52 protein-coding genes, 1 tRNA gene and 3 pseudogenes (1 of these 56 running past the window's edge) are annotated in these 57,671 nt (G+C 46.6%); 38 read left to right on the top strand and 18 right to left on the bottom strand.

From position 1 onward, the window contains the following. A protein-coding gene (locus ACFW2W_RS10070) for a sulfite exporter TauE/SafE family protein (RefSeq protein WP_378176831.1) crosses the window boundary here: on the top strand, positions 1–884 show its 3' portion. It extends 385 nt beyond the left edge of the window; 884 of the gene's 1,269 nt are visible here — the last part of the coding sequence; the start codon falls outside the window, past its left edge; it ends in the stop codon at positions 882–884. Between the two features lie 277 nt (positions 885–1,161). Further along, positions 1,162–1,917, top strand: a complete 756-nt coding sequence (locus tag ACFW2W_RS10065) for a hypothetical protein (protein WP_378176829.1) — start codon at positions 1,162–1,164, stop codon at positions 1,915–1,917. A 224-nt stretch (positions 1,918–2,141) separates the two neighbouring features. Here the strand turns inward: ACFW2W_RS10065 and ACFW2W_RS10060 are convergent, their stop codons facing one another. Continuing rightward, a complete protein-coding gene (locus ACFW2W_RS10060) occupies positions 2,142–3,128 on the bottom strand; it encodes a PRC-barrel domain-containing protein (RefSeq protein ID WP_378176827.1) in 987 nt (328 codons plus the stop codon). A 52-nt stretch (positions 3,129–3,180) separates the two neighbouring features. After that, positions 3,181–6,897, bottom strand: a complete 3,717-nt coding sequence (gene smc / locus ACFW2W_RS10055; protein ID WP_378176825.1) for a chromosome segregation protein SMC — start codon at positions 6,895–6,897, stop codon at positions 3,181–3,183. Positions 6,898–6,981: 84 nt separating this feature from the next. On the opposite strand from smc, the gene ACFW2W_RS10050 reads away from it, so the two are divergent. From ACFW2W_RS10050 to ACFW2W_RS10025, 6 genes are all read left to right on the top strand, one after another. Next, positions 6,982–7,122 (top strand): hypothetical protein, encoded by a 141-nt coding sequence (locus ACFW2W_RS10050; RefSeq protein WP_378176823.1) that lies wholly within the window; start codon positions 6,982–6,984, stop codon positions 7,120–7,122. Between the two features lie 123 nt (positions 7,123–7,245). Next, on the top strand, positions 7,246–8,157 hold the full coding sequence (locus ACFW2W_RS10045) for a hypothetical protein (RefSeq protein WP_378176821.1): 912 nt from the start codon (positions 7,246–7,248) through the stop codon (positions 8,155–8,157). Positions 8,158–8,347: 190 nt separating this feature from the next. Next, on the top strand, positions 8,348–8,701 hold the full coding sequence (locus ACFW2W_RS10040; RefSeq protein WP_378176819.1) for a DUF433 domain-containing protein: 354 nt from the start codon (positions 8,348–8,350) through the stop codon (positions 8,699–8,701). Then, positions 8,676–9,047 carry a hypothetical protein gene (locus ACFW2W_RS10035; protein WP_378176817.1) on the top strand — a complete coding sequence of 124 codons (372 nt, stop codon included), beginning with the start codon at positions 8,676–8,678 and terminating at the stop codon, positions 9,045–9,047. The genes ACFW2W_RS10040 and ACFW2W_RS10035 overlap by 26 nt, the downstream gene beginning before the upstream one ends. A 130-nt stretch (positions 9,048–9,177) precedes the next feature. Then, positions 9,178–9,849 carry a restriction endonuclease subunit R gene (locus ACFW2W_RS10030; protein WP_378176815.1) on the top strand — a complete coding sequence of 224 codons (672 nt, stop codon included), beginning with the start codon at positions 9,178–9,180 and terminating at the stop codon, positions 9,847–9,849. 76 nt (positions 9,850–9,925) lie between these two features. Beyond that, positions 9,926–12,652 (top strand): protein kinase, encoded by a 2,727-nt coding sequence (locus tag ACFW2W_RS10025; RefSeq protein ID WP_378176812.1) that lies wholly within the window; start codon positions 9,926–9,928, stop codon positions 12,650–12,652. Between the two features lie 145 nt (positions 12,653–12,797). Here the strand turns inward: ACFW2W_RS10025 and ACFW2W_RS10020 are convergent, their stop codons facing one another. Together ACFW2W_RS10020 and pheS are read right to left on the bottom strand one after the other, a co-directional pair. After that, positions 12,798–13,271 (bottom strand): hypothetical protein, encoded by a 474-nt coding sequence (locus ACFW2W_RS10020; protein WP_378176810.1) that lies wholly within the window; start codon positions 13,269–13,271, stop codon positions 12,798–12,800. 181 nt (positions 13,272–13,452) lie between these two features. Beyond that, on the bottom strand, positions 13,453–14,448 hold the full coding sequence (gene pheS, locus ACFW2W_RS10015; protein ID WP_378177185.1) for a phenylalanine--tRNA ligase subunit alpha: 996 nt from the start codon (positions 14,446–14,448) through the stop codon (positions 13,453–13,455). 151 nt (positions 14,449–14,599) lie between these two features. On the opposite strand from pheS, the gene surE reads away from it, so the two are divergent. Next, complete coding sequence (surE, locus tag ACFW2W_RS10010) at positions 14,600–15,400, top strand: 5'/3'-nucleotidase SurE (RefSeq protein WP_378176808.1); 801 nt, start codon at positions 14,600–14,602, stop codon at positions 15,398–15,400. A 754-nt stretch (positions 15,401–16,154) separates the two neighbouring features. Here surE and hflX read toward each other — a convergent pair. The 5 genes from hflX to cofG all read right to left on the bottom strand — a co-directional run bounded on the left by hflX (position 16,155) and on the right by cofG (position 21,151). Next, a complete protein-coding gene (hflX, locus tag ACFW2W_RS10005) occupies positions 16,155–17,690 on the bottom strand; it encodes a GTPase HflX (protein WP_378176806.1) in 1,536 nt (511 codons plus the stop codon). Positions 17,691–18,356: 666 nt separating this feature from the next. Further along, a complete protein-coding gene (locus ACFW2W_RS10000; RefSeq protein WP_378176804.1) occupies positions 18,357–18,779 on the bottom strand; it encodes a tetratricopeptide repeat protein in 423 nt (140 codons plus the stop codon). A 95-nt stretch (positions 18,780–18,874) separates the two neighbouring features. Beyond that, positions 18,875–19,216 (bottom strand): type II toxin-antitoxin system PemK/MazF family toxin, encoded by a 342-nt coding sequence (locus ACFW2W_RS09995; RefSeq protein WP_378176802.1) that lies wholly within the window; start codon positions 19,214–19,216, stop codon positions 18,875–18,877. After that, positions 19,209–20,111, bottom strand: coding sequence for a tetratricopeptide repeat protein (locus tag ACFW2W_RS09990; protein WP_378176800.1), 903 nt, complete (start codon positions 20,109–20,111; stop codon positions 19,209–19,211). Before ACFW2W_RS09990 ends, ACFW2W_RS09995 begins: the two co-directional genes overlap by 8 nt. A gap of 62 nt (positions 20,112–20,173) precedes the next feature. Beyond that, the gene (cofG, locus tag ACFW2W_RS09985) at positions 20,174–21,151 is read right to left on the bottom strand and encodes a 7,8-didemethyl-8-hydroxy-5-deazariboflavin synthase subunit CofG (RefSeq protein WP_378176798.1); all 978 of its coding nucleotides are present in this window, start codon (positions 21,149–21,151) and stop codon (positions 20,174–20,176) included. 124 nt (positions 21,152–21,275) lie between these two features. On the opposite strand from cofG, the gene ACFW2W_RS09980 reads away from it, so the two are divergent. The 4 genes from ACFW2W_RS09980 to ACFW2W_RS09965 all read left to right on the top strand — a co-directional run bounded on the left by ACFW2W_RS09980 (position 21,276) and on the right by ACFW2W_RS09965 (position 27,562). Then, the gene (locus ACFW2W_RS09980; RefSeq protein ID WP_378176796.1) at positions 21,276–24,281 is read left to right on the top strand and encodes a glycerol-3-phosphate acyltransferase; all 3,006 of its coding nucleotides are present in this window, start codon (positions 21,276–21,278) and stop codon (positions 24,279–24,281) included. Positions 24,282–24,625: 344 nt separating this feature from the next. Further along, positions 24,626–25,036 carry a hypothetical protein gene (locus ACFW2W_RS09975; protein ID WP_378176794.1) on the top strand — a complete coding sequence of 137 codons (411 nt, stop codon included), beginning with the start codon at positions 24,626–24,628 and terminating at the stop codon, positions 25,034–25,036. A 278-nt stretch (positions 25,037–25,314) separates the two neighbouring features. Continuing rightward, positions 25,315–25,821 carry a thiol-disulfide oxidoreductase DCC family protein gene (locus ACFW2W_RS09970; RefSeq protein WP_378176792.1) on the top strand — a complete coding sequence of 169 codons (507 nt, stop codon included), beginning with the start codon at positions 25,315–25,317 and terminating at the stop codon, positions 25,819–25,821. An 820-nt stretch (positions 25,822–26,641) separates the two neighbouring features. Next, entirely contained in the window at positions 26,642–27,562 is a 921-nt protein-coding gene (locus tag ACFW2W_RS09965; RefSeq protein ID WP_378176790.1) for a hypothetical protein, read from the top strand. 136 nt (positions 27,563–27,698) lie between these two features. Here ACFW2W_RS09965 and ACFW2W_RS09960 read toward each other — a convergent pair whose 3' ends face one another. Then, positions 27,699–27,824, bottom strand: coding sequence for a hypothetical protein (locus ACFW2W_RS09960; protein WP_378177223.1), 126 nt, complete (start codon positions 27,822–27,824; stop codon positions 27,699–27,701). On the opposite strand from ACFW2W_RS09960, the pseudogene ACFW2W_RS09955 reads away from it, so the two are divergent. The 3 genes and pseudogenes from ACFW2W_RS09955 to ACFW2W_RS09945 form a co-directional block, all read left to right on the top strand. Further along, positions 27,801–27,893 (top strand): annotated as a pseudogene (locus ACFW2W_RS09955) (hypothetical protein); the annotation flags it as partial. The gene ACFW2W_RS09960 and the pseudogene ACFW2W_RS09955 sit on opposite strands and share 24 nt — an antisense overlap. Further along, a complete protein-coding gene (locus ACFW2W_RS09950) occupies positions 27,850–29,091 on the top strand; it encodes a protein kinase (RefSeq protein ID WP_378177181.1) in 1,242 nt (413 codons plus the stop codon). The pseudogene ACFW2W_RS09955 and the gene ACFW2W_RS09950, both read left to right, overlap by 44 nt. Before the next feature lie 189 nt (positions 29,092–29,280). Then, positions 29,281–29,412 (top strand): hypothetical protein, encoded by a 132-nt coding sequence (locus ACFW2W_RS09945; protein WP_378176788.1) that lies wholly within the window; start codon positions 29,281–29,283, stop codon positions 29,410–29,412. Between the two features lie 28 nt (positions 29,413–29,440). On the opposite strand, the gene ACFW2W_RS09940 is transcribed toward ACFW2W_RS09945, so the two are convergent. The 5 genes from ACFW2W_RS09940 to ACFW2W_RS09920 all read right to left on the bottom strand — a co-directional run bounded on the left by ACFW2W_RS09940 (position 29,441) and on the right by ACFW2W_RS09920 (position 31,659). After that, on the bottom strand, positions 29,441–29,650 hold the full coding sequence (locus ACFW2W_RS09940; RefSeq protein WP_378176785.1) for a type II toxin-antitoxin system HicB family antitoxin: 210 nt from the start codon (positions 29,648–29,650) through the stop codon (positions 29,441–29,443). After that, positions 29,650–29,862 carry a type II toxin-antitoxin system HicA family toxin gene (locus tag ACFW2W_RS09935; protein ID WP_378176783.1) on the bottom strand — a complete coding sequence of 71 codons (213 nt, stop codon included), beginning with the start codon at positions 29,860–29,862 and terminating at the stop codon, positions 29,650–29,652. The genes ACFW2W_RS09940 and ACFW2W_RS09935 overlap by 1 nt, the downstream gene beginning before the upstream one ends. 207 nt (positions 29,863–30,069) lie before the next feature. Beyond that, the gene (locus ACFW2W_RS09930) at positions 30,070–30,663 is read right to left on the bottom strand and encodes a restriction endonuclease subunit R (RefSeq protein WP_378176781.1); all 594 of its coding nucleotides are present in this window, start codon (positions 30,661–30,663) and stop codon (positions 30,070–30,072) included. Positions 30,664–30,761: 98 nt separating this feature from the next. Then, a complete protein-coding gene (locus ACFW2W_RS09925) occupies positions 30,762–31,253 on the bottom strand; it encodes a hypothetical protein (RefSeq protein WP_378176779.1) in 492 nt (163 codons plus the stop codon). Positions 31,254–31,585: 332 nt separating this feature from the next. Further along, positions 31,586–31,659: transfer RNA gene (locus ACFW2W_RS09920), tRNA-Val, on the bottom strand. Between the two features lie 155 nt (positions 31,660–31,814). Here ACFW2W_RS09920 and ACFW2W_RS09915 point away from each other — a divergent pair. From ACFW2W_RS09915 to ACFW2W_RS09860, 12 genes and pseudogenes are all read left to right on the top strand, one after another. Further along, a complete protein-coding gene (locus ACFW2W_RS09915; protein ID WP_378176777.1) occupies positions 31,815–32,318 on the top strand; it encodes a DNA recombination-mediator protein A in 504 nt (167 codons plus the stop codon). Positions 32,319–32,381: 63 nt separating this feature from the next. Further along, positions 32,382–32,792, top strand: a complete 411-nt coding sequence (locus ACFW2W_RS09910; RefSeq protein ID WP_378176775.1) for an MAPEG family protein — start codon at positions 32,382–32,384, stop codon at positions 32,790–32,792. A gap of 42 nt (positions 32,793–32,834) precedes the next feature. Next, positions 32,835–33,326, top strand: coding sequence for a YajQ family cyclic di-GMP-binding protein (locus tag ACFW2W_RS09905; RefSeq protein ID WP_378176773.1), 492 nt, complete (start codon positions 32,835–32,837; stop codon positions 33,324–33,326). A gap of 341 nt (positions 33,327–33,667) precedes the next feature. Next, positions 33,668–33,796, top strand: a pseudogene (locus ACFW2W_RS09900) (paraslipin); the annotation flags it as partial. 13 nt (positions 33,797–33,809) lie between these two features. After that, the gene (locus ACFW2W_RS09895) at positions 33,810–33,950 is read left to right on the top strand and encodes a hypothetical protein (RefSeq protein WP_378176771.1); all 141 of its coding nucleotides are present in this window, start codon (positions 33,810–33,812) and stop codon (positions 33,948–33,950) included. Positions 33,951–34,488: 538 nt separating this feature from the next. Beyond that, on the top strand, positions 34,489–34,848 hold the full coding sequence (locus ACFW2W_RS09890; protein WP_378176769.1) for a PleD family two-component system response regulator: 360 nt from the start codon (positions 34,489–34,491) through the stop codon (positions 34,846–34,848). Positions 34,849–34,929: 81 nt separating this feature from the next. Further along, positions 34,930–35,388, top strand: coding sequence for a chemotaxis protein CheW (locus ACFW2W_RS09885; RefSeq protein ID WP_378176767.1), 459 nt, complete (start codon positions 34,930–34,932; stop codon positions 35,386–35,388). A gap of 23 nt (positions 35,389–35,411) precedes the next feature. Then, entirely contained in the window at positions 35,412–39,749 is a 4,338-nt protein-coding gene (locus tag ACFW2W_RS09880) for a PAS domain S-box protein (protein WP_378176765.1), read from the top strand. 105 nt (positions 39,750–39,854) lie between these two features. After that, the gene (locus tag ACFW2W_RS09875) at positions 39,855–40,817 is read left to right on the top strand and encodes an Hpt domain-containing protein (protein ID WP_378176763.1); all 963 of its coding nucleotides are present in this window, start codon (positions 39,855–39,857) and stop codon (positions 40,815–40,817) included. A 183-nt stretch (positions 40,818–41,000) separates the two neighbouring features. Then, complete coding sequence (locus ACFW2W_RS09870) at positions 41,001–41,258, top strand: hypothetical protein (protein ID WP_378177178.1); 258 nt, start codon at positions 41,001–41,003, stop codon at positions 41,256–41,258. 13 nt (positions 41,259–41,271) lie between these two features. Then, positions 41,272–43,113, top strand: a pseudogene (locus tag ACFW2W_RS09865) (response regulator); the annotation flags it as partial. Between the two features lie 7 nt (positions 43,114–43,120). After that, entirely contained in the window at positions 43,121–43,585 is a 465-nt protein-coding gene (locus ACFW2W_RS09860) for a chemotaxis protein CheW (protein WP_378176761.1), read from the top strand. Positions 43,586–44,044: 459 nt separating this feature from the next. Here ACFW2W_RS09860 and hemL read toward each other — a convergent pair whose 3' ends face one another. Further along, positions 44,045–45,343, bottom strand: a complete 1,299-nt coding sequence (hemL, locus tag ACFW2W_RS09855) for a glutamate-1-semialdehyde 2,1-aminomutase (RefSeq protein ID WP_378177175.1) — start codon at positions 45,341–45,343, stop codon at positions 44,045–44,047. A gap of 108 nt (positions 45,344–45,451) precedes the next feature. Between hemL and ACFW2W_RS09850 the strand changes: the two genes are divergently transcribed. Together ACFW2W_RS09850 and hisIE are read left to right on the top strand one after the other, a co-directional pair. Then, the gene (locus ACFW2W_RS09850) at positions 45,452–45,679 is read left to right on the top strand and encodes a ChaB family protein (RefSeq protein WP_378176759.1); all 228 of its coding nucleotides are present in this window, start codon (positions 45,452–45,454) and stop codon (positions 45,677–45,679) included. Between the two features lie 98 nt (positions 45,680–45,777). Next, positions 45,778–46,428 carry a bifunctional phosphoribosyl-AMP cyclohydrolase/phosphoribosyl-ATP diphosphatase HisIE gene (gene hisIE, locus ACFW2W_RS09845; protein WP_378176757.1) on the top strand — a complete coding sequence of 217 codons (651 nt, stop codon included), beginning with the start codon at positions 45,778–45,780 and terminating at the stop codon, positions 46,426–46,428. Between the two features lie 37 nt (positions 46,429–46,465). Here hisIE and ACFW2W_RS09840 read toward each other — a convergent pair whose 3' ends face one another. Beyond that, positions 46,466–47,737, bottom strand: coding sequence for an MFS transporter (locus tag ACFW2W_RS09840; RefSeq protein WP_378176755.1), 1,272 nt, complete (start codon positions 47,735–47,737; stop codon positions 46,466–46,468). Positions 47,738–47,993: 256 nt separating this feature from the next. On the opposite strand from ACFW2W_RS09840, the gene ACFW2W_RS09835 reads away from it, so the two are divergent. The 7 genes from ACFW2W_RS09835 to ACFW2W_RS09805 all read left to right on the top strand — a co-directional run bounded on the left by ACFW2W_RS09835 (position 47,994) and on the right by ACFW2W_RS09805 (position 56,159). After that, positions 47,994–48,173 carry a chlorophyll a/b-binding protein gene (locus ACFW2W_RS09835; RefSeq protein WP_378176753.1) on the top strand — a complete coding sequence of 60 codons (180 nt, stop codon included), beginning with the start codon at positions 47,994–47,996 and terminating at the stop codon, positions 48,171–48,173. A gap of 190 nt (positions 48,174–48,363) precedes the next feature. Next, positions 48,364–49,113: a sucrose-phosphate phosphatase gene (locus ACFW2W_RS09830; protein ID WP_378177172.1), complete on the top strand. Its 750-nt coding sequence runs from the start codon at positions 48,364–48,366 to the stop codon at positions 49,111–49,113. A 28-nt stretch (positions 49,114–49,141) separates the two neighbouring features. Then, positions 49,142–49,765, top strand: a complete 624-nt coding sequence (gene ruvA / locus ACFW2W_RS09825) for a Holliday junction branch migration protein RuvA (RefSeq protein WP_378176751.1) — start codon at positions 49,142–49,144, stop codon at positions 49,763–49,765. A 158-nt stretch (positions 49,766–49,923) separates the two neighbouring features. Further along, a complete protein-coding gene (locus tag ACFW2W_RS09820) occupies positions 49,924–51,852 on the top strand; it encodes an ArnT family glycosyltransferase (RefSeq protein WP_378176749.1) in 1,929 nt (642 codons plus the stop codon). Positions 51,853–52,093: 241 nt separating this feature from the next. Then, positions 52,094–53,746 (top strand): M48 family metalloprotease, encoded by a 1,653-nt coding sequence (locus ACFW2W_RS09815; RefSeq protein WP_378176746.1) that lies wholly within the window; start codon positions 52,094–52,096, stop codon positions 53,744–53,746. A gap of 172 nt (positions 53,747–53,918) precedes the next feature. Continuing rightward, positions 53,919–54,569, top strand: coding sequence for a class I SAM-dependent methyltransferase (locus ACFW2W_RS09810; RefSeq protein WP_378176744.1), 651 nt, complete (start codon positions 53,919–53,921; stop codon positions 54,567–54,569). A 267-nt stretch (positions 54,570–54,836) separates the two neighbouring features. Continuing rightward, the gene (locus ACFW2W_RS09805; RefSeq protein ID WP_378176742.1) at positions 54,837–56,159 is read left to right on the top strand and encodes an alkaline phosphatase PhoX; all 1,323 of its coding nucleotides are present in this window, start codon (positions 54,837–54,839) and stop codon (positions 56,157–56,159) included. Positions 56,160–56,204: 45 nt separating this feature from the next. Here the strand turns inward: ACFW2W_RS09805 and ACFW2W_RS09800 are convergent, their stop codons facing one another. Continuing rightward, a complete protein-coding gene (locus ACFW2W_RS09800) occupies positions 56,205–56,984 on the bottom strand; it encodes a class I SAM-dependent methyltransferase (protein WP_378176740.1) in 780 nt (259 codons plus the stop codon). 346 nt (positions 56,985–57,330) lie between these two features. On the opposite strand from ACFW2W_RS09800, the gene ACFW2W_RS09795 reads away from it, so the two are divergent. Beyond that, on the top strand, positions 57,331–57,671 hold a 341-nt coding region (locus ACFW2W_RS09795; RefSeq protein WP_378176738.1), incomplete at its 3' end, for an IS1 family transposase.

The following is a 57,671-nucleotide window of genomic DNA, read 5'->3' as shown; positions in this document are numbered from 1 at the left end:
GTCTGAGCGCCGCAATGGTCAAGTTGTCGCTGAAATCGAGCCAGCCGCCGCCAAGAATGGCATCCGCAAGCGATCGCCCCTCCTTAACACCGGCTTTATTAGGGCTGGTTTGGGGTTTAATTCCCTGCGGATTCTTGTATGCGGCTCAACTCAAGGCAGCGGAAACTGGCAATCTCTGGATGGGGGCAGCAACTATGCTCGCTTTTGGGCTGGGAACGCTGCCGATGATGCTGGGCGTCGGAGTGTCGGCATCTAAATTAAGTGCTGACAAACGCAGCCAGTTGTTTCGGTTGGGCGGTTGGGTAACGCTGACCATTGGCATCCTCACCCTGATGCGAACCGGCGACACAATGGTAGATTACACGGGACACGCGGCGTTACTTTGTTTGATGCTGGCGCTGATTGCCCGCCCGATTAGCCGCTTCTGGTCACAATTGTTACATTACCGCCGCGCCTTGGGAGTGGGAGCTTATGTGTTGTCCCTTGCCCACACCTTACATATGGTAGAGCATACGCTGAACTGGAATTTCAACGCGGTGTTTTTTATGTTGCCGGTGCATCAATGGGGGATGGGCGCGGGAGCGATCGCATTGGCATTAATGACTCCAGCGGCAATCACCAGTTTTGACCGGATACAGAAATCTTTAGGCAAACGCTGGCGACAGCTTCATCTGCTGGGCATTCCAGCGTTTCTCCTGTGTGTGATTCATGCGGTGCTAATCGGTTCCCATTACCTCGGTACTTTAGAGGGGACTTGGGCGAATCAGCTTGCTGTTGTGCTAGTGGGAATGGTGGCGTTGGGTGTATTACTGGTGCGAGTTCGCTGGATTTGGTCACTGTTTTCACTTGAAAAATTATATGTCCCTCCTCCCCAGTCTCGGTAAAAGTCTCAGAAGATCCCCCGTGGATAAGATACCGTTGGCGGATTTTAAAAACCTAATCCCGCAATCCCCTTCCCTCGCCTACGGTGTACACACAAGTCTTTTTGAACTTGCCAGTCCCGTTTTGATCCCCCCAACCCCCGCGCTAACGCGCCGCTATAGCGCGTTAGCGCATGGCTTCGCTAACGCTAGAAAAAAGGGGGGAAATCAAGTCAAAGTCCCCTTTTTTAAGGGGGATTTAGGGGGATCGATCAACGTTTTGCCACTTAACCAAAGATGTGTGTACACGGTAGATCCCCTCGCAGGGAAGGGAGAAAACGTAGAGACGCGATTAATCGCGTCTCTACACAGTCGAGGAGGAGTTAGGGAGGGGTCAAACTCCTTACAAATTGACCAACCGTATCTTAATCAGAAGGGTTGGGGGAATCGCGGGTATTTGTTGCAGACAATCGGTGAAACGGTGTTATTCCTGACACTACTGGTTACACCCGCTGCTGCCCATAAGGTGCAGATTGCCGAAGATGTGGGCGGCACCCTGCACATCGAACCCAATGACAACCCCAAAGCTGGAGAAGCTTCTCTTACCTGGTTTGCACTCACTCGCCAAGGGGGTCAAGTCATCCCCTTGCAGCAGTGTAATTGCCAGTTAACCGTCTACTCTGAACCCCGCACCCCAAACGCCTCACCCGTCTTTTCACCCCCGCTCAAAGGCATTTCAACAGAAAGCTATCAAGGCATTCCGGGTGCCGAGATTGTCTTCCCCAAGCCGGGGACTTATCAGCTACAACTCAGTGGAACACCCGCATCGGGAGCGAATTTCCAGCCGTTTGAGCTGAAATTTCCTGTTACTGTGGCAGCAGGGACGGCGGTACCAAAAGCCAGTCAATCTAGCCAGCCATCTAGTCAGGAGCAAGTTCCTGCCAATAGCTTAGCTTCGGCTAGCGCAAACAGCTTCAAATCCGCTAGCGCGATGATCGCTTTGTTCGTAATTCTCGGACTGGGAATCGCTTGGCTTGTCTGGCGGCGAGGAAAGTGAAGACGCTGGGAGACATTTTGAGGCGATGTGCAATTTTCCCCAATGTAAAATCCCACCCGATGCTTCTTGTCTTAGAAGCATCGGTGGGACGGATGCGATCTATGGCGGTTTTCACTTGAGTGCATACAACTCGGAACCTCACCCCCAACCCCTCTCCGTAAACCGAGAGGGGGGAAGATTGAACTCCTCCCCGTGAACGGGTAGGGGGAGGGGTGGGGTTAAACTTAATAGGTGCCGTCTTCGTACTCTGGCGCTTTGGTTTTTTCAGGAATGTTTAGGCGGGGTGCTTTGTAAGGCTCTGGCTCCTCGGCATCGTCCCAAACATCTTTCTCTTCGTATTCGTCTTCTTCGTACTCCTCGTCGTCGTATGGCTCAGATTCCGCATCAGGTCGATCTTCATAGCGAACGCCCCGCGTTTCGGTTGTCGCCTCGCTCCAGTTATCCTCTTCGTCGTCTTCTTCGTAATAAATGGATTCGGCTTGGCGCTTGCGAATTGGCTCTGGTTCTGGTTCGTCCCACTCGTCCTCATCCCAGCGGTTTTCAACGACAGGGGTAGAAGTGCGAATTGGCGTTACTGTCGGGGTGCGAACGGGGATGCCAGTTCCCAGCTGCTTGTCCGATGCCACCGTCGGCTGGAAGTAAGCTTCCTCATCTTCCCGATCCCAAGGCGCTCTGCCAATGCCCAGACGCTCCAAAACGCCCACCGTTAGCTGAACCAGACGCTCTTCGGAGCCTTCAAATACAATTAATCTATTCGGACCACTGCTGACAATTTCCTCAATCGGCAGCTCATAGGTGCTAATCACCTGGTCGGGAATTTGCGGTAGCCCCAAAGATGCCACGATCAATGAGTAAACTTTGCCACTGTCAGGATCGAACTTGAAACTCCGGACTCTCCCTAGAAGTTCGCCCGTTTCCGTAATCACTTCGCTGTTGATCAGGGTGCTGTAGGCATCAATGTCGATATCTTCAATAACATTGTCATCTTCAACCAAGATCACATCGCCCATCTGACGGATGCTATTGAGGAGCATATACCGGGGCATTCCAGCAATCGAGAGCAGGTTGTCTCGCAAACCGAGCGCTACAACCTTGCGCTGATCGATGTCTACCAATAGCTCCTTGACAACACCCACGCGCTTACCAGTGTCGCGGGTGATGACTTGGGTATTTAAAATGTCGGAGCGTTGACGGATTTGTTCAGATGTCATTGGAGGCCGAATCCCGATCTCGAATCCTATTAGTTACTCATACTAATTCAAATCATACAGACTCTTTTTGAGACTGCAATTTTAGTCCCAAAACTTGGGTGTAAGCTCCTCGCGCCTGAGTGACGCCGATCGTGCGTTCAGATGACTCAATCATAGGGCGTCGGAGACTCACAACAATAAACTGCGCCTGCATCGCTTGTTGTTTAATCATTCTAGCTAATCGCTCTACGTTTGCCCCATCCAAAAACATATCGACTTCATCAAAAGCATAGAATGGCGAGGGACGGTAGTGTTGCAGGGCAAAGATGAAACTCAGGGCGGTGAGGGATTTTTCGCCGCCGGACATGGAAGCAAGCCGCTGTACGGGTTTGCCTTTGGGGTGTGCAACGAGGTTTAAACCTCCGGCGAAAGGATCTTCAGAATCGTCGAGTTGTAAGTAACCATCGCCATCGGAAAGTTCGGCAAATATTGACTGAAAGTTTTGATTGACTGCGTCGAAGGCTTCTTGGAAGGCGCGGCTTCGGAGGGTGGTGAAATTTTCAATTCGCAATAACAATTCGGTGCGTTCTGCTTCTAATGTTGCTACTTTCTGAGTGAGTTCCTCCAATCGTGTGGTGGTACGTTCGTATTCTTCTAACGCCAGCATATTGACGGGTTCCATTGCTTGCAGGCGTTTGGCGATCGCGCGCATTTCTTTTTGCAATTGTTCGAGTTGAGCCGTTAACGAGTCAAAGGCGATCGCTTCTGTCTCAGTAGAACCAGGATTGACAAGCATTGGCACTTCTGGTACCGGATCGGGTAATTCCGCCTGTTGTGCTTCTAGCTGCGGTTGCACGGTGGCTAAGGCTTCCCGGTGCTGTTGTTGGGTTTCTTGGAGTTTTTGCAGTTGCCATTCCAGCTGCTGTTGGGAAAGATGACGCGATCGCAGTTCTTGTTCTGAGCGATCGCGTTGTTGTTTAATTTCCCCTAATCTCTCTTCTTGCTGTTTTAATGCAGCTTGCGTTTGGGCAATTTGAGTGCTGAGTGCTAAGTGCTGAGTGCTGAGTGCTGTTAACTGATTTTGTTGCTCTATCTGTTGTGTGCGATACTCTTGCAAGCGCTGTTGAGATTCTTGGATTTTTTCTTGCGATCGCTGTTGCTGATTTTCCAAATCTTTTAATCTTTGCTCGGCAACACGAAGCGCTTTTTCCCGTTCTTGCAGCTGTTGTTCGCCGGTTTTAATCGTCGCCTGAATTTGTTGCCATTCGCTAGAAGTTTGGGATTGTTCTAATTCTGCTAAAGCTTGCCGCAATTGTTGCAGTTGTGCTTCCTGCGCCGGTAATTCGGCATCGAGAGAGGCTAAGCGAGACTCAGCGGTGTTAAATTCTTGGGTATTTTTAGAAAGAAGCGATCGCGCTTGTTCCGCTTGGGCAATTAAATTCTTAATTTCTTTGTGCAACTGTTCGCATTGCAGTTCTTGTTCCCGCCGTTTCGCCTTCGCCTCCGTCAATTCTTGACTCAGATGCTTTGCTTTTGCGGTCAGAGAATTGATAATCTCACCACAACGCTCTAAAATTCGCTCAATCTCTTGCAAGCGATTTCTTAACGCTGCTGCTTCCGCTGATTCTGCCGCGTCAGCCGTCCCAAAATGCAGCCCGGAACGTTGATTGCTACTGCCACCCGTCATCGCACCGCTGCTTTCCAACAGTTCCCCATCCAGGGTGACGATCCGATGCTGCCCCAAGTGACGACGCGCATCATTGAGCGTTTCAAAGATAACGGTGCTGCCGAAGACGTAGGCGAAGATATCCCGATACCGAGCCTCACAGTCAATCAAATTCACCGCATAGTCAATAAATCCATTGGCATAACTCAGGGCTACGGTTTGGGAAAATCGCGGCGGCTGAATTTTATTCAGGGGTAAGAAGGTGATCCGCCCTGCCCGTTTTTGTTTCAGCAGTTCGATTCCTGCCGCTGCCACGCCATCATCTTCTACCACCAGATTTCCCAGACGCCCACCAGCAGCGGTTTCCAGTGCCAGCTGATAGCGGGGTTCCACGCGCCCTAGCTGGGCAACTAAGCCGCAAACGCCGGGTAATCCAGATTGCAGAATCACTTTGGTGGCGAAGGTGCCTTGCGCTTCTTGCTCGGCTTGGGCTTGAGCTTCGAGTTTATCCAGTTGGCGCTGTTTGTCCCGTTGCTCTTGCAGCAGTCGCTTCTGAGTCTCTTGCTGGATTTGCAGTTCGTGTTCGGCGGCTGCCAGAGATTGCTCTAAGGATGCGATTTCTTGGGCATAATCATTGAGTTGTATTTCAAAATCAGCCAATCGAGACTGTTTTGTGGTATTATCTGGCTCAATTGTTTGTAAAAGCTGGCTTTGCTCCTCAATTTGCCGCCCCAAGTTGGCATAACGTTCTCTCAGTTGCGCTTGCTCTGTCCGTTGCGGTTCAACGGTTTGCAGTAAAGTTTCGATTTGGCGGTTGAAGAGCGTTTGTTGCTGTACCCAAGCTTCCGAGGCGGCTGCGATCGCGCTGGCGGCTTCCCGTCTCTGCTCTAAAACTTGCTGCGCTTCATCCCGTGCGGCGCGTAGAGAGGCGAGCGATCGCGTCTCTACATCGTTCTCCTCACTCAGATGTTGCAGCGTTTGCTGGTGTTGTTGAAAACTTCGCTCCTCTTGTTCTATACTCGCTGTAGTATTCTGAGCCGCTGTTTCTAACTCGCGCTGCTGGCGTTGAGACGCACGCCGTTCCGCTTCCTGAGTCGCAAGCACCGATTGCAAAGCTAGGAGTTCTTCTTCCCCCAAAGCTTTCACACGGGCATTCAGTTGGTCAAGTTCTGCCGTTGTTTGCTGGATTTGAGCGTTGAGGGCAGTCAGTTGGGTGGTTAACTCAACGGAAGTGCGATCGCCTGCTGCGATTTGCTCCTTGAGGCGTTGCTCTTGTTGTTGAAGACTTCGCCATTTCAGCACAGCTTCCCACTGTTCTTTCTGCTGAAGTTCTGCCCGAAGCTTTTGGTATTTTTCAGCTTTGATGCGATCTTGAGATAAGCGATCGCGTTGGGCAACCAGTTCCGCCTCCACAATGCGACAGCTATCTTCCCGTTCCTTAACTGAATCTAGCGTCTCCTTCGCCTGCACAATTTTCCGATCGAACGTCGCCACTCCAGCCAATTCATCAATAATTTCCCGCCGTTCTCGCGGGTTCATAGAAATAATCCCGGTGACATCCCCTTGCAGCACCACGTTGTAGCCTTCTGGATAAATCCGCAGGCGGTTCATTTGTTCGTGAAGTTCCGTGAGGTTGCAGGATGCGCCGTTGATGTAGTAATTCGACGTGTACGTGCCTTGCTGAGTGACTCGCAGCTTCCGCGTCACACTCCATTCTGAGTTATCATTTCTCCCTCCCTTTTTAAGGGGGGGTAGGGGGGGATCGTCATCCCCATTTTTAAGAGGGGGCTGGGGGGGATCGTCAAGATTTCCTCCTTGCCCATTCTGCGTTTCCTCCTCCTCTGAGAAGGCATCCGGTACATCCGACAAATCAAACGTCACCGTAACGCTAGCTTCCACCGTGCCGCGATGGGTTTGGTTGTGATTCACCAAATCTGGCAAGCGTTCCGCCCGCATTCCCTTGGAACTGGCGAGTCCGAGGCAAAACAGCAGCGCATCAAGGATATTCGACTTCCCCGAACCATTGGGGCCAGAAACCACGGTAAACCCCGGCAGCAACGGAATTGAGGTGGTGCCGCCGAAGGATTTGAAGTTACTGAGTTCCACTCGCTTGACATAGACCATAGGCGCTGGTCAATTAGGCTGTTCAGGTAGGTACAAGTGTATCAGTGTAATGATTCTCAACAGGTTAGCACGGGGAATCGGTGGATGAAAGATGATCGAACCGCAGAGGGCGCAGAGAACGCAGAGGAAGGGAGTAGCGGCGAATTTGGTTGTCTGGGTATAGTGCGATTATGCCCAGATCGAGGTGGCGATCGCTTCATTCACGATTTACTGCGCGTTTCATAGCGTGTAGCGAAATATTTCATCCCAATGTCTTGACTTTTAAAGAAATTTAGTTATTTTTTTAAAATAGCCAATTTCTGGATGTATCCTTGCTTGTGTCTATTATTTTTTCACTTTTATCTAACAATGTATACACTAGGAAACCAGCCAGATCAACAACAAACAATGTATTGGTTGCGCTGGCTAAATCAAAAACTACAAGCTGAATCTAAAACTGAGTTTGCACTTGAAGAAATACAGCCTAAATGGTTAGATAAAAACGCTCAGAAGTGGTTCTATCGCATTGGTTTGGGGCTGATGCTTGGACTGACAATTGGGATGATTTATCTGTTAATCGGTCTAGTAATAGGTGGTCTGATGTTTGGGCTGATGGTTGGTCTAATGCTTGGACTAGCGTTGGGACTAATGTCTGGACTCCTAATAGGCGCAACTGCTGTGATAAGTTTGGCACTTCTAAGTGGGCTGGGTAATGAAATAAAACCTGTGGAAGCGATTACCAAATGGTCTTGGGAAAAAGCTAAAAAGCGGATAGGCTTAGCTTTGTGGACAGGGCTTGGTACTGGAGTGAGTATAGTAGTTCATTCTGGAGAATTTGTTAGCGGGCTAGTTGTAGGGTTGATTATGCTATTGATTAGCATATTAATCATTGGATTTAGTGGTTCTGAAAATAAGTCTAGAACTATTCCAAATCAGCTGATTTGGGAATCAGCAAGAAATACCGTAATTTTTACTTTCATTGGTGCGTTATTCGGTGGAATCGGGACAGTATTGCTTCAGCTAATAACCCAACATTCAGTAGAACCAATCTCAGTAATGATGGCTGCGTCTATCTTTGGAATAGGATTGGGAATGTTTTGGGGTGGAATGACTTGCATTCAACATTTTGTACTGCGTCTAGTTCTATGGCAAAGTGGCGCGATTCCCTGGAATTATGCCCGTTTTCTTAATTATTGTACTGAGCAAGGATTTTTAGAAAGAAAAGGCGATCGCTACCGTTTCACTAATGACTTGCTGCAATCTGATTTTGCCAAAATGTAACTCTATCATTCTGAGCAGAGTCCTGAGCGATAGTGAAGGAACGGCGCGAAGAATGACATCCATTGAAATATGCCGCAGATCGATAGTTTCTGTAAGGAGTGAGAGGATGCGATCGCTTCATTCACGACTTGCTAAGAGAACACTTTACCAAAATGTAAGAGCATTTCATAAATAGATAAACAGGTAAGCTATGCAACTAGAAGATTATTTCGACTTTCAGCGTCCCGATGATATTCGGTTGAAAGGTACACGGGTAGGAATTGAAACTATTCTCTATGATTTCATCCATCGGTGTCGGACTCCAGAGGAAATTGCCCAAAGTTATCCATCAGTCACACTAGAGCAGGTCTATGCGACTATTCTTTATTACTTGCATAATAAAGAAGCAGTCAGCGCTTACATAGCTGATTCGCTAGAACATGGTCATAAAATGCGAGAAGAACAGCAACGCAATCCTTCACCCGTTGTTGTCAAACTCATGAAACTAAAAGCTGAACGAGGGGCAATGAAGAAAGTAAATGAGTCTGAAATATCTGCTGGATGAAAATGTTGATAAAGTCTATCAGCGTCAATTTATCAGGCAAAATCCCAGCTTAATTATGTGGGTGGTTGGCGATCCTGGCGCTCCCCCTAGAGGCACGCTAGACCCGGAAATATTGTGCTGGTGCGAGGAGCATAACTTTGTATTGGTGACAAATAACCGCAAATCTATGCCTGTACATTTGGCTGACCACATTGCACAAGATCGTCACGTACCTGGGATTTTGATATTGAATGATAAGCTCAGTATTAGTCAGACTATTGATGAGTTAATTCTGATTGCTGAGGGGTCTTTTAATGATGAGTATCAAGACCAAATTATTCACCTACCACTTCCTGAATATCGCTAATGTCTATTGATGGTTGATACTATGACTGAGCGATCGCATCTTTGTCCCTCCACAATTTAACGCGATCGCTTTACCAGTAACCCATATATAATAATAGTTATAATTTTTATTAAAAACTCCCAATAAATCGATGACTGCTAATCTAGACGCCAAAAATCTAACCTTGAGAGATGTTCATCGTCTTTTAAAAATTGAAGAGCATTTGAATGGCTCAATTACATCATTACTAGCGCTGGAACCTTTAACAGAATTTGAACACCAGGAGGTTCTAAAAATCCGCAATTTATTCCGCGATTACTACACAGAAGGGAAAATTTCCGAGGGGCAAGTTAAATTTTTATTTGTGGCTCGGTTGATGTGGTTGGCTGGATTTTATCAGCCTAGTATTAAGATAACCTTAGAAGAGGGTATTGCTGATATTTCCATCGAAGATGAAGAAACCATCATCAAAGGACGGATGGATATCTTGGCAGTCAATAAAACTCAAGCAAGAACAACAGATACACTTTTCTGGATTTTGGTGATTGAAGCTAAAAACAGTAGTGTTAACGCATTGGAGGGTTTACCTCAATTGCTCGCTTATGCCTATAAAAGTCTAGAACATCAACAATCGGTTTGGGGACTGACAACGAATGGAATGGATTATCGTTTTGCGTATCTCCAGCAAGGTACTCCCCCAACTTATCAACTATTGCCAGCACTGAACTTGATTGACTCTGAACCTTCAATCGAGTTGCTGCAAGTTCTGAAAGCAATCTGCAAGTTACAAAACATTGCTTCGCCAGTTCCAGCAGTATCTTGAACTATGGTAGACGCGATCGCTCCCAGCTATGATGCTTGTATAGAATAACCAGCAACAAGTAACAGCGTGAAATTAGATGACACCGACGCTCTTAAATAACCGCTATCGCATCATTCGGGCGTTGGGAACGGGTGGGTTTGGCGAAACCTTTTTGGCGGAAGACACCCATATGCCTTCCCGTCGTATTTGTGTCATCAAGCAACTGAAACCTGTCACCAACAACCCCCAAGTTTATCAACTCGTAAGCGAGCGATTTCAGCGAGAAGCTGCCATTTTAGAGCAACTGGGTGAAGGGAACGAACAAATTCCTCGGTTGTACGCCTATTTTGAGGAACAGGAGCAATTTTACTTAGTTCAGGAGTGGATTGAAGGTTTCACCCTGAATCAAAAATTGCAACAGCAGGGACTTCTCAGCGAAAATTTAGTCAAGGAAATGCTAGCGAGTATCTTGCCAGTTTTGGATTATATCCACGCCAAAGGGATTATCCACCGAGATATCAAACCGAGCAATATTATTCTGCGACAACAGGATGACAAACCTGTTTTAATCGATTTTGGTATCGCCAAGGAAATCATTGATAGGGTGGTGGATGCCCAAGGCGACATCAGTCAATCGATTGCTGTCGGGACGCTGGGTTATATGCCCCCAGAACAAGCGGCGGGTAAACCTGTCTACGCAAGCGATATTTACAGTCTGGGGTTGACAGCGATTTATCTGCTAACAGGCAAACGTCCTCAAGACTTCCATATCAACCCTCAGACGGGCGAGATGATGTGGGATGCAGATGCCCTAGGATTTAGCCCCAATTTAGTAGAGGTTTTGGATAAGGCTGTGCGATGTCATTCGAGCGATCGCTATCCAGATGCCAAAGCCATGCTATCAGCTTTGCAACCTCACAACCAAGCCTTGCCACACGCCCAAAAGCTTCCAATATCTGATATAGATACGATTAACTTCGCACAGACACCAACCTTACCCCTTCCATCTGTTAGCCAAGAGAAATCAGAACCTAGAATCCCCCACAGTCGTCAGGAGTATCGCCATCGCCAGATATTGATCAATAAGGTCAAAAATTACTGGATAAAAGGCGTTCTTGAAACTTCATTACATGGCAAAGCCCTGATAGAACTCGGCTTAGAAAAACGCTTGGATGCCATCGATCGACCTTGGGGGATTGTGTGGGAAACTGCCGAGCAACCCAGACAAACTTTATCTAAAAATACCAGAGTTATCAACCTTTTCAATCAAATGGGAGAAGGGCGAACTTTATTAATTTTAGGCGATCCGGGTGCGGGAAAAACTACAACGCTTCTAGAACTCGCACGCGATCTCATTAATCTTGCCGAAAAAGATGTCAATCAGCCAATTTCAGTAGTATTTAATCTTTCTGCCTGGACAAATGCCAAAGAAAAAATTGCTGACTGGCTGATTCGAGAACTCAATACTAAATATCAAGTTTCTAAAGAAATTGGCAACAATTGGATTAGAGAGCAACAACTGCTGCTGTTACTAGATGGTTTAGATGAAGTCAGTGCCGAACGGCGGGAGCATTGTGTTGAGGCAATTAATCAATTTAGCCAAGAATACGGGCAAACTGAAATTGTTGTTTGTAGCCGCATCAAAGATTATGAATTGTTATCAAACCGCCTCCGATTTCAAGGTGCAGTCTTCATTCAACCCCTCACTCTAGAACAAATTTATCAATATCTAAAAAGTACAGGAACGGAACTAGCAGCGCTCAACACCACACTGCACGCAGATACGACACTGCAAGACTTAGCCAAATCTCCGCTAATACTCAGTATTATGACCCTCGCTTACCAAGGAATGTCAATTACTGACTTACCAGGTCTGAATTTAGAAGAACGCCGCCAACATTTATTTGATAAATATATTCAAAGAATGTTTGAGCGCAGAAGTGCGAATAGTCAGTATTCAAAAGAACAAGCAATGCACTGGCTAAGTTGGCTGGCACAAAGGCTAGTTCAAAAGTCACAAACGGTATTCTTAATTGAGCGAATTCAGCCTAGTTGGTTGCCCACAAACGGGCAAAAAAGAATGTATGCGATTACCATTGGTTTGCTTGTTGGACTGAGTGCGGCATTGGGGGCTGGCATAATTTCTGGGCACGCTGCGGGATTGCAAATTGGACTAATTGTTGGACTTATTGGTGGACTCTGTGGTTTTCTGGGTGCAGGGTTGATTTTTGGAGTGATTAGTAATCAAGTTAACCCAGTTGAAACGTTGAAGTGGTCTAGTGCAAAAGCAAAAGATAACCTGAAATCTGGGCTATTTGTTGGGCTGATTGCTGGGCTGATTTTGGGGTTAAGTAGTGGGCTAGTTTCTGGATTAGTGGTTAATCTCCATGCAGGGTTAACTGATAGTTTGATTTCCGGGCTACGGGGTGGTCTGGGTGCGTGGCTAATTTTTATATTGATGCGTGGGTTGATGGGGTCAGGAATCGAAACCAGTACAGTTCCGAATCAAGGGATTTGGCAGTCAGCCAGAAATGCAACGTTCTTTGCAATTGTAGGGATCTTGGGGTTAGGAATCATTGCTGGAGTGATAGGTATTCCCCTATTTTGGGCGCTAATTATTGGGTTATTTTTTGGAATGTTTGCAGCGGGTGAAGCTTGCGTGAAACACTTCGCTTTACGGGTCATTCTTTACTCCAATGGTTACATACCTTGGAACTACGCCCGTTTTCTAGACTGGGCGACTGAGCGCATTTTGTTACAAAAAGTTGGCGGCGGTTATATTTTTGTTCACCGATTGTTGTTAGAGCATTTTGCTCAGAAATAATTGTTTTTTGCAGTTGTAAATTTAGTTGGATAAACATTCATTTTTAATTACTTATAGTTTAAGTTCGTCAATAGCGATCGCTTTGTCTTTGTCCTTCACCTTTACAGTATTTATCAATCCCAACCAGAACGATTTCTTAGAGATTTCAATTTTTTGAATCAGTTTGTTTTGTAAGTTTATTCAACTCTTGACACTTAGTTTGAGCCTCTTTATACGCTTCTGAATAGTTTTTACCGCCCATTATTAAATTGCCGTAATATTCATGCGGTAAAGCATCATAAACAGGTAGTGCATCATCGTCTGGATAATCTTCCTTCGCTTCTTCTACTGCTGCAATAAGTTTTTTTACGGTTAAATGTTGTGCCGGAAAGTAGTAAAGTTCTTGAGAATTTTTATTGAGATGTGGCAGTGTTGGATCGATAATACAAGTATCAAGCTCAATCCAACCATGCTCAATCGGTTTACATGGCTTTTCATCCCGAACTAAAAAGCCTTGGACATACATACATCCTTCAGTTAACAATGCCGCTTTGTAAGCATTATTAAAGGAGTCTTTAGCTTTGCTTTTAATGCGTTCGGAAATTTCCTTGGAGAGAGTTTCATCTAATGGCTTGCTCATACAAAATCTTTAAAGAGGGTTGATATTTTGAGGTAATGAAATGGGGCGATCGCTACCAGGTAGCCATGAAAGCAGACAACAGTAACATCTCTAACATCGGACGCGATCGCTAACTGTTTCAATCGTGTAAAGACAGGGATACTGCGAAAGCCGAAAATTTGGATGCAGCCGGATTCCCTACTTAAAACTGCCGCAAAAAGCGCAAATCGCTGCTGTACATCCGGCGCACATCATCAATTTGATGCAGCACCATCGCAAAGCGCTCAGCACCAAAGCCAGCGGCAAAGCCAGTATAAACTTCTGGGTCGTAACCTACTTTCTTGAGAACATTGGGATCGACCATTCCGCAGCCCATCACTTCTAGCCAACGCCCTTGCCACTGCACATCCACTTCCGCAGAAGGCTCAGTGAAGGGGAAATAACTCGTCCGGAAGCGAATTGGCAACTCTGCGCCAAACATCTCCTCTAAAAACACTTTAATGGTGCCCTTGAGGTCGGTGAAGGTCAGTCCTTCATCCACTGCCAAAATTTCGATCTGATGGAAGACTGCCGAATGGGTAGCATCGACAGTATCCCGACGGTAACAGCGTCCGGGTGCGACAATCCGAATCGGCGGCTCATTTTCTTCCATGTAACGAATCTGCACCGAAGAAGTATGAGTTCGCAGCAGATTACCATCCGGCAGGTAGAAAGTATCCTGCATATCGCGGGCGGGGTGGTCGGCGGGAGTGTTCAGCGCCTCAAAGTTGTAGTAGTCTGTCTCCATTTCCGGGCCGTTGGCGACGGTGTAGCCGAGTCCGACGAAGATATCCACAACCCGGTCGATCGTGCTGCTGAGGGGGTGCTTGCGACCGAGGGAACGGTAAACTCCCGGCATGGTGACATCCAGGGTTTCTGATTCCAACTTTGCCTGGATTTGTGCTTCCTGTAAGTTTGTCCGCTTGCGATCCAAGTCTTGTTGTAGCGCTTCTTTGACAACATTTGCTAAAGCACCAATGCGGGGGCGATCGCTTGCGTCTAACTTGCCCAAACCCCCTAACACCTTCGAGAGCTGCCCTTTCTTGCCCAGGTAGCCGACTCTGAGTTCCTCTAGGCGTTCCAGGGTATCGGCGGCAGCGATCGCTTGGGTTGCTTCCTGTTTGAGCGCGGCTAATTGAGCCTCAAGCTCGTTGAGCATCGTGGTCATTTTAGAGAGGGTCATTTCTAGTGGCAGTAAGCTTGAGTTTAGCGCGATTTGGACTCATCCATCTGCCACAAGCTGCTACAGGCTGCGATGCAAATTCATCCACAATAGAGTGAACTCCTTGATGCACCCCTTGATTGAATTGATGAAATTGCTAATCAGCAACGACGATGGCATCTTCGCTCTGGGCATTCGCACCCTCGCCAATGCTCTCGCAGAAGCCGGTCACGATGTCACCGTAGTTTGTCCCGACCGGGAACGGTCAGCCACTGGTCACGGTCTCACCCTCCACGACCCCATTCGCGCCGAAGTCGTCGAGTCGATTTTTCATCCCACAGTCAAAGCTTGGTCTTGTTCGGGAACCCCCTCCGACTGCGTGAAACTGGCGCTGGGTGCTTTGCTCGACGCCCCTCCGGATTTTGTCCTTTCTGGCATTAACCACGGCTCCAATCTCGGCACCGACATTCTCTACTCCGGCACAGTTTCAGCGGCGATGGAAGGCGTGATTGAAGGAATTCCCAGCATTGCTTTTAGCCTGACCAATTACACCTTAAGGGAATTTCAACCTGCTGCCCGGTTTGCCACAATTCTGCTTTCTCAGTTATCGAAGCAGCCGCTACCAGAAGTAATGTTGCTCAACGTCAATGTGCCTCCCGTGAAGTGGGAAGAAATTGCCGGTGTTGCGCTCACTCGTCAAGGAATTCGTCGCTATTTTGATATCTTTAAAAAGCGAGTAGACCCCCGTGGCAAAACTTATTATTGGTTAGCGGGTGAGGTTGTGGAGGAGGTGGAACAACCAGAAAATCCCCTGTTACCGAGTCACATAGAAACGGATGTTCAGGCGATTCGGAAAAATTACATCACCGTGACACCTTTGCAATACAACCTTACCTATGCCGCTGGGATAAATAGCTTGCAGGAGTGGGGGTTGAATTTCAATTTATAAACTTTGTCTTTCTCCACCTTCTTGATAAATCAACCTTTTCGTTTTAACCTCCTTGCACGATTAGTAGGCGGATGCGATTAAATTGAAGATGTTCGTAGATGTTCGTAGGTTGGGTTGACGTAGGAAACCCAACATCTGCATGGGTTAGCGATAGCGTAACCCATTCTACAAATAATTAATCCCACCTACTTTAGCCGAGAAAGCAATTTCTCGGCTATATTTAAACTCTTGTTTCCGCTACAAAAGAATGTGGCTAAGGACAGGGTTTATCAGATGAGAGAGGAGATTAAAAAATTCTCAGTTTTTAACCAAGAGCTAATTATGGCTGCACTACATTTTTTCGCTTTAACATCGAAACGGAACGGCTACCGGCAGCAGATAAAACAGATAATCCGATATTTAGTTCACAGAGGACTTTTGCCATTATATTGAGTTACTGTATTTTTGCCTAGTTTATCCAACTATGGGTAGATGTTTTTACGGAAAGTTAATATAGACAGGACTTACGCAAAGCTTATGCATATAACGTTTTTTCGGGTTCAATCCCCCTGTGGTTGCCCCAGAAGTGGTGATGTTGCGTAAGTCCTGTTGATTTCAAATTGTTGCTTATCCGAGAAGTATTCATAGGTGTAGGTAATTACAATAGACAGCTTTACCAGAACTTCAAAAAGAAGATACGTGATTGTCCCCTCACAAAGAGTGCTAACGGACAATCACATAGGTTTTCCCTTTCGGGGAAGTTATTTTTGCGCCTTTACTCCTGTGCAACTGCATAATGAACCAGTTGGCTCATGCGCTGACGCAAAGTTTCTAAGCCAAGGCGCTGACTCGCTGAAATAAACACCGCTTGTGGAAATTCTTCCTGTGCCAGAACCAACGTATCGCCATCAACTTGGTCGATTTTATTAAACAAAACCAGCGCTGGGCCAGGTGTTATGGACATTTCCGACAAGATAGTCATTACAGAACGAATCTGACTTTGCCACGCCGGATGGGATAAATCCACCACATGAAGCAGCGCGTCAGCTTCCGTCACTTCCTCTAAAGTGGCGCGAAAGGCATCCACCAAAGAAGGCGGCAACTCGTGAATAAATCCTACCGTATCTGTCAGCACAATCTGCTGGGGTTCATCCGTCACGGCGTTAGGAATCGTTAAGCGTCGCGTGGTGGGGTCGAGCGTTGCAAATAGCTGGTCAGCAGTGTAAACTTCGGCATTCGTCAGCACATTCAATAGGGTAGACTTCCCAGCATTGGTATAGCCAACTAAAGCGAGTGAAGGAACTTCCTGATGTTGCCGCGAAAGCCGCAGCCGCGAACGGTGTGCTTGCAGCTGGTTCACTTCTTCTTGCAGTCGGGCAATACGGCGCTGAATCGCACGGCGTTCGGTTTCCAATTTTGTTTCACCAGGCCCTCTAGTGCCGATACCGCCGCCTAGTCGGGACATCGCTTGACCTCGACCTGTCAGGCGGGGCAGCATATATTCCAGCTGCGCCAGTTCTACCTGCAACTTACCAGCACCGGATTGGGCGCGTTGGGCAAAGATATCCAAAATCACCTCAGTGCGGTCTACCACCCGGATGCCAGTTTGCACTTCCAAGTTGCGAACCTGAGCGGGTGAGAGGTCGCGGTCAAATACAATCAGGTTCACTCCCAGAGTTTGAGCCGTCAGGGCAATTTCCTGTACTTTTCCTTCACCCACGACTGTCTGAGGATGGGGACGGGGGCGCTTCTGCTGCATCGTCTCCAATACTTGTCCCCCAGCAGTATCCACCAACCGCGCTAATTCTTGCAATCCGTCTTGGAATTGCTGGGGTGTCTTGTCACCCGTTATCAACCCGACCAGCAGCACTCGGTCGTGGTCGATGTCTACTTGCTGGGCAACAAATTCCCGTTGGAACTCGGCTTCTAGCCCATCGACCAGTTCCAGAAAATCCTGGTTCGCCAGCACATCTAGGCTCATCGGCGGCGACAGACTCCAGGTAGCTTCGGGGTGAGGAACTAGGTGAGCGAGATAAGTTTCTTTAATATAACCTGTGGCTCCCCCACCGCGACGCTCAAACCCAGTTCCAGTCAGCGATATCACGACAAGTGCATCCAGGCGTTGCATTGCCATTGCAGTTAAGGCGGCTTCATTGGGGGCTTCTGGCTTCAACTGGGTGGCTATGCAGCGAATGCCGCTAAGTCGTTCTGCACCGTAGCGAGGCAATTCTAGAGGGGGAATCTGCGTTTGCCTGGGGGTTCCCACTCCTACCCGAATCACCTGTCCCCGGCGATTGATGTAGGCACACATTGGCTGGTTAATTTCTGTGCTGATTGCTGCCAGCCTCTGGGCAAATTCTGGCGTTGTGAGACAATCGCCGGGTAGCCGCTGATGATACAGTCGCTGTAGCTGCTTTAGCTGGCTGGACTTAAGACCTTGAAGATTGCCGTAGATAGTCTCGATAGGGGTTTTATGCCAGTAAGCTGGCTCCTGAATTCGATAACTCTATTTTACTGACTTCATTCGTGATGCGGAGAAGGGGAGAGAGGGAGTTAGCAATGGGTGCTTCCAAACTTTTGTAAAAATATCATTCGCCGCCTGGAACTCTACTTTAAGCCTTCTCGTTCACGCAGCTACTGTGTGGTAGACCTCTCCCCAAACCCCTCTCCGCTTCGGAGAGGGGCTTTGAAGATGGTTCGCCTTCCCTGCAAGGGAAGAAGCTGTTCTTGCTCTTGTCGGGAAGCGCTCCCTTGCAAAATAACAGGACTTACGCAACATCACCACATCTCTTGGGCAACCACGGAGGGATTGCCCCTACAACACGCTATATGTATAAGCTTTGCGTAAGTCCTGAATAAGTCACTTGTGTGTACACAGTAGGTTCACGCAGAGGGAGTAATTTTGCTTCTCGGTTGGCGGAGGAACCTGTAAGGGGTTTTCATGTAGATTTGCACAAATGGGATATTCCTGAGGGAGTTACCTATTACCCATTACCCATTTCTGAATTAATTTTCGCCATAAGGGTGTTTTCTGGTTTCCCAAGGCTTTGTCATAGCTCGCGTAGGCTTGTTTGTAGCGCCCCAGACGATGCAGCGCTGCACCTCGGAATGTCCAAGCTTCTTTATCTTCTGGTGCAATTTCTAGCGCCTTATCGCAGCTAGAAAGGGCTTCTTCATAGCGGTTTAAGTGAATTAGCACAACGCCTCGAAATACCCAAGCAGCGGAGTCTGATGGTGCAATTTCTACAGTTCGCTCGAAGCAGACGAGTGCTTCTTGATAGCGACCTAAGTTCGCTAGCGCTTCGCCTCTGTTGTACCAGATTTTGCGATCGCTTTCCTCAACTCCCAACGATGGATCGATACTCGCTAACGCTTGCTCGTAGTGCCCTAATCTACGCATAGGTATTTATACACCAGTAACCCTGGCTTCAAAAGGGGTGTGTCTATTGTACAAAAATGCGGGAGGCGGTCATCGGTGGGAATGCGATCGCTACATCACTCAGTTAATAGCTTGCACAACTTCTCGGCGATTTGAGCTTGTGTGTCTGATGACAATATACCTAGTTCACGCTCGATCAGCGATTTCCGAACAGTCATCAGGTGATCCAACCTAATAGTAGATGGTTTATGCAATCCGCTAGCAGCAAAGTCTGGATGACTGGTATTTAAAACGTAATCAGTTTCTAGCAAATCACTTGGAATCAGACTGGTTATGAAAGCTAGAACAACGTGGCTATGTTTTCCCACAGGGTTAGTTAGACAGACAGCGGGACGCACTTTGGTAGCCGATAAATCGTCAAATGGGAAAGGCACCAGCACAACTTTACCCTTAGTCATTGAATGGCTTCCCATCGGCTAATGTATAAATGTCTTCTTCGGCGTCTTTTAGGAAATCAAACGCTGGATTACTTGCTGCTGCTCTAAGCCATTCACGCTCGTTTATATCTCCTTCTTCCCAATCGCTTCCCTCCTGAATTAAAGCCTGAAACCGCCCATCTTCTCGAATACTGTCAAAATCAGAGTCTGTTTTTGCATCCTCTCTGTATTCATCAGGACTCAGATTGATAGCTTGTTGCAAATTTTCGATAGCCTGCTCAACATTACCCTGCAATGCATAACAACAAGCTTTGTTGTAAAAAGCGTCGGCATATTCAGGTTTGATTTTCAGAGCTTTGTCAAAGCTAGCAATCGCTTCATCTAAACGTTCTAATTTACTTAGGGTAATGCCCAAGTTGTTCCAAACTGAGTAGAAGTCAGGTTTAATTTTTAGGGCTTTCTCGTAGCTAGCGCTCGCTTCATCTAAGCGTCCTAATTCAGCTAACGCAACACCCCGATTGTTCCAGGCTTGGTGGAGGTCAGGTTTAATGTCTAGGGTTTTGTCCCAACTAGCGATCGCTTCTTTAAAACATCCCAACTCATATAACGCATCACCCCGGTTGTACCAAGCTTCGTAGAAGCTTGGTTTATTCACAGCTTCGTTGTAGCTAGCCATCGCTTCTTCAAAGCGTCCCAAGTTAAATAGCGCATTGCCTCGGTTGTACCAGGCTTCGTAGAAGTCCGTTCTAATTTCTAGGGGTTTGTCGTATTCAGCAATTGCTTCTTCAAAACGTCCTTGCTTAAACAGCGCATTCCCCTGATTATACTGGGCTTCGTCTTTGTCGGGTTTAATGTCTAGAAGGTTTTCTAGCCTAGTAAACACTTCTAGAGGGCGTTCTAAGAGGTCTGTTCTCATTTGGGTATGTCTTCCATTCAAGCTTTTTCAGATTCGTCAGGTTGGGGTTAATCTAATAGCTTCTATTTCACGCTATCTTCTAATAACGTAGCACTCCGCCACCGATTAACAGCTTTCTGCAATCTATCCGATAACCAGTCATCGTACTGAGGATAAACTGGCAAACGCGGCACTAATTCCCAACCCGCAGGTTCTAAAATTTCTTTTAATTGATGATACTGAGGATGAGGATAATCGGGATTTACTTCATCTTTTGGGCCAATTCCGCCTAAATCTCTGGCACCTGCTTCTACACAAGTGAGTAACCAACTCGAATCTGTAACTAAATTAGGGGGAATCTGGATTGTAATATCTGGGGGGAGAATTTGACGGGCTTTGGCGATGACTTCTGGTAATTGATGGGGGTTAAAAGGTGGGGCGTCGAAGGTTTGGTGAGTGCCGGGACTGTGGGGTTGGAGGATAACTTCTTGAATGTGATGATAGCGTTGGTGGAGAAGCGCGATCGCTTCCAGGGTTTTCCACCAATCTGCCGAACTTTCTCCAATTCCTAAGAGCAATCCGGTTGTAAAGGGAATCCGCAATTCTCCTGACCACTCTAACTGTTGCAGGCGTAATTCTGGGACTTTACTCGGAGCGTGTTTGTGAACGGTTTGCAATAGCTGCGGTGTTAGCTGTTCTAACATTAGCCCCATCGAAACATTAACATATTTCAGCTTTTGCATTTCCTCAAAACTCAATGGCCCTGCATTGGTGTGGGGGAGAAATCCCATTGACAGCGCTAGTTCGCAAAGGTCATAAATGCGCTGGAACCATGCCTGACGGCGTGAGGAATGGGGATGTACTTCGCCGCTGAGGATGAGGATTTCACAGACGTTTTGAGAGGCAAGCGATCGCAAGATTCTCTGGGCATCTGATAGGGTGAGCCAAGGACTTTTACCGGGATCGGTGCGGAAGTTACAGTAACTACAGCGATTAAAACACTCGTAGGTGGGTACAACTGTGTAAGCGGGGCTGTAGGTGACAATGCGGGAAGGTGACATAAGTTTAGATTTTTAACGCAAAGGTAAGCGCTGTCGCGGCACCAAGGAGAAACGGGATAAATCGGCGTTCTTTGCGTGGAGAAACATCACTACAATTCATGTGTTGGTACTGCTACTCCCAGCCATGACTCTGACTCAAGTTTGGGGCGTTATCCTCATTTTTATTGTCTGTCCTCTCTTGGGCGGATTGCCTCTAATTGCTTGGATTGTTCGCGCCTTCACTGGGAGGCGACTGGCAAGACTCGGCACGGGCAATGTGTCTGTCTCTGCTGCTTTTTACCACGGGGGACGCTTTGCGGGTATTCTGGCGGTGCTTTCGGAAGCTTCTAAGGGTGTTGCTGCCGTTTTATTGGCGCGTAGTTTCTTTCCTACGGAACCCGAATGGGAGTTAATCGCGCTGATTGCACTGGTGATGGGGCGTTATTGGATGGGGCGGGGCGCTGGCACAACTAATGTTGTGTGGGGTATTGTCGTTCACGCTCCGCTGGTGGCAGTTTTAGTATTTGTAATTGGGGGAGTTAGTTTTACACTGGTGCGGGAGAGGAAGCAGGGACGCATTTTGGTTTTAATTTTGTTGCCAGTGTTCATGGCGCTATTGCCCAATCACTCAACAGCGCAAGTTGTCGCCGCGATCGCTCTCAGTGGTATCATCGCCTGGATTTATCAGAAAATCCCCGATGATTTAGACCTTCCATCCGAACAAGCGCAAACTGGGAATAAAGCTGTGTTTCGTTTTTTCCGAGGTGATAAAGCGATTGTTTCTCTAGATCAGCCGCTAGAAGCCAGCAAGGTGGGGCAAAAAGCCGCAACGTTATCTCAGCTGAAACGCTGGGGTTATCCGGTGCCGATGGGCTGGGTGCTGACGCCTGGAGACGATCCTGGGGTGATGATTGAGTTTCTGGAAGCTTCCGAAAAACAACCCCTAGCGGTACGTTCTTCTGCTGTGGGGGAAGACTCGGAACAGTCTTCGGCGGCGGGACAATACGAGACGATTTTGAATGTTACGAGTGCAGAAGCGTTGGAGGAGGCGATTACTCGCGTTCTTGCTTCTTACGATAACCCGGCGGCAAAGGCTTATCGGCGCGATCGCGAAGCGTATGCCCAAAGGGCTACTCGCAATTTACCGGAAGCTTCGATGTCGGTGTTGATTCAAACACAAGTCCGGGGTGTCTTTTCGGGTGTTGCTTTTAGCCGAGATCCAATTGCCCAGCAAGGCAATGCGGTAGTGATTGAGGCATTGCCGGGAGACGCTACGCGGATTGTATCCGGGCAAGTGACGCCGGAGCAATATCGGGTGTTTGTGGACGATCTCCAGGCGCAGGATGTCGCGTCTTTACCCGTGGAAGGCAGCGGCGATGTCCCCCCGGCATTGATTCAGCAAGTCGCTTACTTAGCGCGGCAGTTGGAAAGTCAGTATCACGGCATTCCCCAAGATGTTGAATGGAGTTACGATGGGCAAACCCTGTGGTTGTTGCAATCGCGGACAATTACCACACTGCAACCCATCTGGACGCGCAAGATTGCCGCTGAGGTGATTCCGGGGTTAATTCGTCCGCTGACTTGGTCGATTAATCGTCCTCTGACTTGCGGTGTCTGGGGTGAGATTTTTACGCTGGTTTTGGGCAAAGAAGCAGAAGCGTTAGATTTTAATGAAACGGCGACGCTGCACGCCTCTCGCGCCTACTTTAATGCAACCTTGTTGGGACAAATTTTCCGTCGGATGGGTTTACCGCCGGAAAGTTTGGAGTTTTTAACCAGAGGTGCTAAGTTCTCAAAACCCCCTCTGGTTTCTACGCTGCGAAATGTGCCGGGGTTACTGCGATTATTGGGGCGCGAGTTGAGTTTAGAAAGGGATTTTGCGCGGGATGATAGGCGTTTATTTACCCCTATCTTGGAACGGCAATCGGCTTATTTAGAAGCGGGACTGGATGCTTCAACTCAAGAATCAGACGCGATATATTGTGTCTCTATTCAAGAATCAGACGCGATTTATCGCGTCTCTACAAGTCAACCGGCGGCGCTGCTGGAACAGGTGGATGCGCTGCTAGAAGTGCTGAAACGGGCGACATATTACAGTATTCTCGCTCCATTGAGTTTTGCGTTGCGACAGGCGTTATTAAAGGTCAAGGATTCACAATTAGATAACAGCCAAACTCCGGAAGTTGCTTCGGTGCGATCGCTCGAAGATATCGCACTGGATGCTCGTAATTTACTCCCTCATTCACCATTATCCCCTGAAAATTCATCCTCTTTGTTTACCATGTTGGCTGAAATGCCAGATGGGCAAGGTATTCTAGAACAGTTCGATCGATGGCTTGACCGTTATGGATACTTGAGCGATGTGGCAACAGATATCGCGGTTCCTACTTGGAAGGAAAATCCTCATGCGGTTCGGCAATTGCTGACACAGTTTTTCGGGGAAATTGAACACTCCAAGCGCAGAGAAGACAAAGAAAATCAGGGATGGAAGGTTAAGTTGGTGCAGCGACGGCTCAATTTGAAGGGCAAGGTTACAGATATCTATAGTCGCTTATTGGCGGAAGTGCGTTGGAATTTTGTAGCGTTAGAAAAAATCTGGTTGCAGTCAGGTTTGCTATCTCAGTCAGGAGATATTTTCTTCTTAGAATTCAATGAAATTAGGCAAATCATTCAACAATCTGACCAACAATTAATTGACCGAGTACCGCAGTTGGTGAAACAAAGGCGATCGCAACTGGAACAAGATAGTCAGATGGCGAGTGTGTCGCCTTTAGTCTACGGCAATGCGCCGCCCTCTACTGATTTCAACACCGCCAATCGGCAAGTAAGTCAAAAGCTATTGCAAGGCATTGGTGCCAGTCCAGGACAAGTAGAAGGGAAAGTAAAAGTTCTTCGCAGTTTACAAGCGATTCCAGATATTGACCGCAATACTATTTTAGTCGTTCCTTACACTGATTCTGGTTGGGCAGCACTGCTGTCTCGCGTGGGTGGGTTAATTGCAGAAGTGGGAGGGCGTCTTTCTCACGGTGCAATTGTTGCCCGCGAGTATGGCATTCCAGCAGTCATGGATATCCACAACGCCACCCAGTTATTGCAAGATGGTCAGCAGGTGCGAATTGATGGTCAAAAGGGAACGGTCGAAATTTTGTAGGTTATCAAAACAATCGCCATGAAAATTGATTGTTGACAAATTCAGTATGATTAACTTCGGACTCAACTTTGCCAGCCTTCTTGGGATTGTACTGGCACTGTTTGTCATATTATTTATACCTTTAGGATTATTGTTTCCCAGACCGTTTCGAGTTAAAAATCTAATTCAAGATATAGTTGGGGGCTTTTTATTTACTGTGCGGTTTGATTGGTGTTTGTTCAGGGATGGCGACTCGATCTAATTTTACAGTTTGGTCAAATTCTACTAATCGTTGCCAGTATGTACTGAGTTATCCAAGATATACTGTATCCCTCTTTAACTGCTAGAAGAAAGACTCATCTTTTATGAACAATCGCGCCAAATTTACTCTAGCCATCGTCCTGGGTTTTTCGTTTTCTGGCATCCAAGCACTTTGCTTTGACCAACACCGCATAGCGATCGCTCAAACGATCGCTCAAGCAAATGCAACCACAAACTGTCCTTCTTTTGCAGGAAAATGGTTAGTTCGAGTTAAAAACTCCAATCGCACTATTCTTCAACGGATAACTAGAGAATCCCCAACTATACAAGTTCGCTCTTGTTACTGGAGAGACACGAATACTAGAGTCGATGGCATCCAAGTTGGCCCATTTCCGACTCCGCAATCAGCAGGTGTATTCTACCAAAAGCTCACTGCTTCTAAGGTTCGTTCGACAAATGTAACTATTGTCAATCCTCCTAGACAAGTTACAGAAGTTAGACCCAGGAATCGGTAATGGGTAATTGTTAATAGATGTGTAGGCTCCCTTTGAGGTCACGTTCCCCAGCATTGGTGCGATTTGTTGGGGAATCAGGACTTACGCAAAATCACCACATCTGAAAGACGCAACCACAGGAAGATTACCCCTATAAAACGCTATATGTATAAGCTTTGCGTAAGTCCTGAACCGATCGGGCAGGAAATGGATGATGCCTAAAAATGTTAAGTTTCTTTACAATACTAAAGTGTGCTTGTTTCTCCTCACGCGAGGAATCCGTTAATTGAGAACGACCTATGTCCTCTTCTAAGACTCAGTCCCCCGAATCGCTTCAAGTCTCTACCCCGCCTCAGTCTTCGCCGTCCTGGCAAATAGAACTGCTGTACGACGGTGAATGTCCCTTGTGCGTGCGAGAAGTCAATTTTTTGAAGCGACGGGATGCCGGTCGAGGTTTGGTAGCGTTTGTGGACATCGCAGGCGACTATTCTCCGGAAGCGCATGGCGGTGTTGACTTTGAAACGGCGATGGGACGAATCCATGCTGTGCTTCCTGATGGCACCGTCGTCAAGAATGTAGAAGTCTTCCGCCGCGTCTATGAAATCTTGGGGATAGGGTGGATCTATGCGGCTACCAAATTGCCGATTATCGGTTCTATCGTTGATATGCTGTATGAAATTTGGGCTGATTGGCGGCTGGCTCTGACTGGACGACCTAATTTAGCAACGATTGTTAGCAAGCGCCAGAAGCGCATCGAGTGCGAGACGCAGGGGCGCTGTCGGCTCAACGATCATAATCAACCTTAGTCGAATGGCACTGAAATAAGCCAAAATTCCGTAGGCTGGGTTGAGGAACGAAACCCAGCAACCCCTCCCTATAGGACGTTGGGTTTCACTATCGTTCAACCATTCCCTACAGATGAAGTCAGTGCCATTCAACCTTAGTCAATAGAATAACCCAACTAAAGGAAGTCAACTGCACAAATGGGGTCAAGCTAACCTAAAAATAGACTACTTTCGCTAGTACGGAAGAAAATGCAAGACTCAGCATATATTATCTTTATTGTCTTTGCTTGTATCTGGATACTAATGGGAGCCGCTGCTGTGATTGCACTCCTCAAATCCGATAATCAAGAGCTTCGGTTTGGCAAATGGGGACTGATAGTAACCCTCCCGATCCTTATCCCGTTCATCCTGGCTCTGCTCTATCAGGTAGCAAGACCATTTATTCTGAAATACCTTTTTTGAAAATTTGGGCTAAACCATAATATCAATTTTTTGTTAACCGTTAATCCCTATCTAATTGCTTGTCAATCGCATCCAGTTATCACAGCAGCTAGATTCAGGCGTAGGAAGCGTTGCTGGAGAGAGGGGAAGCAGCAATTAGTGAGTGAGTGAGTGAGTAGTTGAAATCGAAACTTAAAGCGGTGCTTCCTGAGCCTTTGTGACGAAATTCAAACGCTTCACACCAGAATTTGACAATTTAACTTAGATTAATAAGGGAAATACTTTGCTTCAGAGATGGAACGACAGAAGCTAACCCGATCGGGAGAACTCCATAAGAGCCTGAATGTGGACATTGATGGTTCGTCACTTCCATTTGACCTTGCCAAAGTGTAAAGAATAGATGACGCGACAACCTCACGACCAATTTGCCAAGCAATATCTAGCCGAACTCCTCTCCCCATTAGGCACCGTTGAAGTCAGCCGCGAAGTCACAGACGAAGTTCGTCAAATTGACCTCTACTTTGCCCCAGCGCCAACACTCCCAGCCGAACCGCCAAGTCTGGGATTACTCAGCAAACTGGTATCAAGTCCCTGCTTAATCGAACCCTTTCGCAATCAACCCAGCAAAACAGAGATTCGCACCTGTATGCTAAAGCTGTTTTCTCTGCAAAGCGACTTACAGCGACAAGCAAGGCGGGAAAATCGCGGACTTCCCGAAACCGAACTGCCTCGCTTGTGGATTCTGGCAACCTCCGCCTCAGCCACCCTACTCGATAGTTTCGGCGCTAAACTAGAACCAAACAACTGGACTCAAGGCGTTTACTTTCTAGCTGATGCGCTAAAAACAGCAGTGGTAGCCATTAACCAACTACCCGCCACACCAGAAACACTCTGGTTGAGGATTCTGGGAAAAGGCGCAACCCAGCAGCAAGCAATTAACGAACTCATTTCACTTCCCAGAGAACACCCGTTCCGCAGCAACACGTTAGAACTGATTTCTACCTCGCGCATCAACCTGGAGAGGAAGGAAAATTTAGATGAAGACGAGAGGGAGTTAATTATGAACCTATCACCAGCTTATCTGCAATGGCGGGAAGAGACTTTGCAGCAAGGACGACAACAAGGTTTGCAGCAAGGCAATGTACAGGGACAGCGCCTGGTTCTGGAAAACCTGTTGAGAGTCCGATTTGGCAGTCTGGATGAAGAGCTAATGGAAGTTATTCAAGCTTTGCTAAAGTTACCTCCAGAGGAGTTTACTCGGTTGAGCCTGCAATTGTCCCGCGAAGAACTTTTAGCTCGATTTGGCAGGAGCGAGAATTGAGCTTAGATGTCATTTATAAAGAAATTCAGATCCCCCCAACCCTCCTTAAAAAGGGGGGGCTTTCAATGAGTTCTATTCCCGCCTTTCCAAGGAGGGATCGCACCAAGATTAAGCCGTTTCGTTCTTAATCTCAACTTTATAAATCAGCTACTAGATGCCAACCCAAGTCACCCTCACCATCACCCAAGGCAATCTCAAAGGTCAAGAATTTACCTTCGACTCCCGCACCACCTGCCTCATCGGACGTGCTGACGAATGCCATCCCCAACTACCCGATGACGACGCTCATCGTATCATCTCCCGCTATCACTGCCTCCTCGACATCAACCCCCCAAATATCCGCGTGCGCGACTTCGGCAGTAAAAACGGTACTTACCTACGTCAACAGCAAAAAAATTGGACAGCGCCAACCCCACCAAACCCCCTCACAAGGTGCAAAGATGCAGTACCCAGAATACGACTTACAAGAAGGCGATGTCATCGAGTTAGGTAACACCATTTTCCGAGTCAGCATCCACGTTGAACCGGAAGAATCGCAGACTATAGACGTTTTCAAAGCCAAGCTGCAAAAGCCCAACATCGTACAGAAAAAGCCCAACTTTTGGGAAATTATCAAAGCCCTACTTCAAAAAGCCGCAGGCGGCGACCAAAACCTAACGGCAATTCGGGGTTACAAGTTGGTGAGAAAGCTAGGTGAGGGAGGATTTGGTGAAGTTTACCTTGCCCTCAATCAGCAAAATGGGGAGTGGGTAGCGCTGAAAGTGATGCTGCCCAAAATTGCTGCTAATCAACGCGCCATTGATAAATTCCTGCGGGAGATGGAAAACACCAAAGCCTTGAACCATCCCCATGTCGTCAAACTGCTGGATTATGGTTACTCGGATGGCACCTTCTTCTTCACCCTAGAGTATTGCGAAGGCGGCAGCGTGGCAGATTTAATGGAGCAAGGGGGTGGGCGCTTGTCGATTAAAGAAGCAGTGCCAATTATCCTGCAAACCTTAGATGGTTTGGAATACGCCCACAACGCCGAAATTCCCTATGTTAGACGCGCTGACGGCACGATTGGCAAGGGGCGAGGTTTGGTACACCGCGACATCAAACCGAGTAACATCTTCCTCACCAACTTCGGTAACTCCTACAGTGCCAAAGTCGGCGACTACGGGTTAGCCAAAGCCTTTGACTTAGCAGGTTTAAGCGGTCATACGATGAGTGGCAGCGAAGTAGCAGGCACGTTGCCCTTCATGCCGCGACAGCAGGTGATTGACTTTAAATATGCCAAGCCAGAAGTAGATGTTTGGGCTACAGCCGCAACTTTCTACACGATGTTAACGGGTACTTGCCCCCGCGATTTTGTCGGCAAAGACCCGTTGCTGGCTGTGTTGCAAACCGATGCCGTACCCATTCGCCAACGCGATGCCTCAATTCCGAAACGATTGGCGGAAGTTGTTGATTTGGCACTGGTGGATAAGCCGGAAATTTACTTTAAAACGGCTGTTGAGTTCAAACGGGCGTTGGAAAGCGTGGTGTAAGTCACATCTTGCACCAGTCGCATTACCCGCCTGGGGTTTAAACCCCAGGCTAACAGAATCAAGTCTTCTGAAGAAGACTGAGTAAGAATTTCAGTCCATTTCAATGGAATGCAAGCTATGAGCCAAGGAAATTGAGTTCAAGGACGTTCGGCGAGCGCTAAGTCGAGCCGCGGATGGGCAAACTTGAGAATGGTGCAATATCTGAGGTGTAAGTCACCTTGTTACCGCGACTGGATGCTACAGAAACTTGCGGCTGATGCTGAAATTGCTGTAGAACGGATTGATGAGTTACTGGAAGGCGATCGCATCTTCCAAGTTTGACTCCACGCGAAAAGAGCGATCGCATTTATCAACCAGCTTCGACATATTCACATAGAGTAGTTGGTTCGGGAATGGGTAAACCCTCTTCTCGCAAACCATCCAAATGAAAAGCGATCGCTTCTTTTATCTGCTGTTCCATCTCTTTAAGAGTTGCACCTGTCGCCACACATCCAGGTAAATCTGGAACATAAGCTGAATAATTACTCTCTAGCTTTTCAATCACAATCCCATAACGCATTACTCTTCTTCTCCTACTTCCTTGTCTTCCTTGAGTTGAGCTTGCGTCATTATGCTGTTTAACGTGCCAGGTGCTAGATCGTCAGACGGTTTCCCTGCAATTGTGACTAAACCGGACTTGGTTGGATGCTTGAACTGACGATGACTGCCTCTAGTTCTTGCCAGATACCAACCATCTTCTTCTATTAGCTTAATCACTTCCCTAACTTTCATGCTGACCCTCTAGCAGAACATCCCAATCTTTCGGAATCTTCCCTAAAGGCGAATCTTTAAACTCCTCAGATTTAACCAGAGTCTCACGCATACCCTAACCCACTCAAAAACTCACTCAACTGCTTCGCCGTCGCATCCCGTTGAGCCTCAATATCCTGCAAAGTCACGCGATACTTATCCCATCAATTCTCAACCGCAGACCATTTATTAATTGCCTTCAATCAACAACTGCCCTAGCCGCTTTAGTATTCCCAAAACTGTATACAAATCATTACCTCGCCTTAAGGTAAATTCATCCGATAACGCATAATACGGCACCTCTTGCTTAACCAATTTCAGAAAAATAAAATTACTTCCATTCGTTACCAAGCCAAACAGTGGCTTTTCAGGGTTAGGGTTTGCCAACATATAAGCCAAAGCTTGCGGAATTCCTGGCTCTAGTGAAAACTTGGCGCGTTTAGATTCAATTACAATTACCCAAAATTGATCTTGTATCACCAAAACATCAATTTTTCCACGGATAACAACTCCCTCATCCTCGTCAATAATCTCTACCGATTCCTCACTTTGGCTGTAAAAGGGTGGCAGATAAAACCCCTCTAAATCCAATAGGGGTGATAGCACCACCATTTTCACTATTTCCTCCAGCAGCGGACGTTTGGCTAAATTAAAATAACTAGCCTTTACCCGCTCCAATTTTTGCTTGTCAGAGTCAGTTATTTCAGGTAAGTCTCCTTTCCACTCCTGAAATAACTGCTCATCTGTAGCCAATCGAAGTTTAAATTTATTCTCTTTCGTCATATAGCGTGACTTTTTCAGCTTGAATTATCTGTACCATTACTACATTAAGCCGCTAATTTTTTTGATTATTATCGAATTTTGTTTTATTGTAATATCAGTTATGGGTTGAGCGAACTCATCTGACGCACTAATCCCCCTAAACCCAATCCCAAAATTGTGGTTCCTGCCAAAATTAGAACTGTGTGAAACTGACTGAAAGATAAGAGTAATTGATTTCTCGCTCCAACCAAGCTCCAAGCACCAGCCCAAGCCACACCAACCACAATTACCCAAGCTATAGTTAACGTTATCCCCCCACCCATAACTAAACCTAAAGCTAGACCTACGCCGCAAGTTAAAATCCAAACCCAACCAAAACTTTCAGCCCGACTCATAACGCCAACCTTAGTCCAAGCCAAACCCCAAGTTAAAGTCAGAGCTAAAACGATAAGACTAGCTCTCGACAAAGCTAGAGCCTTACCCTTAGATAGAGCCTCATTCATCCCAAAAGCGTCAGCCCAAAGTGGAGTCCAGGCAAATAAGAAGCCAACTATTACATAGCACAATAAACCAAAGACCAATCTTCCCCAAACAATAGCGTTACTGCTCATAGCTAGTGCAATCCCAACAATGCGATCGCTCACATTAATTCCGTTCCACTAAAATCTTAGTTGGGTTAAACCCATGCGCCTCTAACAAAGGGCGCTTTCCTTCCACCTTAGCTTTAGGAATTCCCCCAACAAATGCGCCCTCACATCCTGGGGTTCCGGTGGTGGCGCATTATCGGCGCTTCGGCGGATATTGCAGTTGTAATCATTCTCTGCCCATTCCTGCTTACTCACCACTACCGAATCACCAGGAAACGACTCAATGTTAATAGTGACAAATTATTTGTTAATGTACAGTTGTCGATTGCCACTTTATTTGGCACTGCAAAAAATAATGGACACAACTGGACTCGAACCAGTGACCCCTACGATGTCAACGTAGTGCTCTAACCAACTGAGCTATGCGTCCGACGATTTATCAGTATAGCATAGCTTTTTAGAAAAGTGCAAATAATTCTCGCTAACTGATGGAACTGAGAACTGGGCAACTAAGATACGGAAACTCCATCGCTGTTGTCATCCGGGTCTGATAAAATAGCGAGGTTGTTCAGACAGAAATCGTCATTGAGCCAATCCATTGACATTCCTAAGCTTGATGCCTTAGCGCAAGAACTGGCGACTATCCAGCAAACGGGTTCCAAACGGATTGCCCTGCTGGGGTCGCGTCACGTTCCTATCACCCATCAAAATCTAATTGAGATGATGAGCTATGCCTTGGTTTTAACCGGGAATCGACTCATCACCTCTGGTGCCACCGGAACCAATTTAGCCGCCATCCGAGGGGCGATGCGAGCCGATTCTAGCCTGCTGACTGTGATTTTGCCCCAAAGCTTAGAGCGTCAGCCACGGGAATCGCGGGAGCAGCTGGAACAGGTGATGCATTTGGTAGAAAGTCCCGAAAACGACAATTTATCGCTGGCTGAAGCCAGCGCTCTATGCAATCAGGAGATAGTTTCTCGGTGTCAGCAGCTAATCTGTTTTGCGTTTCACGACAGCCACACCCTGCTCAAAACTTGTCAGGATGCGGAAGAACAACGCAAAGTGGTGACTCTGTTCTACTTTGATTAATAAAGACGCGATGCGCTAAGAGCGCTACCGTTTCGCTACCGTTGGCGTCTCTACAATAAAACTATGATCCCAGTATCTGCTATTCTGCTCGACTGCATTGCCGCAGCCGCTGTTCTGATTTATCTCCCCTTTTTGGTGGTAGGTTATGCCCGTGGGACTGTGGGGTATGATACGGCGGCTCCCCGTGCCATGTTTGATAAGCTGCCTCCCTACGGACAACGAGCCGCTTGGGCGCACCAAAACTCGTTTGAAGCATTTATGATATTTGCGGCGGCAGCTTTGATGGCTTATGTGACAGGTGTAGATTCGCCCTTGGCGGCGGGGGCAGCGATCGCCTTCGTTGCTGCCCGGTTATTATACTCCGTTTTTTATATTATCAATGTCCCAATCGCGCGATCGCTAATGTTCGGCATCGGTACCCTGAGCAGTGGCACCTTATTTTTCCTCAGCCTCCTTTCTGCCAATAGCAATTAGCGATTCTTCTAATATCAATTAGCCAACCACTCACGATTCTTTATGGCTTCTACATACTCTTTTGATATTGTCAGCGATTTTGACCGGCAAGAATTGGTCAATGCCGTAGACCAAACCGAGCGGGAAATAAAAAGCCGCTTCGACCTCAAAGACACTAAAACCACCCTCGAATTAGGCGATGAGGTCATTACAATTAGCACCGATAGCGAATTTACCTTAGATGCTGTTCATACCATCCTGCAAATTAAATCCGCTAAGCGCAACCTTAGCTTGAAAATCTTTGATTATGGCAAAGCTGAATCAGCTGGCGGTAATCGCATTCGTCAGGAAATCAAACTGCGTAAAGGCATTAGCCAGGAAATCGCTAAACAAATCACCAAAATAATTCGGGACGAAATTAAAAAAGTGCAAGCCTCAATTCAAGGTGATGCCGTGCGAGTTTCTGCTAAATCTAAAGATGACTTGCAACTGGTAATTCAACGCTTGAAGCAGGAAGATTTTCCAGTTGCTTTGCAATTTAATAACTATCGTTAGACGGTTTTTAAACGCAAATAACGCAGAGGTAAGCGCTGTCGCGCCGCTTCGCTAACGCAAAGGTACACAAAGTTTTGATCGTTCTCTGCGTTTGTGGAGCGGTTAAAAAGTTAAGGTGAACAGTGCCTTTCAGTTAACATCATTCTGAAAACAAAAAGCCTAATTGCTTTGCTAGAAATATCTCAGCAGGAGAATACAGATGAAGTTATTCCTTGCTGTCCTCGGCGCGGTCATCATTGGTTACGTGCTGGGATATAGCAATCCTAAATGATTTGCAAACCCCTGTAGAGACGCGATTAATCGCGTCTCTACGCTAAGGCGAATACTCGCGCACAACTTAAATAGGATTGCTATATTCTGTAAAAATTATCCGTCAAAGTAATGAAGCTTTAGTAGAGCGCTTGGGTCGATACCATCGAAAGCTGAAACCAGGTATCCACTTTATCTTGCCTAGAATCATCACGATTGTCTGCTTAAGTCGTGATGATTTTAGGCGTCCTCAGTATTCGTGTCCTCTGGCGACAGTTACCCGTTCCTCATTCTGGCAAAAGTGGTGGAGTTTATCGCCAGCTTAAGCTGCCTGCTGCGTCTCTCGCACAAACTGTAAAGCATCAAAATTTTTAGAGAACGCGCTTTTCTCTTTAGTTGCATCAAAAAAGTGAATGGGAATTATTTGGAAATCGTAAGATTTGTTTCCAAAAGTCTAAAAAAGGTTACTTTAAATTAAGAAGATTTAAAAATTCGGGTTGGCGAAATCCTGTAATTTTATTTAGTTTTTATAATTTTAAGGATAATAGGCTTATAACTTAATTATAAGCACTAACTAAATGTCATTGGATATTTAACTCATATCTTGCACCATTTTTAAGTCGGTGGTTGCAACCGCGTCCAAACATACAAAACCCGGATGATGCGCGGGTTTAAAACTCTTGATTTGACCTTAGTTCGCGCAGGGAAACTTGGTTTGCATAGCCGCGAATCCTATTCGCACTGGTGGTGCAAGATGTGAGTTTAAGCAACAAAATTTTAACAAGAAAGCTGAAGTTATTGGAGCGGAAACGAACTTTGGTAAGGTTGATTTTCAGTAAAAATACTGAGGCTTTTTGAGCAGGAATGAACTCAGATAGAATCGAGTTGACAATAAACACTTGTGAGGGTTGTGATGTCGAGAATATTAGTAGTCGATGATGTCCCGACTGAACTAGAGATGATTTGCCGAATTTTACAAGAGGCGGGGATGGAAGTGGAGAGAGCGAGTGATGGAGAGGAAGCGATCGCTCGCATCCAGGAGAAACCACCCGACCTGGTGATATTGGATGTGGTTATGCCACGAATGAACGGATTTGAAGTGGTGCGGGAGTTGCGCGAGAACGAAGAAACCAAACACTTACCTGTCGTGTTTTGTACTCAAAAAAATACAGAGATTGACAAAACTTGGGGAATCGAGCTGGGAGCCGATGCTTATGTAAGCAAGCCACTTGAGCCGAAACAGTTTATTAACCTGGTGCGACGCCTCCTCTAAGAATCAAAAATTAAAAATGTAAAATTAAAAATTATAATTACAATTATTCATCAATTTTTAATTTTTAATTTTTAATTAATTATGACTCGCCAATTCGTTCTCTTTGGTCAAGACAAGAGCCTGTTTGCAGTCGAACTAACGGCAGTCAGAGAAGTGCTGGTTTTGGGCGATCAATCTATTACTGCCGTTCCGAATACGCTTCCCTTTTTATTGGGTTTAACCAATCTGCGAGGGGAAATTCTGGCAGTGGCAGATTTTGGTCGGTTCATGGGTGCCGAACCTGTGGAAAGTCACCAAACTCGGAGTCGCATTTTAGTCGTAGAAGCGCCCGATCCGCGCGATATCAATCTCCCGTCGATGCGGATGGGATTAGCAGTTTCTCATGTCGAAGGCGTGCTATCTCTCGATCCCGATCAAATTGTCTCAGCAGCAGAGGTGAGTGAGGAACTGGCTCCTTTTCTGCGAGGCTTATATGACTGTCAGGGGCGTTTACTCATGATTGTGGATGTAGAAGCGATCGCGCATTCAGATCGCTGGTAAATCAATATTGCCGGAGCCATAAGATGGAAAGTTCATATCAGCAGATAGAGGTGCCTCAGTCTAGCGACCTCACCCCATCACTCCAAACTCTTTCTAAAAAAGCCAGTATTGCAGTCATTGCAATCGGCTGTGCGGTCATCCTAGGTTGGATGTTTAACATTCCCGTCCTCAAAAGCCTCTTGCCGGGGCTGGTAACGATGAAAGCGAACGCCGCCGCGTGTTTTATCCTCAGCGGTACATCGTTGTGGTTGTGGCACCGTTATCCCGCTGACGAGTCGAAGCGCCGCTGGGGACAATGGTTTGCCGGGATCGTCCTGGTCATCGGGTTGCTGACGCTGATGCAGTATGTTTTGGGGTGGGACTTCGGCATTGACCAACTTCTGTTCAAGGCGTCGGACACCTTTGGCACCTCATCCCCAGGTCGGATGGCTCCCAATACCGCCTTAAATTTTCTGATGCTGGGTGTGGCTCTACTGCTGTTTCTCGGCCCCTATATCAACTACCAAGCCGCCCAAATTCTTAGCTTAGCGGCATTATCAGTCGCCTTGCTGGGGGTGCTGGGCTACATTTATGGTGTGAAATCTCTTTACGGGATTAGCTCATATACCCAAATGGCCTTGCACGCAGCAGTGGGATTTGCGCTTCTTAGCACCGGCATTCTGTTTGCTCGTCCAGATCGAGGGGTGATGGCAGTTGTCACCAGCCAGAATGCGGGGGGTATGATGGCTCGGCGGATGTCACCGGCTGTACTTGGGATTCCGCCACTTTTAGGTTGGTTAATCTTAGCCGGGTACCGGGCGAAGTCTTTGGAAACCGAGATCGCCATCTCGGTTTTGGGTATCTTGAATATTATTGTTTTTGCCGTTCTGATTTGGTGGAATTCTCGAAACCTGAATGCCATTGATATTAAACGCCAGCGGGCAGAAGCGGAACTTCGCACCCTCAATCAAGAACTCGAACAACGCATCGATGAGCGCACGGCAGAATTAACGGATGCGAATGAAGAACGCGATCGCTTCTTTACCCTCTCCCTTGACCTGCTGTGTATCATCGGATTTGATGGCACCTTCAAGCGCCTCAACCCTTCTTGGGAAAAGACCCTCGGCTTCAAAATAGAGGAACTTTTGGCTCAACCGTTTATCGATTTTGTCCATCCAGATGACCGAGAAGTGACCTTAGCCGAAGCCGAAAAACTGGCTGCTGGTTCAGAGCTGCTATATTTTGAAAATCGCTACAGGTGTAAAGATGGCTCCTACCGATGGTTAGCGTGGACTGCGAACGCTGCCAGTGAAAATCAATTGATGTACTGCATTGCCCGTGACATCACTGAGAGCAAGCAGGCACAAGCAGCGCTCAGGGAAAGTCAAGAACGCCTAGAGGCAGTTCTGGACAACTACACGGCAGTCATCTATCTCAAAGACATGGAAGGTCGTTATATTCTGGTCAACCGCCAGTATGAACTCCTCTTCCACAGAACCAAAGAGCAGGTCATCGGCAAGACCGACTACGATTATTTCTCGAAAGAGATGGCTGACACCTTCCGTGCCAATGACCGCAAGGTACTCGAAACCGGAACTTCCTTAGAACTCGAAGAGGTTGTGCCTCAAGACGACGGACTCCACACCTACCTGTCAGTGAAGTTTCCCTTGAAGAATTCTACAGGAGCTGCTTATGCCCTGTGCGGCATCTCCACCGACATTAGCGAAAGCCTGCGGCACGCTACGCTACGCAAGCAGACAGAAGAAGCATTGCAGCAACAGGTGCAAATGCTGGATTTAGCTAATGACACCATTCTGCTTCGGGATCTCGACGATAAAATTGCCTATTGGAATCAAGGCGCAGAAAGACTGTACGGCTGGAAGAAGGAAGAAACTGTAGGACAATACATCCACACATTTTTGCAAACCGTCTTTCCCCAACCCTTAGAGGAAATCAAAGCCGCGTGTCTGCACGATGGACGTTGGGAAGGAGAACTCATCCACACCAAGCGCGATGGCACACAGATCGTTGTCGCCAGTCGCTGGACATTGCAACGGGAGGAATCCGGTCAGCCTAAAGCGATCCTAGAAATCAACAATGACATTACTGAGCGCAAAGCTGCTGAGGAAGCCATCCGTCAGAGTGAGGAAAGGTATCGCTCATTGATCGTCGCCACCTCGCAGATAGTCTGGACGACAGACGTCCAAGGACAAGTTGTTGATATGCCAACTTGGAGAGCTTTTACAGGTCAAAGCGAGCAACAGGTGAAAGGTTGGGGATGGTTGGACGCCGTGCATCCAGAAGATCGCGATCGCACTGCCCATATCTGGTCTAAAGCCATTGAAACCAAAAGTCTCTACCAGACTGAGTATCGCATCCGAGCCGCTGATGGCAGCTATGGTTACTTCTGGGTTCGCGGTATTCCCGTCTTGGTAGAAGATGGTAGCATCCGCGAGTGGGTTGGCGTCTGTACCGACATCAGCGATCGCAAACAAGCGGAAGCAGAATTACAGCGAACCGCAGCAGATTTGGCGCGTTCCTCTGCGGAACTACGGCAGCAAACCACTATCTTGCAATTGGTACTCAACAGCATGGGCGAGGGAGTCATCGTCGCCGATGAAACCGGAAAGTTTTTACTGTTCAACCCCGCTGCGGAGAAAATGTTCGGCTTGGGTTCAACAGATATCTCCCCCGATCGATGGTCAACGCAATTTGGCTTGTTTTTGCCCGATACCGTGACAGTTTACCCAAACGCAGATTTACCGATGACAAAGGCAATCCGAGGCGAAGCCGTTGACGACGTAGAGATGTTTACTCGTCATCCTGGTATGCCGGAAGGTTTATGGGTAAAAGTTAATGGCAGAACCCTGAAAGACGAAAACGGTGTCCTCAAAGGCGGAGCGATTGTTTGTCGCAACGTCACCAGCGACAAGCAAGCCCAAGAACGCCTGCAACAACTAGCTAAGGAGCAGGAACGCCTGCTGCAAGAACTGAAAAACCGGCAAAATGCCCTTGATGAATCAGCGATTGTCAGCGAAACTGACTTAAAAGGAAACATTACCTATGTCAATGACAAGTTTTGCCAAATCTCTGGATACAGCCGGGAAGAACTAATTGGACAAAACCATCGCATCATCAACTCTAACTATCATCCTAAATCCTTTTTCCAAGACTTCTGGGCTAACATTTCTCGTGGCGGCGTGTGGAAAGGAGAGATCAAAAATAAGCGTAAAGATGGTTCTTTTTATTGGGTTGACACTACAGTTTCCCCCATCTTTGACACCAATGGCAATATTGTCAAATATATCGGGATTCGCTTCGACATTACCCAGCAAAAAGAAGCGGCTGAGCGCCTGATAAAATTAGCAGAAGAGCGAAAAGCAGAGGCAGATTCTTTAACTCAACAAGTCGTCAAGCTTTTGGGTGAAATTAAGGGCGCAGCCAAGGGAGATTTAACTGTTAAAGCTCAAGTCACCAACGACATCTTAGGAGCATTAGCAGACTCTTTCAACTACCTTGTCGCCTCTTTGCGGAAAGTGGTCATTAATATCCAAGATGCAGCCGCACAAGCCAATCAAGCCACAACTGCATCGATTGGTAACACCAACGAACTAGCACAGCAAGCTCGCACCCAAGCCTTGCAAATTGAGTCCACCTTAAAACAACTTGAGCGGATGCTCAACTCGATTAAAGATGTCTCAGATGCTGCAAAACGAGCCGAACAAGTGGCACAGCAAGCTGCTACGACAGCGGAAATGGGAGGACAAGCGGTAGACCGCACGGTTGATGGAATTAATGAACTCCGCCAAACCATTGCCGAAACTTCAAAAATGATGAAACGTTTAGGCGAAGGGTCGCAACAAATTGGCAAAATTGTCACATCTATTTCTCAAATTGCTTCTCAAACAAACTTGCTAGCATTAAATGCGACAATTGAAGCAGCACGCGCCGGAGAACAAGGGCAAGGCTTCGCAGTCGTAGCAGAGGAAGTTCGCAAGCTAGCAGAACGCTCTGCCTCAGCAACCGAAGAAATATCGGAGATTGTGAAAACAATTCAAGATGAAATTAGTCGGGTGATGAGGGCTATGGAATCTGGTACTCAACAAGTTGTTGAAGGAACGCATATTGCCGCAGCCGCTAAGACGAATCTGATTGCGATTATTGAAGTCAGCCGCGAAATTAATGCTTTGGTGCAAAATATTACTCGTGCTGCTCAAAAGCAGACAATTTCGGCAGAAGAAATTGCCGGGAGTGTCAAACAGGTGAGCGCGATTTCTACGAATACTGCCCAAAAAGCAGAAGACGTAACTAATTCGCTTGATGGGTTAGCTGTTGTTGTGAATAAGCTCCAAAGTTCAGTGACAAACTTCCGTTCGCAATGAGCAGTCAGAGATTTTTCATTTCCAGAGGTAGGGGCTTTTTCTGTGCTGTGCCCCTCCCAAAGGGTAATTTTTAGCTAAAGGCTGGCTGCTTTCAAGGAGAAGAATATGAATTCGGATGATTTTAATGAATTAATCGGTATTTTTGTAACCGAAACTCAAGAATTTCTCCAAGCACTAGAAGCCAATCTTTTAGTGATAGAAAGCAGTAGTGAAGTTGAAGCGCGATCGCAAGCTGTTAACAACCTATTTCGAGTTGCCCACTCGATAAAAGGTTCGGCTTTGATGTTTGGTTTTGAAACCTTATCAACAGCGGCTCATTGCTTGGAAGATGGCTTTGCAATTCTGCGCGATCGCGCCGATTTATCCCAAATCAATCCAACGACGATTACCGCTTTACTACAAGGGGTCGATCTCCTGAGAACCATTGCTAACCAAGTCTGTCAGCCGGAAGGCAAAGATAATGTAGAGACGGTGCAGGCAACCTCTTTAGCTGAAGTGGAAGCGATCGCCCAAATTCTAGCCCAGCTAGAAACTCAGTATACCAAACCGACTGCTTCCAGTAATGTTACTCTTAACAGTCGGGCGAACCTGCAAACTATTAAAAAGATTTTTGAACAAGATTTACTTCCCGTTTTCAACCATCTGGAAACGGAACTTTCTCAAGTTAAATCAGAAACTCTAGATCGAACAGTTGCGACTCTCAACCAAATTTATTACCAACTTTCAGGGGTAGCCGGGATGCTGCAACTGTCAGAATTTGGGCAAATTGCTGAGTATTTGAGAGCTTTAATTGATACCCCCCATCTGAGTGTAGAACTTCTCCAAAAACAGGGATGGGAAATTGCCCAAAACTTGCAATCTGCCCGCACTCAGCTATTGCAAGGAGAAGCCATTACTATACAACTCTTGAATAGGACTGAGGAGAAAGGACTGAGGACTGAGGAGAAAGGACTGAGGACTGAGGAGAAAGGACTGAGGACTGAGGAGAAAGGACTGAGGACTGAGGAGAAAGGACTGAGGACTGAGGAGAAAGGACTGAGGACTGAGGAGAAAGGACTGAGGGACTGAGGAACCAGATGTCTCCACTCAAGAAGTACCTAATAGGACTGAGGAGAAAGGACTGAGGACTGAGGAACCAGATGTCTCCACTCAAGAAGTACCTAATAGGACTGAGGGGAAAGGACTCAGGACTGAGGAACCAGCAGTCTCCACTCAAGAAGTACCAGTTGAGGATTCCTCTACACCTTTCTCATCAGCCCTCAGCCCTCAGTCCTCAGCCCTCAGCCCTCAATCCTCAGCCCTCAGTCCTCAGTCCTCAGTCCTCAGCCCTCAGCCCTCAGCCCTCAGCCCTCAGTCCTCAGCCCTCAGCCCTCAGTCCTCAGCCCTCAGCCCTCAACCCTCAGTCCTCAGCCCTCAGTCCTCAGCCCTCAGCCCTCATCCCTCATCTGTTTCTTCCTCCACAGGTTGGCAACGCCCGACGATTCGCGTAGACCTAGAACGCCTAAGTGAATTGGTGAATTTGGTGGGCGAATTAGTGATTAACCGGACAAATTTGGAACTACAAGAAGTTCAACTACGCACTGAAGCGAAACGCATTCGGAAGAGTATTGTAGCTTTAAATCAATTTGGAAGTCAGCTTAGAGAAGAGTATGACCGCCTTAGCACTGAAAATAGCAAAAGCGATCGCGTAAAAACCACAATTGCTTTTACTAAATCTTTGCCTTCGACCTTCGACTTATTGGAATTAGATCAATATACAGAATTTCACTCCACCGCTCAATCTGTTATTGAAACTACCGAAGCGATCGCGCTTTCGGGAACTAAAATTGACGAAATAGCGGTGAAATTTGAACGCAGCACCGATCAACTACGCCGCATCACCGACCAATTGCGATCGCGCGTCATGCAACTGCGGGTCGTCCCCTTTAGTCGGGCGGTCGATCACCTACCCCGCGCTTTGCGGGATCTGTGTCGCCTCCACAACAAAGAAGTCAATCTCCTCCTCCTGGGACGAGACACCACCATTGATGAAAGCCTGCTAGACGCCCTGCGCGACCCCCTAGTGCATCTGGTGCGAAATGCCTTCGATCACGGCATCGAACCACCCCAAGCCCGTCTAGCCGTTGGGAAACCCCCCAGCGGTCAAATCGAAATTGAAGCGTTTCACCAAGGCGGACAAACCATCATTACCATCACCGATGATGGACGGGGAATTGACCCGGAAGCCATCCGCGCCAAAGTCGTGGCAGGTGGCTTTGTAGCAGCCGAACAAGCCAACGAACTGTCGATTGCCGACCTCTACGAATTCCTCTTCTGGCCTGGTTTTAGCACCACCAAAGAGGTAACGGAACTCTCTGGTCGGGGGGTCGGTCTGGATGTGGTTCGCACTAATCTGCGGCAGGTACGGGGGACTGTCAAAGTAGATTCACGACCGGGCAAAGGCACTAGCTTTATCCTGAAGCTACCACTCATGCTGTCGATTAGCGACGCCTTAATGGTCAAGGCAGATCGCAATACGGTGGCAATCCCTCTAGACGCCGTAGAGGAGATTCTCCACATTCAAGGGCATCAGATTCAAATGGCTGGGACGCAAACCATGTTGTGGTGGCGAGAAGAATTTATCCGCCTGGTGCGTTTGCAAGAATTACTCCACTATAGTGTCCCCCATCCCGACGGCCCCTCTCCCGACCCAATTGCCCAGGACTATATCCCGGTAATGGTTTTAGCTGCTAGTGAAGGCGTTCTAGCTGTAGTAGTGGAACGTCTCATTGGTCAACAAGAAGTCGTGGTAAAAGCCCTACCGCTTCCTCTCTCAAAGCCTCGCGGGATCGTTGGTTGCACGATTATGGGAGATGGTCAGGTGGTGACGATTTTAGATGTGGACGATCTAATCGGGCAATTTTATACTCAAAGCGGCACAACAATTTCAGTTGATAATAAATCAGATTTGGGGATGCGGCATGGCACGCCACTACTTGCCCCGACAGGAAGTTCTCAACCCCAAGTTTTGGTCGTCGATGACTCTTACACCATCCGGCAGTTACTCTCGCTGACGCTAATTCGCGCCCGTTACCGAGTCGCGCAAGCCAAAGATGGTCAAGACGCTTTATCTAAATTAGAGGAAGGTTTAAACTGCGATTTAATCATTGCCGATATTGAAATGCCCCGGATGGACGGATTTGAACTACTGCGAAATCTGAAATCTCATCCTCAATGGGTTTCTATTCCCGTTGCCATGTTGACTTCTCGTAGTGGGTTCAAACATCGCCAGATGGCATTAGAGTTAGGAGCGATTCAATACTTTACTAAACCCTACAACGAGGTTCAGTTATTAGAAGCGATCGCTAAATTAATTAAACATTAAAAAACTTATGAATCGCCGATTTCGGGCTAAACCCCTAGTTTCAACTCGTATTTCCAAGCAGAAACTGGTTTCCTTTCAGATGGGAAGCGAACAGTACGCGATCGCAATTGACCGAGTTCAGCGCGTTCTCAAAGCATTTACACCCCACACTGCCCTAACCAATGGTCGCCGGTTAATGGAATATGAACAGGAAGCGATCGCTCTTATCGATCTATCAGCCCTATTTCTAAAATGCCACGAGACAGACTACCACTATCTAATTGTCTGCACCCTCAAGCAAAAAGAAAAATTAGGCATTCCCGTCTCTGAAATGCCAAAAATCTTGGAGGTATCAGAAGACAAATTTGATGAAATTCCAGCTTTTTATCAACACGAAGATTTACCCGCCGCCATTGAAAAAATTATCCACGCACCTGAGGGCAATCTCGTATTTTATCTCAATTTAGATCAACTAGAAATTGGTAATCGGTAATTTCTTGTTCTCCCTAAACGATAGCAATCCTATTTGATTTGTAAACATAGCTTTTTAAACGAACCGTGTTGGGATACGCTCAGCCTCCGCTTTCTTCGCTATAGAGCGCCTAGAAAAGAGAGAAGTTTACAATCCCTGCTCGTATTGCTAAGTAGGCGAAATTAATTATTTGTAGTAGTGGTTAGCGATAGCGTAACCCATGCAGGTGTTGGGTTTCCTACGTCAACCCAACCTACGAAAATCTATAGAGGCGAAGAAAAGAGAGACGTTCACAATCCCTGCTTGTATTGCTATAGATAACTCCCCTCTCATCCAACCCCCAAGAAATCAATTTCCTGGCTAATCGCAAAAGTCGGATAAATCCGACTCAAATTCAAATTCCTTAGTCCGTTTTAACGGACTTAAGCTATTAGCCAGGAACTTAAGTTCCTGGCGGGATGACAGCGTGGCGCGACTAACTTACAGACCAGACATCACTTCTCGCGCTGCTGCCAAAGTGCGGTCAATATCTTCATCTGTGTGCGCCAGAGAAGTAAATCCAGCCTCAAACTGAGAAGGTGCCAAATACACGCCCCGCTCTAACATTCCGCGATGGAAGCGGCCAAACTTGTTTGAGTCAGACTTTTTAGCATCTTCGTAATTATGGACTGGCCCTTGAGTGAAGAACAAGCCAAACATAGCGCTGATGCTACCACCGCAAGCCGCATGACCTGTTTCCTTAGCAATTTGCAGCAACCCATCACTGAGCTTTTTGGTCATCTTGTCTAACTGTTCGTAGCTGCCTGATTTTTGCAGCAACTCCAGCGTTTTGATTCCGGCAGTCATCGCCAGAGGATTCCCCGAAAGCGTCCCGGCTTGATATACTGGCCCTGCTGGAGCAATCATCGACATAATATCTTTGCGTCCACCGTAAGCACCCACCGGCAAGCCACCGCCGATTACCTTGCCCAGAGTTGTTAAGTCAGGCGTGATGCCAAATCTCTCCTGTGCCCCACCGTAGGCAATTCGGAAGCCAGTCATCACTTCGTCAAATACGAGTAACGCGCCATTGTCTTGCGTAATCATTCGCAAGCCTTCCAGGAAACCGGCGTCAGGCGTAATAAAGCCAGCATTGCCCACCACTGGCTCTAGAATCACCCCAGCAATCTGGTCGGGGTTTTCGGCAAATAAAGCTTTGACGGCTTCCAGGTCATTGTAGGGGGCGGTGAGCGTGTTGCTGGTTGTTGTCTTGGGAACGCCTGGAGAATCCGGCAAGCCGAGGGTGGCGACGCCGGAACCGGCTTTCACCAGAAACATATCGGCGTGACCGTGATAGCAGCCTTCAAATTTAATTAACTTGTCGCGTCCGGTGAAAGCTCGCATCAGGCGCAGAACTGCCATACAAGCTTCGGTTCCGGAGTTGACAAAGCGCACCATTTCAATGCTGGGAACGGCGTCAATCACCATCTCTGCCAGCACATTTTCTAACACGGAGGGGGCACCAAAGCTGGTGCCTTTTTCCAGGGCTGCGTGCAGGGCACTAATCACTTCTGGATGGGCATGACCGCAAATCGCGGGTCCCCAGGTGCCAACGTAGTCGATATATTGGTTGCCATCGACATCCCAGATATAGGCACCTTTGACGCGGTCAAAGACGATGGGTTGTCCTCCTACCGATTTAAACGCCCGTACTGGTGAACTGACGCCTCCTGGCATCAAATTTTGAGCAGCGGCGAATATTTCTTCTGACTTGGTGGTTTTCAAATTTGTGGAAGTAATCAATGTTATCTCCTGCGTTTGATGATAAAATCTCTGCCTCAAGATAGGCGAAAGCGGCGATCGCAGAGATTATGCTGTTCAATTATCCTACTGAGGGCAATGCCCATCATGTCCTACCAAACGAATCAGGATTTACCTGTAAGTGTTCGCTCTCGCCTCTCGGAGGCAGCCCAGGAGTTATATCGGGCAGCATTCAACTCTGCGGTTCAATGGTACGGAGAGGAATCCAAGGCTCACGAGGTTGCCCTCCGCGCCGTTAGAAGTCAATCAGCCAGCCTAAATAGTATCTTTGGCAAATGCCTGGAACCGCTTCTTGCGACCTCTTATTTACTTTAGCGAACAACCCGGACGAATATCTGAGGCATCTGAACGGGTGCTGAGCAGTTGGCAGTGGCGGAGTGATATCTTGTACAAGTGACTCATTTGTACTGAAAATGCCAGCTGCTGAACCCTCTGCTTTAAGCAAATCCATCCCCATCGATCGAATCCACTATAACGAGCAGGGACTGGTGCCAGCGATCGCGCAAGATTATCTGGATGGCACGGTCTTGATGATGGCTTGGATGAACCGGGAGTCGTTACAGAAAACGCTGGAAACGGGACAAGCTTGGTATTGGAGCCGTTCTCGTGGGGAGTTATGGCATAAAGGTGCGACTTCGGGGCACTTACAAAATGTGCGAAGTCTCCGCTATGACTGCGATAGCGATGCGCTGCTGGTTAGTGTGGAACAGGTGGGAGAAATTGCCTGTCACACCGGAGAACGCAGCTGTTTTCATCAAGTAGATGGGGAAAAAGCGCCGCCTCCAGCAGATACCTTGTCGGATCTGTTTGCGACGATTTGCGATCGCCGCGACAACCCAACTGAAAGTTCCTACACCTGCAATTTATTTGCTGGTGGGGATAATAAGATTTTGAAAAAAATTGGCGAAGAGTCCGCTGAAGTGGTAATGGCTTGCAAGGATGACGACAAGGAAGCGATCGCGGGTGAGGTTGCTGACTTGTTCTATCACACTTTGGTTGCTTTAGCTCACCATCACGTCGATGTCAGAGACGTTTATCGCAAGTTGCAGGAAAGACGGCGGTAAAGAGTTTTAAACGCTCTCGGTACGCAAAGTCTTTGCGTTACTTTGCGTTACTCTCTGCGTTCTTTGCGTTTAAAATCCGATTCAAGTATTGCAAAATCGCAATTGTGATGGCTACGCTTAACGCTAAGCCCAGCCAGAAACTATGCGCCACGACTGGCGGTTGATCTAATGCCCAGCCACCCAAGGGAGGGCCAATAAAATAGCCAGCCGCCCAGCAGAGGGAGTTAATTGAAAAGTATACACCCCGCTGCGATTCGGGGGCTAAGTCTGTAATCAGGGAAGATGCAGAAGGCATATAAGAGACGGTAGCAATAGCAAATACTCCCATTGCTAAAATTGCCCACAATAGCTGGTTAGATTCAGCTACTCCTGTAAACCAAATTAAGCTAAATCCTAACCCCCAAAATAAGGCGGAAATGCACAAAGCGTAGGGATGAGTAAAGCGTTTTAGGATTCTCACTACTGGCAGTTGTAAGACAATGGCTAAGACAAGGTGCCAGGTAAATAAGGCGCTAATTGTTGTGGGTGAAAAACCTTTCCCAGACTCTCCTACGGGGATGAAATTGCTAAAGTACAGCGGCATTGTACTTTGGGTTTGAGAGATATACGTGGTGAAGATAATATTAACTAGGCAAAAAATCAACAGATAGCGATCGCGCAGTGCAATTGCCCAACTGGTTAATGCTTGTTGTTCGCGTTTTCCTGGTTTGTAAGTTTCGGCGATCGCTGCATACACTACCCCAAAGAATACTACAAACGAAATCGCATCAATCACAAATAATGCCCGATAAGCACCCGTTGTGCCAATCAATACGCCTGCAAAAACAATTCCTAGTCCCAAACCGAGACTATCTGCCAGTCGCGTTATCGCGTAAGCTTCTTTAAGTTGCTCTCCTTGGGTCAAATCTGCTACCACTGCTTCCGTGGCAGGCCAATACAAACCTAATCCCAATCCCATCAGCAAGTTACCGACTACTAAGGTGGAAAAATTGCTAGTAGCAGCTAACACTAGGGAAGCAACCGCTGAAATAGCCGCTGACAATAATAGGGTGCGGCGGCGTCCCCAAAATTGGGAATCGCAAAAAGAACCTCCGACAATATGTCCCAGTGCTTTAGAAATAGCACCACTTCCCAAAGCAAAACCTACCTGGATTGCTGATAATCCGACTTGGTTGACAAAAAATATGGGCGCATAAAACAACGTGAAGCCGGTGCCAATTCCAGAGAGAAATCGACCGATGGCAAGAATCCAGACTTGAGGATTTAGCTGCGGAATCCAGAAATGCGTGAGTTGGCGGAAAAATTTCATGGGATCGGGGAAAATTAGCGGTCTGCTATGAAGGCAATGCGGTGAACGTACTTGTGGGATATCGACTTAAATAGGGGAATTGCTTAAATTGAGCAGAATCGGTTTTTCTCAGGTGATAAAGATAGTGAAGGCTAAGGCGCGATCGCTCTCAAGCTCTAACCTCAGATAGAGAACACCCCAGCTTCTTGTCGTTACATTTGGTTACATAAGCTAAACATTGCTTAACAAACGTAGCGATAAACCCGGAGTTTCCACCATGCAAGAGACACAGAAAGTAACCCCTCCCGTCATGGACGATCGTAACGCTTGGAGATACGGCTTCACTCCCCAAGCTGAAATTTGGAACGGGCGTCTAGCTATGATCGGCTTTTTAGCCGCCACTCTGATTGAAATCTTCTCAGGTCAAGGCTTCCTGCACTTCTGGGGTCTGATTTAGAATTAATTCCCTTGCATTTCCGGCATCATGTCACCTCAAGTAATCAGCCTGGGAGTTATCAAAACGCTCCCAGGTTTTTTTATCTTCAATTGTCGCTAAGTAGTGTGGGTGAGCGATCGCTTCCCATCACGACTGATAAACTCCCATATAAGAAAATAATCCAGTAGCCAAATCCCAAGCAATGAGCAAAGTGAAGCCATTTCTATTCGTGACCGATTTAGACAATACCTTAGTAGGCGATGACGACGCCCTAGAAGAACTCAAGCGCCACCTGAGCCAGCATCGGCAACAATACGGGACAAAGATTGTTTATGTGACAGGTCGTTCCCCCACCCTCTACCAAGAACTGAAGACCAAACAGCATCTGTTAGAGCCAGATGTCTTGGTGCTGTCTGTTGGAACGGAAATTTACCGAGATGGCAGCGATACTCCAGATCCAGCCTGGGTAAAACAACTTTCTCACAACTGGGATCGTAACTTGATCGTCGCCACAACCGCTCATTTTTCTGACCTAGTTCCCCAACCGCCATCAGAACAACGCCCCTTTAAAGTTAGCTACTTCCTCTGTGAAGAAGCCGCCGTTGAAGTTCTCCCTCAGCTAGAAGATTTGTTGGAAGAACGCCAGCTAGATGTCAAGTTGATATATAGCAGTGGCAAAGACTTGGACATCTTACCTCGCGACGGCAATAAAGGAACTGCAACCGCGTTTCTGCGGCAGCAATTTCAGATACCTCCAGAACAAACCGTTGTTTGTGGTGATTCTGGCAACGATGTATCTTTCTTTCAGTCCGGCGAGGAACGAGGAATTATTGTCGGGAATGCCCAGCCAGAACTGCTAAAGTGGCATTACGCCAATCCTTCTGTCAATCGCTATTTAGCAAAAGCTGATTGCGCTGGAGGTATTCTAGAAGGTTTGAAGCATTTCGGCTTTTTAGAATGAACTTATCCTACATCCTCAACATCTTTGCATGATCGGCTATCTCAAAGGCACGGTAGCTGGCATCCAGAAAAGCACCGCCAATCGCGTCATCCTGATTCTGGAAGTCAATCAGATTGGGTACGAACTGCATATCCCACCACGCCTGGAGGCTGAGCTACCGGCGGCGGGAGAAACGGTGCAAGTTTTTACACACCAACAAGTTCGGGAAGATCAAGTCCTCCTGTATGGCTTTGCCTCCGCTGCTGAGCGGGATTTATTCCGCGCCTTAGTTAGTGTCAGCGGCATTGGTGCCAGAGGCGCGATCGCCCTCTTAGACACCTTAGGGCTGTCAGATTTAGTCCAGGCAATCGTTACTGGCAACACCCGCACCTTAGCGAAAACTCCTGGCATCGGCAGCAAAACCGCCGAACGTCTGGCGCTGGAACTGAAAACTAAACTGGCAGAGTGGCGACACTCGGCAGGGGTTACTAGCACCGCAGCTAGCCCTTCCGCTGCCATTTTAGAAGATGTGGAGATGACGCTACTGGCCTTGGGATATAGCAATAGTGAAGTGGCACAGGCGATCGCTGTCGTCAGACAGGATGCCTTGTTGGCGAAAAGCCCGAATGCGGAAGATTGGATTAGAGGCGCGATCGCTTGGTTGAGTCATTGACAGCCTCTCAGCGCGATCGTCAGGCTTGGTACAAAGCCGCGACTTCCTGTTGTCGGATATCTGAGGATTGAATTCGAGGCGCGATCGCTTGGTTGAGCTAGTAGTACACTTATTATAGAATTGCTATCTAACGCTTGCTGTAAACAGGAGTGACAGATGTGTTTGTATTTTTGCCTATAGTTTCATTTATTCTTCTAGTTATAATTTTCAAAAAACATAATGGCTGGCGCAGTTCTTTATTAGCAGCATCTGTTGTCTGGGGATTTTTATTAACAGGTATTACTGAAATATTCAGTTTATTTAAATTAATTACATTTAGTGGTTTGTTTGCAGGATGGTTATTCACAAGTATTGGATTAATTTTTATTTATATTTGGGTTAGTAAAAAAACAAGAAACATTACAAATTTAAACAAAAATACTAAGACACAACAGCTTCCGAAAATACCGCTTTTCTTGTTTTTTTTGCTAGGCAGTGTAGCTTTTATCGCTGCTACAGTTGGTTTAATTGCCTTGATAGCACCGCCCAACAATTGGGATTCTATGTCCTATCACATGGCGAGGGTCGTTCATTGGATTCAAAATCATAGCGTTTCTCATTATCCAACGAGCTATTTGCCACAGCTATACCAAAACCCTTGGGCAGAATTTACAATCATGCATTTTCAGGTTTTAAGCGGTAGCGATCGCTTTGCCAACCTTGTTCAATGGTTCAGCATGGTTGGAAGCATTATTGGGGTATCGCTAATTGCCAAGCAACTTGGAGCAGATTTGCGGGGTCAAATTTTTTCTGCCGTCGTTGCTGCAACTCTTCCGATGGGTATTCTCCAAGGCTCAAGCACCCAAAATGATTATGCAGTCACTTTTTGGTTGCTTTGTTTTGTTTACTATGTACTGTTGACGGTTAGAAACAAAAATAATCTAAATAATATATTCTTCATTGGAGCTAGCTTGGGGCTAGCTATTTTTACAAAGGGAACGGGATATATTTACGCATTTCCGTTTTGCCTTTGGTTTTTTGTATCTACCTTAAAATTTTATAAGTGGCAATCTTGGAAACCATTTTTGCTGGTTTTCTTTCTAGTATTTATTATTAATGTTGGTCATTATATGAGAAACATTGAAATATTTGGCTGGCCTTTTTTTGTACCTCCGGAATATAAGATGGAGGGGTTTAGCATTTTAACATTTATTTCAAATGTAATTAAAAATATAGGATTACACATGGCTATACCCCTGGATATAGTCAACAACGATTTAATAGAAAGAACAATCCGTTTAATCCACACAATTTTAGGTGTAGATATAAATGATCCTCGGACGACTTCTTCTCCAGAAATAGAATTTAGTATTCAAGGAGTAGCAACCTTTGAAGACAGTGCGGGTAATCCAATTCACTTTTTTCTTATAGTATTTACTATTGCTCTTTTCATAACTAGGCGTAGTTTGAGAAGACAGCGGTATCTTGTAGGTTATCTTGTCGCTGTCGTAGGTAGTTTTTTGCTATTTTGTTTGCTGATAAAATGGCAACCCTGGCAAAGTCGCCTTCATCTGTCTATTTTTCTACTTTTTTCTGCATTTAGTGGAGTAGTGCTGTCTGACAGATTGCATCATAAAATTGCCAATTATATTGCTGTTTTTATTATAGTGTCATCGCTTCTATGGGTTTTTTACAATGAATCTAGACCGATAATAGCCGATAGAAATATATTTAATACTAGCAGAATAGAACAATACTTCTCAAACCGAATAGACATTAAAGATTCTTATGTGGAAGCAGTCAATCAGATAAAATCTAAAGGTTGTAGAAATATTGGCTTATATTTGCGAACAGACGCTTGGGAATACCCGTTTTGGGTAATTTTTCATAAAACTAACACCCAACCAATTCATCTTGAACATATTAACGTTAAAAATGTATCAGCGAAAACATTAAATTTATATCCTTATAACAACTTCATTCCTTGTGCTATTCTTGCTGTGGATTTTGGGCGCACTCAAGAGATTGTTACCAAAAATGGGATTTATGTTAAAGAGTGGTCATCGGTAAATTCAAGAGATCCAGTTATTGTTTTGCTTAGGCAATAGAGGGGTCATTTAAAGAAAAGGTCAATAGCACTCACCAGACTGACACTGAACACGATCTAATTTAATTTAATTTATTTTGCGCCCTAGTCAGCGGCATTGGTGCCAGAGGCGCGATCGTCTCTCTAAAATAAGTCTGTGTAGAATGGCAGAACCCGCCTCTGAGTTCCTATAGTCGCAGAGAGATAGGTTGGGTAAACTCTAAACATAATATAGAAAAATAGAGTTCCCATCTTCCTCTGCCATGAAACTTGTCTGGAATTCCTTGGCTTTTGCGCTGGTACTTTGGTCAACTTCTCCCGCAGCAGTGCTAGCGGAACCTGCATCTCCTCCCACGGTAATCGTGACTCCCGTTCCCAAGAAGACGGAAACGACAACGCCGACTGAAAACACGGACACGGAGAAAGTCCAACCATCTGCTGAAGAAACCAAACCAGAACCCAGTCCGGAAGCAAGTGAAAAGCCGGATACCAAACCAGAATCCGATACAGATAAGGCGGAGGAGGAAAATCCGACTCCAGAAGAAATTGCTCGACAAGAGAAAATAATTGAAGCGGACAAGCTTTATTTAGGAGGACAATTCGCCGCAGCAGAAAAGCTGTACCGCGAAGCAAAAGCTCCCTTTTCTGATGCAACCGAGAAAACTGAGCGAAAAGAACCAATAACTGACGCCGACAAGTTAGCGCCAGCGGGTAGGGTGTATTGGCGCGAGGCTCAGGCGGGTTTAGAACAAAAACTGGAAAGCAAAATTTTCGTACCGCTGCAATTTTTAGTAGAGCAGTATCCTGAATTTATTCCCGGTCACGTTCAGTATGCAAAAGCGCTGCGGGATTACAATCAGGTAGAAAAATCTTTACAGGTTTTAGAACGAGCAAGCACTCTTTACCCCGCCGAACCGATGTTGCTCAAAGCAAAAATTGCAGCATACAGCCAAAATAAAAAGTGGTTGGAAGCTTCGCTGTCAGCACGTCAATTTGCGTTGCTAAATCCCAATCATCCGGAGGCTAAAGAGTTTGAAATACTGGCACAAGAGAATCTGAAACGTTATCAATCGCATTTACGCGCCGAGTTGAGAGGGAATGCGATCGCTAATGCGATTACGGGTGCTTTAAGCTATGCCTTCACCGGCAGTTTGTTTGGCCCTCTGACTGCCGTCGAAAGCGCTGCACTGATGCTGCGGGGAGAATCTGCGGTTGGTCAATCAGTGGCAAAACAAGCAAAACGCCAACTGCCACTGGTTGAAGATGAAGAGGTGTTGAATTACGTTCGGGAGATTGGAAATAAATTAGCAACGGTAGCGGGACGCCAAGATTTTGAGTATGAATTTTATGTGGTTCTAGATGACGATCTCAATGCTTTTGCTCTACCAGGAGGCAAGATTTTTGTCAATGCGGGAGCGATCGCTCGCACCCATTCTGAGGCAGAATTAGCCGGTTTACTCGCTCATGAATTATCTCATGCTGTCCTATCTCATGGGTTTCAATTAGTAACGCAAGGAAATCTTACGGCTAGCGTCACCGAATTTATTCCCTACGCGGGAGGTACTGTCACTAATCTCATCGTTTTTGACTATAGTCGCGACATGGAACGTCAGGCGGATATTCTCGGAACTCGCATTCTTAGTTCTACCGGCTATGCGGCGGATGGGATGCGGAATCTGATGGTGACGCTAAACAAGCAAGATCGCGATCGCCCGATCTTCACTTGGCTTTCCACGCACCCGATCACTGATGAGCGGACTCGCTATTTAGAAAGTTTAATTCAGAGTAACGGCTACAACCGCTATGCCTATGAAGGAGTAGCGCGGCACAACGAAATTAAGGCAAAAGTGAAAAAAATTCTAGACGAGGCGAAGAAGAAGGAAAAAGAACGCAAGCGAAAGCGCGATCGCAATTAACAATTAAGTAGGTAGACATCATTAAACTCGCGCATCTGATGTAGGGAATGGTTGAGGAACGAAACCCAACATTGACAAGGGTTTAATGGGTTACTCTCCCTTGAAGGCTAAAGCCTACACTTATACTCTAACCATCCTACAAATATTAGATCCCTCTACTTAGCTATTAGCCATGCAACGAATATTAGAACCCGAAGTCATGGACAGTTTGGAAGAAGCTGTTGAATATGACGCAATGGACTTTACAGAAATAAACGGGGCATTTGCTCAACGGGCAATTGAGCTAGGAACAACAAATGCAACTGTTCTGGATGCCGGAACCGGAACCGCTCGAATTCCTATCTTAATTGCACAGCAATGCCCTGAATGGCAAATTCTCGGCATCGATATGGCAGAATCAATGCTGCAAATTGGCAGAGAAAATGTAGAAAAAGCTGGGTTGCAAAAACAAATTATTCTGGAATTTGTTGATGCCAAGAAGTTACCTTATCAAGATGGACAATTTGATCTGGTAATTTCTAATAGCCTGTTTCACCACCTACCCAATCCACTGCCATTCTTGCAAGAACTGAAACGAGTGCTAAAGCCGCAGGGTGCTATTCTCATCCGAGATTTAATTCGTCCTCGTAGCGAGGAAATAATGAATAATTTGGTGGAAAGTATCGGTACAGAGTACAACAAACACCAAAAGATGTTATTCCGCGACTCTCTCCACGCTGCGTTTACCTTGGATGAAGTGCAGGACTTCGTGCAACAAGCTGGCTTGGAGGGTGTTACAGTTTATCGATCGAGCGATCGCCATTGGACAGCCGAACGAGCATGAGTTGAGTTTCCCTGAAGACAATTCTTCAGCCTTATTTTCTGCCATTAATCTTGAAGATGAATAAGTATTTTAACGCAAAGGTACGCTAAGGTAAACGCAAAGGTTCGCAGAGGATTATTAGCGTAATTGTACGTTAATAATTTTTTAGGAAACCTGTGCAAGTAATAATATTTTCTGAATAAAAAATTAACCGAGTGTTAATCAAAGCTTTGCCGAAGGTTGATGAACGCGGATTAAGCTGTTCTACGCATAAACGCGGAGAACACCATGTCTTTATCACGGCGGCAATTCTTCACCCTAGCAGGCACCAGTGCTGCGGGTGTTGTTTTAATGTCCCCTCTAGAAGCTCTCTATAACAAAGCAGCCAGGGGTCAATTAGTGAGTGGGGGAGGTTATGGCCCGCTGATTCCAGATTCCAACGGTTTATTAGATTTACCAAAGGGATTTCAATATCGCGCCTTCTCGCGCACCGGAGACATCATGAACGATGGCAATCCAGTGCCGGGTGGTCACGATGGTATGGGTGCTTTCCCCGGTCCCAATAACACAACTATCTTAGTTCGCAATCACGAATTAAGTCCGAATTCCACCACCCAAGTTGCCGGACTCAAATACGATAATCTCTGTAAAGGTGGCACAACAACCCTGATTGTAGGGCCGAATCGCCAACTGCAAAATCATTTTGCTTCCCTAGCAGGAACCTACCGCAACTGTGCAGGTGGGACGACTCCTTGGGGTTCGTGGATTAGCTCTGAAGAAAATACCTCGACTCCCGCTACAAACGATCCAGTTAATACGACGGGCAATGTCGAGAAACGTCACGGTTATAACTTTGAAGTTCCGGCGAATGCAAAAAGAAATGTGGTTCCTGTGCCTCTGAAAGCAATGGGGCGTTTTAACCACGAAGCAGTTGCAGTTGATCCCAAAACTGGGATTGTTTATGAAACTGAAGATAAAGGAGATAGTCTCTTCTATCGTTTCATTCCAAATCAACCGGGCAATCTTGTGGCAGGCGGTGTTTTGGAAGCTCTGAAAATTAAAGGAATGCCCCAGGCAATTACTAAAACTAATTTCCCGGTGCGTCAACCAAAAGCAGTTGAATGGGTTCGCATCGACAATCCCGATCCTGATACGGATACTGTCCGCGTCGAAGGCTTTGGTAAAGGAGCAGCCCAATTTTCACGCGGGGAAGGAATCTGGTACGGCAGCGGTGAATTTTACTTTTGCTGCACGAATGGTGGTGCTGCTAAACTAGGTCAAGTTTGGCGCTACGTTCCTGGGAAAACTGCACAAGAAGGCGGCACTCTTGAACTATTTGTTGAACCAAACAATGTAAATGTATTAGATAGTCCTGATAACATTGTTGTGGCTCCTTTTGGCGATTTGATCCTCTGTGAAGATGGCGACGACGAGCAATTTGTAGTCGGGGTGACTCCAAAGGGCGAACTCTACCAATTTGCTCGGAATGCTATCAATGATAATGAGTTCGCTGGTGCCTGTTTTTCACCTGATGGTAACACCATGTTTGTGAATATCCAAACTCCTGGCATTACTTTTGCTGTCTGGGGACCTTGGGCGAAAGGAAAATAATTAGTAATTGTTGTAGAGACGCGAAATTTCACGTCTCTACAACAATTACCAATTATCTGCAAGGTAAACATTCGTACAATAGACTAAATACACATAGCCGCCCTCATGACAAGCGCTGGCATACAATTCCTGCAAATCTGTCACAAGTTGCTGGTATGCCAACCCTTCTTTGGGGATGTACGATACACTATTTGTCCTGCCAATTAGTCCCTCTAAATCTAACTGTTGCCGGTACTCAAAAGTATGGCAGCGGACATCCGGAAAATGCGGACTGGTTAGCAGTGAAGCGACTGAAACCATCCGCTTTTCTGCTGGATGATTGTTTGATGCAATCTCAACTAAGCGGCTATAATTTGTTGTGAATTCATCGTTTTGATCGCGATCGTTCCACACCACCGCTAGTCGTCCGCTTGGCTTGAGAATGCGGCGAAATTCCAGCAACGTTGGTTCGGGATTAAACCAATGGAAAGATTGGAAGCAAGTTACTAAATCAACGGATGTGTCGGGTAAATTCGTTGCTTCTGCTGTCCCGTCACGAAACTCTACCAGCGAATGCGGTGATGCAGCTTCTCTCATCGCCGCGTTTGGTTCGATAGCGATCGCATTCACTCCACGTTGGGCTAACAAACGCGAGGAAATTCCCGTACCTGCACCCATATCTGCGGCTACCAGTTGCGACGGATTCCCCAATCCTTCTAAAATAATATCAATAGCGGCGTCTGGGTAGTTCGGTCGGTACTTGGCGTAATCTTCTGCTCGATTGGAAAATCGATTCAGTGGATTCATTGCGTGTAGCGGTGTGTCTTTTGAGTTAGTTTCTTTCATCAGTTTCACCCACTAATAAATTTAGACTATTTCCGGTATAAGCTAGGAAAAAACCATGAAAGCTTCTTTTTCTAAAATCTTCCTAGTTTATTTTTTCCTCTAAAAGGTCTGATTACTAATAAGAGAGCGAGCCTTTTTTTTGGGTGTTACGATTAGCAAAAGTTATTTGACAAAATTTCGACTCTTTATTAAAATATTTTAAGCTGGGGCATTGCTGTACATAAAAATAACTTTTTATAAACTTAATTAAACTTCTATATAAGAAATCTGGCGTTGCTGAATTAGGGTATGATAAAGCGAGCGAGCGTGCGAGCGCCAAAAAAAACACTCATTAAGATGCAATATTATGCAATGCCCTGAATGTCAGTCAACTCATATTAATAAAAATGGTCAGAAAAAAGGCAAACAAAATTATATCTGTGTCAGATGTAAGAGACAATTTATAGATGATTATCAAGCTCAAAAAGGCTACTCAGAAGAAGTTAAACGTGAATGTCTAAAAATGTATGTTAATGGTATGGGTTTTCGAGCAATTGAAAGAGTCAAAAATGTGCATCATACTACAATCATTAATTGGGTCAAACAAGTAGGAAAACTCTTGCCAGATTTTTACGATCCAGAAAGGACTCCACAAGTGGGAGAATTAGATGAATTACAAACATTTGTCGGCTCAAAAAAAACAAAACC

Origin of the sequence: Coleofasciculus sp. H7-2, assembly GCF_042747725.1 — a bacterium.
Lineage (GTDB): Bacteria > Cyanobacteriota > Cyanobacteriia > Cyanobacteriales > FACHB-T130 > FACHB-T130.
This window is presented reverse-complemented; position numbering and strand designations above follow the sequence as displayed.

Bases quoted from the DNA above. Each gene is read 5' to 3' on its own strand.
- ACFW2W_RS09975 (WP_378176794.1), top strand. From the start codon at position 24,626: ATGAACAATCGCGCCAAATTTACTCTAGCCATCGTCCTGGGTTTTTCG.
- ACFW2W_RS09995 (WP_378176802.1), bottom strand. From the start codon at position 19,216: ATGACTAAGGGTAAAGTTGTGCTGGTGCCTTTCCCATTTGACGATTTA.
- hflX (WP_378176806.1), bottom strand. From the start codon at position 17,690: ATGTGTGCCTACATCAATCGCCGGGGACAGGTGATTCGGGTAGGAGTG.
- ACFW2W_RS09850 (WP_378176759.1), top strand. From the start codon at position 45,452: ATGTCCTACCAAACGAATCAGGATTTACCTGTAAGTGTTCGCTCTCGC.
- ACFW2W_RS09835 (WP_378176753.1), top strand. From the start codon at position 47,994: ATGCAAGAGACACAGAAAGTAACCCCTCCCGTCATGGACGATCGTAAC.
- ACFW2W_RS09890 (WP_378176769.1), top strand. From the start codon at position 34,489: ATGTCGAGAATATTAGTAGTCGATGATGTCCCGACTGAACTAGAGATG.
- ACFW2W_RS09860 (WP_378176761.1), top strand. From the start codon at position 43,121: ATGAATCGCCGATTTCGGGCTAAACCCCTAGTTTCAACTCGTATTTCC.
- hisIE (WP_378176757.1), top strand. From the start codon at position 45,778: ATGCCAGCTGCTGAACCCTCTGCTTTAAGCAAATCCATCCCCATCGAT.
- ACFW2W_RS10035 (WP_378176817.1), top strand. From the start codon at position 8,676: ATGAGTCTGAAATATCTGCTGGATGAAAATGTTGATAAAGTCTATCAG.
- ACFW2W_RS10050 (WP_378176823.1), top strand. From the start codon at position 6,982: ATGAAAGATGATCGAACCGCAGAGGGCGCAGAGAACGCAGAGGAAGGG.
- ACFW2W_RS09970 (WP_378176792.1), top strand. From the start codon at position 25,315: ATGTCCTCTTCTAAGACTCAGTCCCCCGAATCGCTTCAAGTCTCTACC.
- ACFW2W_RS10025 (WP_378176812.1), top strand. From the start codon at position 9,926: ATGACACCGACGCTCTTAAATAACCGCTATCGCATCATTCGGGCGTTG.
- ACFW2W_RS09940 (WP_378176785.1), bottom strand. From the start codon at position 29,650: ATGCGTTATGGGATTGTGATTGAAAAGCTAGAGAGTAATTATTCAGCT.
- cofG (WP_378176798.1), bottom strand. From the start codon at position 21,151: ATGTCACCTTCCCGCATTGTCACCTACAGCCCCGCTTACACAGTTGTA.
- ACFW2W_RS09805 (WP_378176742.1), top strand. From the start codon at position 54,837: ATGTCTTTATCACGGCGGCAATTCTTCACCCTAGCAGGCACCAGTGCT.
- ACFW2W_RS10045 (WP_378176821.1), top strand. From the start codon at position 7,246: ATGTATACACTAGGAAACCAGCCAGATCAACAACAAACAATGTATTGG.
- ACFW2W_RS09810 (WP_378176744.1), top strand. From the start codon at position 53,919: ATGCAACGAATATTAGAACCCGAAGTCATGGACAGTTTGGAAGAAGCT.
- ACFW2W_RS09905 (WP_378176773.1), top strand. From the start codon at position 32,835: ATGGCTTCTACATACTCTTTTGATATTGTCAGCGATTTTGACCGGCAA.
- ACFW2W_RS09800 (WP_378176740.1), bottom strand. From the start codon at position 56,984: ATGAAAGAAACTAACTCAAAAGACACACCGCTACACGCAATGAATCCA.
- ACFW2W_RS10000 (WP_378176804.1), bottom strand. From the start codon at position 18,779: ATGCGTAGATTAGGGCACTACGAGCAAGCGTTAGCGAGTATCGATCCA.
- ACFW2W_RS09990 (WP_378176800.1), bottom strand. From the start codon at position 20,111: ATGAGAACAGACCTCTTAGAACGCCCTCTAGAAGTGTTTACTAGGCTA.
- surE (WP_378176808.1), top strand. From the start codon at position 14,600: ATGAAATTGCTAATCAGCAACGACGATGGCATCTTCGCTCTGGGCATT.
- ACFW2W_RS09895 (WP_378176771.1), top strand. From the start codon at position 33,810: ATGATTTTAGGCGTCCTCAGTATTCGTGTCCTCTGGCGACAGTTACCC.
- smc (WP_378176825.1), bottom strand. From the start codon at position 6,897: ATGGTCTATGTCAAGCGAGTGGAACTCAGTAACTTCAAATCCTTCGGC.
- ACFW2W_RS09910 (WP_378176775.1), top strand. From the start codon at position 32,382: ATGATCCCAGTATCTGCTATTCTGCTCGACTGCATTGCCGCAGCCGCT.
- ACFW2W_RS09875 (WP_378176763.1), top strand. From the start codon at position 39,855: ATGAATTCGGATGATTTTAATGAATTAATCGGTATTTTTGTAACCGAA.
- ruvA (WP_378176751.1), top strand. From the start codon at position 49,142: ATGATCGGCTATCTCAAAGGCACGGTAGCTGGCATCCAGAAAAGCACC.
- ACFW2W_RS09880 (WP_378176765.1), top strand. From the start codon at position 35,412: ATGGAAAGTTCATATCAGCAGATAGAGGTGCCTCAGTCTAGCGACCTC.
- ACFW2W_RS09930 (WP_378176781.1), bottom strand. From the start codon at position 30,663: ATGACGAAAGAGAATAAATTTAAACTTCGATTGGCTACAGATGAGCAG.
- ACFW2W_RS09960 (WP_378177223.1), bottom strand. From the start codon at position 27,824: ATGGCATTCGTCAGCACGTCCGATGAGGCAGGTGGTGCGGGAGTCGAA.
- ACFW2W_RS09935 (WP_378176783.1), bottom strand. From the start codon at position 29,862: ATGAAAGTTAGGGAAGTGATTAAGCTAATAGAAGAAGATGGTTGGTAT.
- ACFW2W_RS10020 (WP_378176810.1), bottom strand. From the start codon at position 13,271: ATGAGCAAGCCATTAGATGAAACTCTCTCCAAGGAAATTTCCGAACGC.
- ACFW2W_RS10060 (WP_378176827.1), bottom strand. From the start codon at position 3,128: ATGACATCTGAACAAATCCGTCAACGCTCCGACATTTTAAATACCCAA.
- ACFW2W_RS09815 (WP_378176746.1), top strand. From the start codon at position 52,094: ATGAAACTTGTCTGGAATTCCTTGGCTTTTGCGCTGGTACTTTGGTCA.
- ACFW2W_RS09965 (WP_378176790.1), top strand. From the start codon at position 26,642: ATGACGCGACAACCTCACGACCAATTTGCCAAGCAATATCTAGCCGAA.
- ACFW2W_RS09980 (WP_378176796.1), top strand. From the start codon at position 21,276: ATGACTCTGACTCAAGTTTGGGGCGTTATCCTCATTTTTATTGTCTGT.
- ACFW2W_RS10030 (WP_378176815.1), top strand. From the start codon at position 9,178: ATGACTGCTAATCTAGACGCCAAAAATCTAACCTTGAGAGATGTTCAT.
- ACFW2W_RS09885 (WP_378176767.1), top strand. From the start codon at position 34,930: ATGACTCGCCAATTCGTTCTCTTTGGTCAAGACAAGAGCCTGTTTGCA.
- ACFW2W_RS09945 (WP_378176788.1), top strand. From the start codon at position 29,281: ATGGTGCAATATCTGAGGTGTAAGTCACCTTGTTACCGCGACTGGATG.
- pheS (WP_378177185.1), bottom strand. From the start codon at position 14,448: ATGCTCAACGAGCTTGAGGCTCAATTAGCCGCGCTCAAACAGGAAGCA.
- ACFW2W_RS09840 (WP_378176755.1), bottom strand. From the start codon at position 47,737: ATGAAATTTTTCCGCCAACTCACGCATTTCTGGATTCCGCAGCTAAAT.
- ACFW2W_RS10040 (WP_378176819.1), top strand. From the start codon at position 8,348: ATGCAACTAGAAGATTATTTCGACTTTCAGCGTCCCGATGATATTCGG.
- ACFW2W_RS09925 (WP_378176779.1), bottom strand. From the start codon at position 31,253: ATGAGCAGTAACGCTATTGTTTGGGGAAGATTGGTCTTTGGTTTATTG.